The sequence below is a fragment of the Tumidithrix helvetica PCC 7403 genome, from assembly GCF_965232925.1.
In the GTDB taxonomy this organism is placed as follows: domain Bacteria; phylum Cyanobacteriota; class Cyanobacteriia; order Pseudanabaenales; family Pseudanabaenaceae; genus Tumidithrix; species Tumidithrix helvetica.
Genome location: NZ_CBDDRA010000001.1, coordinates 359,286 through 416,956, shown reverse-complemented (window position 1 = coordinate 416,956; position 57,671 = coordinate 359,286). Strand labels below are relative to the sequence as shown.

The window sequence follows — 57,671 nt, the reverse complement described above, 5'->3', positions numbered from 1 at the left end:
GTCCCACAATCAAAACCTTCACAATTTTTTTGCCCGACTTACCTAGCCGATAGGCTTGATACCACTTGCGGATTTGTTCTGCTGCCGCCAAAGTGCCAGATACAATTCCCACAATCGCAGCGATCGTGGCAAGTACCCCTTCACGCTTAATTTCTTCATCCACCGTAAACGAACCTTCAATGCCCTCGATCGCTAACAGTTCCTCTGTTGCCTCTATTGCAGCATCTCCTTCGATCGCAAACTTAATTTCTGCCATGATTTTACGAACCAATTTCTAATATGAATAATCAAAATTGTAGATGATTCATCGTAACTCTGGGAATTTCTGGGCTAGGGCGGCGATCGCGGGACAGACCGATACCTTGTCCGTGCGACTATCCAAATTATTCCAATTAAAAGGAGCATTGCGCGAGGCAGAAAGCCAGAGCAGGCGCTTGGCGCGGGTCATCCCTACATAGAGCAAACGGAACTCCTCAGCTTGCTTGAGCGTATTGCATTGATTCCAAGCCGCGATCGGATCGGGAACGGAATCTTCGTGTAAAATCGAACGAATTTGCGCTCGGGCGACTTCAGGCAAGGTGTAGTCTCCTAAAAACCTCACGCCATCGGGCATAAATGGACTGCCGGGACAAATGCGATCGCTGAGAAATGGCATAAATACCACATCCCAATCTAATCCCTTTGCCTTGTGCAGGCTAATCACCGTCAGTTGTCCAAGCTTGACATAGCGGTCTTCTAGATTCTCTTCTTCAACGGCTTCAAAGTTCTCTGACAGAACAATATCTTGGAGTGACTCGATTACCGTTGCCATATTGTAATTGCCTGAGAGTTCTTGACTGAGGCGATCGCCCAGCTTATCTGCGGTTGCCAATTCTCCCTGCTCGTAGTCGAGCGTCATCGCGATAAAAGCAATCAAATTATATAAAGGAAGTTCGATCTTCGCTCTCAGCAATCCCGTGCATTTCGCCTGAGCTTCCCTAGCAATTCTTGATAACTCAGGATCGAGAACTGTGGGATAGAGAAACTGTTCGGGCGTACTCGCAAGGGCATTTAAATCCTGCTGCGTATTAATAAGCTGTCGTTCCGCCATCACCGTCAGTGCCGCTTTTAGATTATCCGTGGAATGCGGACGTTCCATGAACTGTAAAATCGTCAGCATATCCGCAGGAACGCGAGAACGACGATTGCTCTGCTCTACATCATAGATTGGAATTTCATGTTCTTTCGCAAAAGCCTGAAGCCTTTCGCAAATAAACTTGCCTTGGTTATGCTGCCTGACCAGAATGGCAATACTGAGATTGCGATCGCCTTCTAAAAGCTGTCTGACTCTCTCTCCAATGCGATCGGCTTCCTGCTCGATATCATCTAGAACTTCAGGTAAATAGATTTCCACACCTCTACCTAAGGGGTCGGGGTTCGCATTGGCTTGCGGATCGTTGACATCGACTGCCCGAATCCGTTGCTGACGGAATGGAGCCTCCTGTTTGGCATATTGCGATTGATTTACCCAATCTAAGACGAAATTGGCGGCTGTCATAATTCTCGCCGTACTGCGTCCTGCTTGGTCGAGCGTCACCAATCTTTGTTGCCGATCGCAGCGATCGCAAAATCGATTAAAGAAGCTCGGATCGGCGGTTGTGAAGGTGGAATTAATCGCCTGATTGGGATCGCCCACCCGAATTAAATTGCTGACTTCCAACGCGATCGGTTCCATGACCGCAAGCTGACTTCCAACTGCCACAGACTGACCCGCCAGAATTTCTAAGAGCTTTGTCTGCAAAGGCGAAGAATCCTGCGCTTCATCTTCAAATACGGCAAAAATCCGATCCTGCCAATATTGCCGCACAGATTCATTCTCTAAAACCCTGAGTGCACCTAAGATCATGTCATCGTAGTCCAGCATTCCCTGCTGCTTGAGCAAGCGGTTATAGGTATCGAAAAGTCCTGCGGCAATTTCTAAGATCGTGCCCCCATCAGGTATGCCCCCAATGCGAACGACATTGCGTAAATCCTCTGGGGTTAACCCCGAGCTCTTGGCTGTAGCGATCGCTTCTCTCGCTAAACTCGGTAACACATCCGTTCGTAACACGGTTTGGCGGCGCAATCTCTCGGTGTCTTCGCCATCAAAACCCCTTCCTTCCAATAGGAGTCCGTATAGTTTGGGATAGTCTTTAATCCATTGAGCAGCCGTCAAGCGAATCAATCGCTGCTTTTGCGATTCCGAGACGATCTGGGTTTCGCCCATACTAAATCCTGAGATCTCGCGATGGGAACTGGCAATACTAAAGGCAAGCCCATGCAATGTATTTACCGTAAAAGCACTATGGGGCAAATGTAGCTGCTCTAAATGCTTCCGTACTTTTTTGCGAATGTTACTAGCAGCCGAACGGGTAAAGGTGACGATAACGAGCTGATTTTGGCGATGTAATCTGTACTTGGCGATCGCGATCGCGGCGGCTACCGCCATCCCTGTTGATTTACCTGCGCCCGGCACAGCAGAGACGGCTAACTCACCACCATTCCAGTCTGCCATCGCTCTCTGCCCTTGGCGCAGGGTTTGGCGTAATTGCTCCAAGGCAAAATCTAGTATGGTTTGAGGCGGAATATTTGGTGTACTGTGTTCAGCCATGTTCAGCACTAATTGGTAGTTAGAGGAAGTAGTAAGATTATCATTAATATTTAGGCATAGGTCTAGGAAAGTGACAAAGCCTGGCGAAGTACTTGTAGCAGTTATCCCAGAAGTCTCTGACATGAAAATTGTCCGCGAGCAATACTGGTATCGAATTCCTGTCGAGCAAGTGGAACGGCTCAAAGAACGAGATCGGTGGGATCCAAAATGGGTAGCTTTTTATCAGCCCATGGTTTTTCGTGATGAAGCATTTGCTGTCAATTACTATGCTCCCATAAAGTCAATTCGTCAGGTTTCCAGACAGGAACTTTTTCCTCATGAATCGCATAATCCCAAACCCATAAACGTTATTATAAAATAGACCTTTATTCTGTAGAAAAACTGTCGAAGCCAATTCATAGCCGTAGGCTCAGAAGCATATCTTTTATTCCCACAACTTGGGAAAAGCTAAAGAATGCAACTGAAATTAACGATCTATGGAGCGAGAGTCCATTAGAAGATAAACTTTGGATTGAACTGAAACGCCTTTTTATTGATGCAGAACGTCAAGAGAAGGTACAGGTCAAGGAAAATATCTATCGCCTTGATTTTGCGATTTATTGTAAAAAAGGGAAAATAGATGCAGAGACAGACGGTGATACTTGGCATGCAGACAAGGAGCGAATTCCTTTGGACAATCGGAGAAATAACGATCTTGCAACTGCTGGTTGGCGTACTCTCCGTTTCAACTCACAACAAGTTCAAGAAGAAATGACCCAATATTGTATTCCTACAATTCGAGAAAATATTGCAAATTTAGGTGGACTGAAGGGTGATAAAAAAGAATATCTCGCAAAGTTGCTTGAGAGGCTACGGAATAATTAACTCTATCTTAGGATCTTGGCTGCTATGTAGGAGTCATAAAATTAACGCTCCGTTTAAACTGACAGACTATAAAGTTGTATCTGTAATTCTCATATGAACGCCTTTAAATTGCTCCTGATCGGTATTTGTGGTTTGGTTGTGAGTTATCGCCAAGACTTTCAGCGTTGTACGATGCTGGCAATATTGGCTACAGTGATTTTGATCGCCATGAAACTCAAAAGTTACAGGAACTCGTAAATTATGGTACTTCAACTGATTAGACACAAATTTACAGTAGAGCAATATCACCAAATGAGAGCAATATCACCAAATGGCGGCAAATGGCATACTTGAAGCCAGCGATCGCCTAGAACTGATTCATGGAGAAATTATTGAAATGTCGCCGATAGGGGTTCGTCATGCCAGTTGTGTCAGAAGAGCGATCGACCTCTTGGCAAAAAAGCTCGGCGATCTAGCGATCGTTGACGCTCAAGATCCGATCTCGTTAAATGACTCTTCAGAGCCACAGCCAGATATTGCTGTTCTACTTCCTCGTGCTGACTTTAGCGAATCCCTCAATTTTTGCGAGAGCCCTGAGATTCTCAATACAGAAACCACCTGCTAAAAAAATGTGACGGAACCATCTGTATAGATGTACATACTGCTTCTGTGGCTGTCTGGATCGGTGGTGGGACTGAGCACCAAGTCAATACTTCCCGCAGTTTTGGTTTCTACAATTTTGGCGTCGATCAATCCCGTTTTGAGAACGTAGCTTCTTTTAACATCTTGGTAATAAAACGTTAGAGAAAGTGGAACCTTAAGATTTTGTAGCGTTACACTTGTGTTCCCCTTGAGAGAACGACGACTAGTATCCCCTAATGCCTGAAAGGTAATAGCATCCTTGGCTTTATTAATGATGCGAACGGTAACGCGATCGCCTTTGAGTGGGATTATCTGAGTTGGTGTGTCAGGAGGCAAAAGAGGCTGCGCTTGGCTCGATTCACTGGCAAGAAATGGAACGGTTGCCGTGGTCAGAAAGATTAAACTGGCTGTGAGGAATTTTTGCATGGGTATTGATTGGGCTACAAAGAATTATCTAGAAAAAGCGAGAGGGCTGAAGTTGAGCGATCAGATTTTGCCAGCGATCGCCGATCGTTGCCTTTGGGAATTGGGCTTGCGCTTGCCATTTATCGAGCAGGTAATGTCCCAAGGGTGTCAACCGAAAACTGTCTGTAATGCCCTGTCCATCGACCTCACGGCGCAGGACTCCCACTTGAATCAACCAAAGCAAAGAGTTTTCAGTACTAATTAAATTGGTGAGACGGGTTGCATATTGGTGTTTGATGCCCTCTGCTCCAGCGATCGCGCGCAGCATGATTCCCTGTTTTGCCATATCCGCCAGCAGCTTTAGCGTAAAAGGGGCACAGCGTAATGCGACCTCTGCCCGTCGAAGGCATTCAGGCGAGAAGGTCGCAGAGGTATCTTGAATTTGGTCTAATTGCTGCACTTTGTCCTATCCCTATTCTGCGATTCACTATATTTATCATAACGAATTGCTGAATGGACAATCCTCTATGGGGTTCCCCGATCGTTCAATATGGGTCTAGCCCCCCAGCCCCCAATTCTGGGGGAGTTAGGGGGCAAAGAATTAGCGAACAAACTGGGGCATAACTTCAGCAGCCGTGAATAAACCACAGATGCCACGTTGGCGGAATTGATGGGCGGCTTTGAGATAGCCAAATGCAGGGCCGCAGACATTTGCTGCCATGCTGGTTTCATCCCCAAGTGTGAAGGTGTGGGTAGAAATTTTGCCCTCAAACGTGCGTCCTGTCAGCTTCATATTCGTACTGAGCGGCTTTTGAGGATTGCGGGTATCGACCACGCCGCCTACCGTGACGCGATCGCGATCGCAAATTCCCAGACGCTCCAACAAAATATCGTCGGCATGTTCCATATTCGCTAGGGTAATCACGCCATTGGTTTTATCTAGCAAAGCCTCTACTTCTGCATCGGTCATGGCTTGGGCAATTTCGACACTGTAGCCAGGCATATGAGCGATATCTTCGCGAATCGTGGCACGGTAAGCCGACCAGTTGGCAATGCCGACCCCGAAAGTAATTTCGACTTTATGCACTTCGGCAAAACTCTGAGCTGCCACAGAAGCTGCCGCCGTCAATAGACCGGGAGTTGCGCCACAACCTGTCATATAGGTGATGCCCGTTGCTTCTAAGTCTGCGGATAGCCCGACGAGTTGCTCTACGGCACTGGTGCGTTTGATCGCATCCACCAACACGCCTCGCCAACCCGCTTGAATAAATTGCTTTGCCACGCTTGCCATAAAGGTATTGGGCAGGTTTGGCAAAGCTAAGAAATAACCATCCACATCCTTTGCCACAGCGATCGCTTCTGCAATGCTATCTTGGCTGAGTACGCCTGATGGCTCTAAGTAACCTACAGAGCCTTTTTGGTTGTAAGCGGCAATCGCTGCGTCAATGTCAAACCCATTGGGGGCATAGGCAAATCCCTGTTTATCGGATATTGCCACTAAAGTCATCTCTTGCTTACCCGCTAACACTTTAGCTGCCGCTTGTCCTAAGCCACCAAATCCTAAAATTCCAACTCGTATCGTCATGGTATCTGTGTTTATTGTCCTGTCAGATCATACTCCTGAGCCATCCCGCAACACGCAACCCCGAAAAATATCTATAAAATTCAGCAGTAAGCTTATGGAAATCCTTGGTCTATCTTGTCTATGTTGAGCCACCATCACACATCAATTCGGACTGCCGATATTTTTGCCGCGATCGCTTTTTACGAGCAACTAGGCTTTGAGGTGGAAACGCGCTTTACCGCAGGCATCACCCTTGCTTGTTGGATGGTGGGTGCGGGAACCCATTTAGAACTAATCCAAATTCCCGAACCCAAAGCCGCCCCCGACTGCTTTGGCGACGAGCATTACGTCGGCTACTATCACCTATCCTTTCATGTGGACAACCTAGAGGCGCTACTAGAACGCTTAGTATCCGCCTTAGGAAAACTGAAACTACTTTTACCCCCTAGAGAACAAGCGATCGGCGATCGCAGCTATAAAGTGGCTTTCATTGCCGACCCCGATGGTTTACCCATCGAGTTAATGGAATCTATTTAACGTGAATTCGGGTTAAGAACTTCGGAACAAAGCAGGCTAACCTGCTGGAACCAAAAGGCTCGATCCCCCTGCCCGATCGGGCATCCCCCTTACAAAAGGGGGACAAAATGGATTGCACTTAACTTTTGACCGCTTAACTTTTGGCTGTGGCTTTTTTGGTCGAGGTACGGGTGGTCTTGGCGGCGGCGGGTTTAGCAGCAGCTTTTTTTGTGGTCTTGGTAGCCGTAGTTTTTGTCGCAGTTTTAGCGGTAGTTTTGGTCGTTGTCGCTTTTTTCTTGGTGGTAGTTTTGGTTCCTTTCTTTGTCTCTAGCAAAGCGATCGCTTGTTCCAGGGTAATGTCGTCGGGAGACTGCTCTTTAGGTAGGGACACGTTTACTTTGCCATGCTTGACATAGGGACCATATTTGCCCTCGATCAGTTCGACAGGTTCGCCATCCTCAGTATGCTCGCCCAAGGCTCGTAACACTTTGGCACTTGCCCCTCGTACAGCCTTGGGTTGTGCCAAGAGTTCTAAGGCACGCTCAAAGGTAACCGTATAGGGGTTATCGTCTCCTTTGAGCGATCGGTAATCTTTGCCATCTTTGCCTTGATCGTGCACCACATAGGGACCAAATCGTCCTAGATTTGCCTGCACTTTTTTACCCGTGACTGGATGCAGCCCTAGGGTGCGAGGCATCTGCAACAGATCGATCGCCATTTGTAAGGTGGCTTGTTCGGGTTTCACGCCTTTGGGTAAGGAAGCGCGTTTGGGCTTGGGTTTCTCATCTGTAGCCTTACCCAACTGCACGTAGGGACCATATTGCCCCATCAGCACAAAGATGGGCTCCCCTGACTCTGGGTCTATGCCTAACTGATCGGGCCCTTCGAGTTTTTGCTTGAGTAAAACCTCAATTTTTTCAGGCAACAGATCGGCGGGGGTCAAGTCTTGCGGGATCGAAGCACTAATCGTGGTTTCGCCATCAACCTTTTGGATGTAAGGACCAAACTTACCGATTTTGATCTTGAAATCTTCCAAACCTTCAAGCACGACTGTGCGCGCTGTCTCACCATCGATCTGGCTATCGCGTTCTTTAACTTGGCTATTGAGACCTTGACTACCAGAGTAAAATTCACGCAAATAGGGCAACCATTCCACGCTACCGGTCGAGATATCGTCTAGGGTTTGCTCCATTTTGGAAGTAAAGCCGGGATCGACAAATTTGGGGAAGTGTTCTTCTAGTAAAGAAGTCACCGCAAAGGCGGTAAACGTGGGCACGAGGGCATTGTTAAGCACCTGTACGTAGCCGCGATCGCAAATCGTACCAATGATGCTGGCATAGGTACTGGGGCGACCGATCCCCTCACTTTCTAGCATCTTCACCAGTGTGGCTTCGGAATAACGGGCAGGCGGTTGGGTTTCGTGACCGATAGGGGCGATTTGTTGGCAATTCGGATGGTCGCCTACAGCCATTCTGGGCAGCACCACCTCTTGTCCTTCTAGGGCAGCATCGGGATCGTCGGAGCCTTCGACATAGGCGCGAAAGAACCCAGCAAAGTCAATGCGCTTACCTGAAGCACGGAATAAAGCATCCTCAACCTGCACCTGTACGCTGATTAAGGTCTGTTGTGCATCTGCCATCTGAGATGCTACGGTACGCTTCCAAATCAGGTCATAGAGGGCAGCTTCGCGTCCAGTGAGGCCAGTTTGCTTGGGCGTACGGAAGGTTTCACCCGCAGGACGAATGGCTTCGTGGGCTTCCTGCGCTCCTTTCGATTTGGTGGAATATTGGCGGGGTTTAGGGCTGAGGTAGTTTGCCCCATACATTTGCTCTACACACTGACGAGCAGCAGAAATCGCCTGTTGCGAAAGGTTGACCGAGTCCGTACGCATGTAGGTGATATAGCCTTGCTCGTACAGTGCCTGTGCCACGCGCATCGTGTCTCGCGCCGACAAACGCAATTTTCGGTTTGCCTCCTGCTGCAAAGTGGAGGTGGTAAATGGGGGGGAAGGCTTACGGGTGTTGGGTCTTTCTTCTTGGTTGGTGACTGTCCAAACCTTGCCTGTCAATCGATTTTGCAAAGCGATCGCAGCGGCTTCATCCAGCAAAAGCACATTGCGCCCAGTAGCGATCCTGCCTGTGGATTCATCGAAGTCTTTACCTGATGCTACCTGTCTGCCACCCACGGAAACCAACTGGGCAGGAAACTCATGCTCTGGGGCATAGAGATTGGCTTTGAGATCCCAAAAGCTACCCGATTTAAAGGCGCGGCGTTCGCGCTCTCGGTTGACGATCAAGCGCACCGCCACGGACTGCACCCGTCCCGCCGAGAGTCCCCAGGAAATCTTTTTCCACAGCAAGGGGGAGAGGGTGTAACCCACCAAGCGATCGAGAATTCTTCGGGTTTCTTGGGCGTGGACTAATTTTTCATCGATGGTGCGGCAGTTTTGCAAAGCATCGCGAATTGCCTCTGCTGTAATTTCATGAAACACCATGCGCTTGGTGGGCACTTTTGGTTGCAGGAGTTGCAACAAATGCCAAGAAATACTTTCGCCTTCACGGTCTTCGTCAGTTGCCAGAATTAGCTCGGTGGCATCTTTGAGGGCGGCTTTTAAGTCCCGCACGATCTTCTTTTTGTCGTCGGGAATAATATAGAGGGGCTCAAAATCTGCATCCACATTCACCCCCAGTTTTGCCCATTCTTCGGACTTGACGCTCGCTGGTATGTCACTTGCCGACTGAGGCAAATCCCGCACATGCCCCATCGAAGCTTCGACTTGGAAACTTTTGGGCAAAAAATTGCGAATGGTGCGGGCTTTTGTAGGTGACTCGACAATGACAAGGGTTGACATGGTTAGCCTATGACATCCATAAGAACTGTGAAAAAACTTAGGTAGTTTAAACTCCTTCTTAACCTATATACAATGTTTAGTCAAAATTTTGCTAGGTTTAGAGGGGCGGCAATCGCATCTTTAGGCTACGGAGAACCGTCTTCGATCTAGGAATTTATTCCTTTAGATAGACTTTAAATTGACTTTGTTAATTGTTGTAAATATAACAATTCGCGATGCACAGGCAATAGGTCATCGATCGCGAGAATTTCTGAATAACCGATCCCTAATATATAGAGTTATGTCCTCAGAGGCATCTTTCGATCCAGCCCCTTTAAAACATCGATCAGAGGAATTCTCAGAAGAATTTCCAGAGGGATCTTCGGAAGCGTTACAGCGGGGATCGCATACAGAACTCACCGAACAGCAGCAAAAAATTCGCCAAAAAATTTGTCAGGGGCACGCACAAAATCGAGTTCAGGCATTACCACCTCCTGGGAACGCCCCCTTTGGCTATAAACGGGGCAAAGATAGGTATGCGATCGATCGCGCCAATGCACCCATTGTCAAAGAATTTTTCGATCATTTTTTACTGTATGGTTCTCTGCGAGGGGCTGTGAGGTATATTGCCCAGAAATTTAATAAAGCGATCGCAGTTTCTACGGGAAAACACTGGCTGACCAACCCCACCTATCGCGGCGATTTAGCCTATCAAGCCGTCGATCCACCCCAAATTATCCGAGATACCCACAAAGCGATTATCTCGCGGGACGAAGCTGCCCAGGTCGATCGCCTGCTCCGTCGCAATCGATCGTTACCTCCTCGTTCGGCTAGTGCGGAGCGATCGCTGGCAGGGCTCGTATATTGTGCGACTTGTCAGAGCAAAATGACCGTGGCTTCGGTGGGCGATCGCGGCAAAAAACAAAAGCTCAAGAATCCCAAACAAAAGGATCGGGTAAAGTCCTATCTATATTTACGCTGTCAAACCTGTCCGCAACCGCAAAAATGCCGAGGGCTTAACTACGATCGAGTCCTCAAGCAAGTCATCGATAAAATTTGCAACGAACTACCTAAAGCGGTGAGCAGTCAGGGTGTATCGCAATTGGGAAATATCAAATCGCAAATTGAGTCCGTCATTCTTGCCAAGCAAGCCATGATGGAGAAGATTCCACCATTGGTGACCTCAGGAATTTTAGATACAGAAACCGCAGATTTGCGCCTTTATAAAATTCGCACGGAAATCGCCGATCTCGAAACCAAACTGTCACAGCTACCCCCGATCAATTTAGTGGCGATCGCGCAGACCATCTCTATCCCTCAGTTTTGGCTAGACCTTTCCGAATCAGAGCGACGTTTCTATTTTCGCGAGTTTATTCGCGCGATCGGCGTTGATGCTTCCCAAAAGAGAGAAGAGGATTGGAACCTCCAACTTATTTTTGTGTTTTAAGAAGTTCCCAATTCCGATTCCCATACAAAGTTATAGCAGTAGCCAAGTCCAATAGGACGAATTAGGCTTTAGCTCCGCTCAGCTAACAAGGAGAATTTTGTCTTAACCTCTCTGGCGATTGCTATACAGCTGTTTTCGAGCCAATTCACCACAAAGCTGAGTCGCAGGGTTAGGGACTGCATTAGATTTTTTAGATTTCTGTCCGTGGTGCTTTTGCAGCTAATTTAATATGAGACTTGTCTAGGCTCTTTTAGCAAAATGTATAGCTCTATTTTGGAGCGATTTTCTTTGCCAATCCATATCAATTCGAGCTTTGGTTTTGCAGTCATTCAAAATAGCTCTAGAGTATTAAAACGAATTGAGGGAAATAGCTGAGAATAAAACCTAGGCAACCGCAAATCCCGTAAGTGGACGAATTGATGGCTCATGGAATCCTAGCACAATGTCTTCTTTAGGAACACCAGACTGGAGAAGTTCTTGAGCGATACCATATTCTGTGCCATCAACCTGAATCCAAACCTTCCCATCAACAATTTCAACATGGAGCAAGACCCCATGAAGATGCTGAAGCTTATCCCATCCTTCTGAAAGAATAATATACTGATCTGTTTCAGTATCAAAAGCAGAACGGTTTTTGACATTCACATTCGCGTAGCGGATATCCGCATAGGGTTTAAGTACGGTGCGGATAATTTGACGGTATCTATCTAGTCGATCCATTTTGCGATTACCTCAGTTTCTGGGTTGAACGTTAAAAGTTTAAGAACTTTGTTTTCTAAAAGAATTTGCCCAATCTCTTGCTCAAATAATTTATAGAAAACCGCCTCTCGAATTGCTAGATATAGAACCCGATCGGGCTCTATTCTACTTAGAACATTGTGACAAAGAATGTATTGACCTAATGCATTTTCTAGATCCTGAATTTCTGAAGGACTGACAAAGCTTTTAATTTCAACCGCGATCTTTTGAGAACCTTTCTCTGCACTAATTAATTTTTCGGCTCCGAGGTCGATAAACAGATCTTTTCTACCAACCTTTAAACTATAGGGATCGTGGCTAATCGACCACCCGTCTTTAACAAGGGCTATTTTCACGCAGTCATGAAAAATATCTTTGGCGGGCATAGGGTAAATCTATATCGTCTATTCCACTGTAACACTTTTTGCTAGGTTCCTTGGCTGGTCTACATCTAAGCCCTTATGAGCCGCAATGTGATAGGCGAGGAGTTGCAAGGGAATTACCGTGAGAATGGGCGAGAGGATTTCATCCACAACGGGAATGGGAAGGAGATGATCGAAGGTATCAACTGCAACAGGATCGTCAATCGGAGCTACACCAATCAATTGGGCTTCTCTAGCTCTCGCTTCTTGAGCGTTAGAGAGAACTTTTTCATAGACAGTTCCAGGTGTGGCGATCGCCACCACAGGCATATCTTGATCGAGCAAGGCGATCGGGCCGTGTTTCATCTCACCCGCAGGATAGCCCTCGGCATGGATGTAGCTAATCTCCTTGAGTTTGAGCGAACCTTCTAGAGCGATCGGGAAGTTGATGCCGCGACCGAGATAGATAAAGTCTTTAGTATGGGCGAAGGTGTGGGCTAGTTGCTCGATATAGCGTTCTTGACTTTCGAGAATGCGTTCGATTTGGGCAGGTAATTGGCGTAGACCTTCAATTAAGCTTTGTGCCTTGGCTTCGCTAATCGTTTGTTGATTGATTCCTAGCTCTAGGGTGAGCAGATAGAAGATCAGGAGCTGGGCAACAAAGGTTTTGGTGGCTGCTACCCCAATTTCAATCCCTGCTTGGGTATCGAGGATCTGGTTGGCAATGCGGCTAATGGAGCTTTCAGTGCGATTGGTAATTCCCAAACAGCGATCGCCGCGCGATTTTGCCAGTTCTAAAGCTGCGAGGGTATCGGCAGTTTCCCCCGATTGGGTAACGCCAATGACGAGGGTATTGGGAATTACGGGAGGTGGCGCATAGCGGTATTCCGAGGCATATTGAACGCTGGTGGGAATATTGGCAACCTGTTCCAATAAATATTTGCCGACCAATCCCGCATGCCAACTCGTACCACAGGCAAGAATCTGCACGCGATCGATTCCTTTAAGGAAATCTGGAGACAAGCCTAGATTTACCACGCCAGCATCAGAAACATAGCTAGCCAATCCCGCTCTAATTACACCCGGCTGTTCGTAAATCTCTTTGAGCATATAGTGGCGGAAGCCTTGTTTCTCCACCATCACAGGATTCCAGTTGAGGGTTTGGGGGCTGCGACGTTGGCGATCGCCTGCAAAGTTAAAAATCTCGACGCGATCGCGGGTTAAACGGGCAATTTCGCCATTATCAAGCGCTAGAACCGTGCGTGTATATGCCACCAAGGCAGGGGTATCGGAAGCGCAGAAGTTCTCTCCTTTGCCTAGTCCAATCACTAGGGGCGCTTGTTGGCGGACGGCGATAATTTGATCGGGATAGTCGGCATGAACGACTGCGATCGCAAAAGCCCCTTCGAGTCGGCTGACCGCTAGGCGTACAGCTTCCATTAACTCTGGGCTAGATGGGGCTGCGGGTGCATGTTCGGTTCTGATTTTGCCTAAATATTCCGCAATCAGATGGGGAATGACTTCCGTATCGGTCTCTGTGACGAATTCATGTCCGCGTTCCTTTAATTCTTGGCGCAGAGCATGATAGTTCTCAATAATGCCGTTTTGCACGACCGCCAACTGATCCGACATATCGGTGTGGGGGTGGGCGTTATGTTCTTCGGGTTTACCGTGGGTTGCCCAGCGTGTATGTCCGATGCCAATTTGAGAAGCGTAGCTGATATCCTCGATCGCTAATTTTTCTTCTAGGTTGATCAGTTTGCCTTTGGCGCGGGTGCGATGCAACTCTGACAGCCCCTTAGGAATTGTGGCAACTCCTGCCGAGTCGTAGCCCCGATATTCAAGTTTGCGCAAGCCCGAGATCAATACTTCATTGGCAGAGCGATCGCCGATATAACCAACAATTCCACACATAAGCTGGGTGATTTTTTAGGGTTTGATGATTTAGAAGACTAGTATTATAGCTTTTACTTCTGAAGTTAGCCTACAAGATGCTAGCTAACACAATGACCTTATAGAAGTGAACCCATTCGAGATCTATTGCTTTAATTATGATTCCCAACAATTGTCTAGACTTCATTTGATTAAAATAGTGCTACGAGGATATGGTTCATAGATCCTCTTTCTATCTCTAAAACATGTATTCACCTTATCTTGCCAGTTAGAGAACAATGCACCAAAAGCTCCTTCCTTGATTGGGTCTTCTTGATAGTGATTGGAAGCCTTATCACTGCCATAAAATAGCTTATACCCTAAAGGCAAATTCTTCCAGTATGAGACTTCCCACGGTTGTAGGTAGATAATATTAATGGAATCGCAACTTATCGTTTTAAACGGGTGTGCAAATTGAAATGTAATAAATTCAGCAAGTATATCAAGACTACCAGATTCAATCTCGGATTCTGATTCTATACATAAGTAGAAATGCCAATTTGGTTGAAGTAGTGTCTCCCACATATTCCCTCCTTGATTTGTTAGTTCATACCACAGTAGTATTTCACCTGTAAGTGCCATCTCTATTTCTTGACGATTTGGAATAAATAGGGTTGTTTTTTCAATAACACTGTCATTCTCAACCCGTTTAGCAAGTAAATCTCCTCTCTGGAAAAAAACATCTAATTTATTAAGAAGTACTGAAATCTCATATTGAGGCAGAACCTGCGGCAATATACCTATCTGATCTCTGTTAAAAGCAACTAAATCGAGGATTTGAAGGTCTAGCTCATTGTTACGCATAAAAAATCATTAAGTGAAGTGCATGGGGATTTTGATTGGTTATCGTAGAAATCTATTGCAATGTCTAGGTTTAGATGAAATTGATTACCAGCTTATGGAGCATTACAACACAGCCATTATAGTTTATGGTATCTCTAAGCAAGAAGCATCCAAGTGCAGATAGGAGAAACGCAGATGACTGCCTACATGTTGGAACAACAGCTCAAGCAACAGTTCAAGCACAAATTCACAGTGCATCAGTATCATCAAATTGCCGAAACTGGTATTTTTTCGTCAAGCGATCGCGTGGAATTAATCGATGGAGAAATCATCAAAATGTCACCTGTGGGTAGAAAACATGCTGCTTGTGTGGCAAGGCTAAATGCTCTATTTCAGGGAAAATTTATCGGGCAAGCACTGGTTTGGGTGCAAAACCCCATTCGCTTGAATGATGACTCAGAGCCACAACCCGATCTTGCGCTACTTTTGCCCCGTCAGGACTTTTACGAATCAGATTTACCTACAGCCAAAGATATCTTGCTCGTTGTGGAGGTGTCGGATTCGACGATTGCTTACGATCGCACGGTAAAAAGCTCGATCTATGCTGAAGCAGGGATCTCCGAAATGTGGTTATTGGACTTAAACGAACAAGCGATCGAAGCCTATTCGCAACCCTCAACGCGTAGTTACAAGCGAATGCAGAGATACGAACAGAATGATACATTCTCAATATTGGCATTCCCAGATTTGAATTTTGTCTGGACGGATATGTTCGCAAATTCTTTCGATCGTCCCAACGTTTAAACCTAATGTCTAAATCGAGAAATCCATGACAGCAATCACTTGGCTAGATCGAGTCGGTAACTGGAATCCACAACTATTACGAGAGTTTAGGGGCAGACTGAAGCCGCGTACTCTAGCCGTAGCAATCGGTGCATCAATACTCGTGCAGTTCTTGCTAGTCCTATTTTTTAGCCAACAACAACCTAATGACATCTGTACCGCCTCTAGGTATTGCTGGATTCGCGACTGGCAAACATGGTGGTTATATCAGTTTCGGTTTATTACTTGGGGCATTCCCTATGTGCTATTTCTATCGGGCGTATATAGCCTGATTGCCGATCTCAGCCAAGAGGAGCGTAAGGGAACGCTCAATTTTATTCGACTCAGCCCGCGATCGAGTATGAGTATCCTAATTGGTAAGGTATTAGGCGTACCCATCTTGCCCTACATCAGTATTTTGCTGATCGTACCTCTGCATTTGATTACGGCTGCAGGGGGAGGAGTCTCATGGGACTTTATGCTGAGTTACTACCTCATTCTTATTGCTACGGGGGCATGTTTGTTTAGTGGGGCAATTCTTGTCGCTTTTTTAAGTAACTCCCGCTTAAATATTGGGGAGCAATCGATCAATGCGATTCTCTATGCTTTTTTGACTTTCACTGTGGTCACACCCATATTTTTCTTGTGGAATGTAAATACGATATGGAGTTCGTTTGGTTTTATTTTGGTGGGAAGTAAAATCACAGCCCAAGATTTACCATGGTTTTATTTACCGATCGCCCGCAATTCTGTAATGGGTCATACTTTTGTCTTACTCAACTTATTTTTCGTTACCCTAGGCCTCTGGCAGCTGCTAGAACGGCGGTTTCATAACCCTAATGCTACGGTTTTGAGTAAGAAACAAAGCTACGTGCTTTCGGCATATGTGGAATTATTTGTGGTGGGCTTTTTTGTCCGTCCCCCCATCGATCGCTTTTATCAAGAAAACTACGATCTCGAATTAATTTTTCTATATGTTTTTCATCTAGTTTTCTTTTTTGGAATCATTTCTACCCTGTCGCCCAATCGGCAGTCCTTACTCGATTGGGTACGTTATAGCGCTTTAACAAAAATGGCATCCAGAAACGATGCAGATCCTGCGATGAATCCCCCCTCGCAACAAGGCAACTCATGGGGCTATGTATTGCGCGATTTGGTTTGGGCAGAAAAAAGTCCCGCGCCTGTAGCGATCGCCATCAACATCCTGATTACCCATGCGATCGTCCTGATTTGGATATTTACCACTTGGACAGCAGCAATATCACCAGATTACAACCGAGCGATCTTCATTTTGGCGTCGCAAATTTGCATCATTCTGATCTATGCCCTGCTAATCCAGCTTATTTTACTGAGCAAAACGCGCCGACCTGAGATCTGGGCAGCAGGAACATCGATCGCTTTATTCTCTCTACCCCCCATCATTCTCTCAATTTTAAGGATTACCCCTGTAAACGCCCCAGCCCTATGGCAGTTTTTGGGGTTCCCCTGGGCAGTAATTCCCTTTGCGTCGCTACTAGATAAAACGCTAGGATTTTTAGGACAAATCTTTGTGATTAGCTTTTTAAGCTGGCAACTGAGTAGCAAGCTACAGAGAGCAGCAAAGATTGATGGTTAATTGGTACTTGGTTATCGGTAAAAGGTTATTGGTTATCGATATTTTAGGGATTGCCACTGAAACCGACAGGTGATAACTGACAACTATCAACTGTCAACTGATAACTGTCAACTGAAGTTTAATGTTATATTTCGGCTGTTGACTTCCATTCAATCCCATCAGGAAGAGGAACATACATGGTATCTGCTTTACCGAGAACAATTTATCCTGCTGGGGCATATACCCTTTATGGTTTGGTGTGGCAGGTTGAAGCCCCAGATGGCAAACCCTATGCGATCGCCCTCGATTCCTATCAGGGACATTTGCTCAAAATCGATCCCTATACAGAAAGTGCTACCGTTTTAAATGCTTACACAGCTCTGGACTTTCGGGATGCCACAGGCTTTGCGATCAATGCAGGGATTCTCTGGGTAGTGCGGGGCAACACAATTTACTACTGCAACATGGTCGATTTCGACCTTCAACCCTTTATGGAACTGCCCCAGCCCATCGAAGGAATCGCAGTATCCGAAGGAGGCGTTTACATCAGTTCGCGCTCTGCCGAAAAGATTTTTGTTGTAGGACGTACGACCCGAAGCTTGCTGCGAACCATTCCCACTCCTGGGAGTGGGGTAGAGTCGCTCACCCTGCGCAATGATGAATTGTGGGTCAGCGATCGCAATGAAGAAACCGTTTACTGTCTAGATGCCAAAACAGGTGAGATTAAGTTCCGCGCCCTCACACCCTTTGCCAACCCATCTGGTATCGGCTTTTGTGGGAACGATCTCTATGTTGTCTACACCAATGATGAGTTTTACATTCGCGATAATCCCAACGATCCAGATCCTTTGTCGGTACAAGTACGCGATCGCACGTTTATTCACCAACTACAAATTACTCAAGTAGCCAGTAAGGCTCACCACACGCTTTCTAATGGCTATTTGGTCGAGATGGTCTACCTTGAGGAAGCTTCGGCGGATGAGCCTCAGGATGTCTTCGATCTGACTTGGCGCATCGCTTTACCCGATGATACCGATCGTCAAAAGTTGCTCTCTGTCGTGCCCATGGGAATGCCCTTTGAAGAAGAAGTTAAAGATGGGCAACGCATCGCTGTCTTTAAAATTGGCGATCTCAAAGCCGAAGAAGCGAAATTATTTGGTTGGAAAGCTACCCTAGAGTTACACGGGATTAAATACGAACTCAAACCAGAGGAAGTAGAAAGCCTGCCACCACTATCTTCAGAAATGCAGAGCCTTTATCTGATCGATGATGATGGGTTAGGAATGGATATCCCTGCGATTAAAGTTGCAGCTAGAGAAGCCGTGGCTGGAGAGACAAATATCATTCGGCAAATGCTCAAGATTCGAGAATATGTCTATGACAAGCTCTCCTATCGCATGCAACCCTATATTGACAGCCCTGATGTGGTTTTAGAGCGCGGTACGGGTTCTTGTGGGGAGTATGTGGGATTGCTCTTGGCACTGGCAAGATTGAATGGCATTGCCTGTCGTACTGTGGGTCGATATAAATGCCCTCCCTACGCCGATCAGCAAAATGTCATCCACCACCAGTACTACAATCACGTCTGGATTGAGTTTTATATTCCTGGCTTTGGTTGGTTCCCAATGGAATCCAATCCCGATGATACAGGCGAACGTCCCTATCCTACCCGCTGGTTTATGGGCTTACCTTGGTATCACGTCGAAATCGGCAAGGGTATTACCTTTGAAACCATTCGTCCGCAGCCCTTCTCCATCGGAGAACTCGCGCTCAATCACGTGCGATTCAAAATCCTACGAGAACTGTAATGCGTTTTGTTCATGTCAAGATTAGTCTGAGGCACAGCAGAAGTAGATGAACTACCCCGCACTGCGTACCTTGTACGGGGTTTCTAAAAACCCTATACAACAATCCACCAGTGCGTGCTTTGAACGCTTCGTCTATCCAGCTTGCTTACTCAATACCTTGCGGTTTTTGCAAGTAATTATTTCAAATGACGTCAGTGCATCTTGTGCAGATTTCCAAGGTACAACCGCATCGGGGGCAATATGGTATTTCCCCCGATGCTTGTGCTTGGCTCATCCTGTAATCACCATCAGGCAACATAAAGCCATCAACGGTTAACGCGCCGATCTAGACTGTGGTGCGGGTGGCTTTGAGTCTTTTTCATTCATAGAGAATTAGGAATCCATACTGGAACCTTTTGCATGACCGCTTGAAATAACATACTATGCTCGTGCCCGCGCAGCCATTGCTGCAAATGATTATAGGATGTCGATTGAAACCATTCCAGATCGACTTGGGCAAACTGTCTGATAAATGGAAAGATCGCAATATCGACAAGGGAAATGCGATCGCCGAGCAAAAAGGTATGCTGCCGCAGTAAATTCTCTAAGGTCGGTAGATAGGTTTCTACTTGGTTTCTATAGGTTTCCTGCGTTGCTTCGGGGAAACGGTTGGCATATTTGTAGCGATCCAGTGCCTGTTTGAATTCCAGATCGTTGATCGCAATCAGCTTTTTGCCGAGCAACCGCGATATTTCCAATAGGTGATTCCAGCGATCGGGATCGTTTTGTTCCACTGCCCATTCCATAATATCGAGGCTCTCTTCTAAAACACGACCATCGGTTAGTTGTAGGACTGGGGTTGTGCCTTTTGGGGAAATCGTCAGCATTTCTGCGGGCTTATTTTTTAGGGAAACTTCCCGCAACTCGTACTCGATCGCTGCATATCGCAATGCCATTCGTGCCCGTATGGCATAGGGACAACGTCGAAAAGAATAAAGGATGGGGAGACTCATAATAGGTTAGCGATCGCACCCTACCCAGCCTCCCCTTGTACAGCATCCCCTTGTCAAGAGAATGTGACGAAAGCAGAGGGGGGATTCACGATTCGCGTTTTTTTGGATTAGCATAGATGTAGAAAATCATACAAGAGGTGCAATATGGCTTTAGAACTAACATCGGAAAATATTGAAAATGTTTTAGACGAGTTACGCCCTTACCTATTGGCTGACGGTGGTAATGTCGAGCTGGTTGAGGTAGAAGGGCCAGTGGTGAGATTAAGACTACAAGGTGCTTGTGGCACTTGCCCTAGTTCTGCCATGACCCTCAGAATGGGGATCGAACGCAAACTCAGAGAGTCGATCCCCGACATTGGTGAAGTCGAGCAGGTTTATTAAGGCTAGTTTTTCCTAAAAATTTTGCCACCAGTTTTTGCTAAAATTTGGGGCGCACTCAATGCGCCCTTTTTTGCGTTCGTAGTATTTTTTATTTCAGGAAATAATCTTGGTCTCTCTAGAACAGGTTCAACAGATTTATCGCCAACCGCTGGTCTCGCTGGTGTTTGATGCCCAAACGATTCACAGACAGCACCACCAAACCGATGCCGTACAGCTATGTACGCTCTCGAATATCAAATCTGGTCGCTGCCCCGAGGATTGTAAATATTGTCCGCAGAGTGCGCGATACGACACCGAGATCGAGAATTACCCCCTGCTACCCCTCGAAACCGTGATCGAGCAGGCAAAAACGGCAAAAGAAAATGGCTCGACGCGATTTTGTATGGGGGCGGCATGGCGACAAGTCCCAGATGGGCAAGAGTTCGATCGCGTCTTAGAAATGGTGAGCGCCGTCGCCGACCTAGGCATGGAGGCTTGCGTCACCTTGGGGATGTTGCGCCCAGATCAAGCCAAGCGTTTGGCTGAAGCGGGGTTGACTGCCTATAACCACAATCTCGACACCTCGGCAAATTTTTATCCTGAGATTATTACGACCCGTACCTATAGCGATCGCTTAAAGACGATCGAAGCAGTTGCTGCCGAGGGCATTCAAGTCTGTTGCGGTGGCATTGTTGGCTTGGGCGAAAGCGAACAAGATCGGATCGAACTGCTACATACCTTGGCAAACCTCAACCCCCAACCCGAATCTGTGCCGATCAATGCCCTTTCTCCCGTGGAGGGCACACCTTTGAGTGATGCTGCGATCGTCGAGCCGATCGTACTCGTGCGCACGATCGCCACTGCTCGGATTCTCATGCCTAAAGCGATCGTGCGTCTATCCGCAGGTCGGCATCGCCTCAGCGTAACCGATCAAGCGCTCTGTTTTATGGCAGGGGCAAATTCTATTTTTAGCAGTGAAAAATTGCTGACGACGGTAAATCCCAGTATTGATGATGATGCCTCCATGTTTGCCCAATTAGGGATCGCAGCATGGGAAACAGTCCCACAGCGTTAAATTTCAAGCTACCCAAAATGATTTGGACTCACTTCTCTCAAGAGTTAGTGGGTGACTTCATGCTGCAAAGAAACAAAAAACTATGACAGAATAAGGCTAACGTAAAAATGCCAAAGCCATGTTTACTGTATCTTCAGAATACCGCCATTTACCAACTGCTGAGGAATTGCCTGACTCTGACGAAACCCCTGTGGATAACGAACTCCAAAACGATATTCCAAATCTCTTGCTGAACTTATTGAGAGAAATTTGGGCAGAGCGCTCTGATTGGTTTTGGGGTGTAGATATGTGCGTTTATTACGAACCCAATTTTGACAAATCAGAGGAGTCTAAAGCAGTTGTTCCCGATGGTTTTTTAGCATTAGGGGTTCCTAGATATAGTGGCGAGGGTGGTCGCTTGAGCTACGTGGTTTGGGAGGAAAAAGTTCTCCCAGTTCTCGTGCTTGAGGTGATCTCTAAGCAATATAACGGTGAGTACGATCGCAAGTTAGAAGAGTATCAAAATCTAGGAATTCTCTATTACGTTATCTACAATCCACTCAGTGGAAGACGAGGGCTTTATAAAAACCACCAGTCTTTGGAAGTATATAAGTTGGTTGATGGAAAGTACGAACTGATGCCATCAATCTCGCTTTTACCTGAAGGGGGAGAAATGGTATGGTTGCCAGAAATGGAACTTGGTATTGGTTGCGCTCTTGGCGATATCGATGGTTGGGAACGTGAGTGGCTCTATTGGTACGATCGCCAAGGAAATAGATATCCCACTGCGCGAGAACGTGCGGCAATGGCTGAAGCCTTGCTAAAAAAATATCGCGATCGCTTCGGCGATCTTTCTGAATAAATACTCAAGCGATCGTGCGGCGATCGGCAGGTTGGCATCGACTCAGCATCAGCGATCGGGCACTTTGCTTTTTAGGCAAATTCTATCTTTTAGTAGTGGAAAATTGCTGACAACAGTAAATCCCAGTATCGATATTGGGATTTACTATCATTTCCATAGCAACTGTTATAAACCACGATCAATCAAACCGAATCGCCCCAGAAGCACCAGCAGCCAAAGAATCGCAATTCCTATAGAAATTATTCGTGGTGGCCACACTCCGCCGAAGCGTGTCCATGATAACCCACCACTCCGTTCATAGCCAATGTCTGGCATGTCTGAATGATCGAACAGAAATTTTAAGATTTTGTGGTAAATACTGCGTTCTTTTTCAAGAACATCTATGACCGACTGAGCAGCAAAGATCCCAATGATTGCAGTGACCGCAATCACAAGTGCAAAGCCAGGTATCAGATTTAGAAGCATAGCTGCTGTTCTCTGCTCTTTTGGGCTGTTAATAAGGATAATGCAAAAAGTACTGAAGAGAAAGGCTTGAGTGCTCATCATCCAAGCCATGCGATGGTTAGTGAGGTTGTGTTCCTTATCAAGCAAATTCTCGTTCAACGTAGCTAGGAAAACCCAGTCACCCACTGTTGGCGGTTGGGTAGGTTCTTGAAGCCAATTGAACGGTTTAGGTTTACTCATGCATTTTCCAGCCCTTAACACCACACTGAATTAGCTTTTAGTGAAACTTTTTTGGTAAACTTCCCAATAATGAAATCATACTGAAACTTTATGAATAAAACAAGCATGTGAGGGCAATACCCAGATAACGATTTGTTAAATGTTTTGCCTCTTACTTGAATGGAATATACTCGATTGCATTTACCCACTCGGCAGGTTCAGAAGCCTTGGCAATCAATTCTAAGTCTTTCACAAATTCACCAATCGTGCCTCCAAGTTGATGCCCAAAGATCAATCCTGAAAACTGTTTCCCTTCTATCTGCCATGTCTCGGCTAAAACTCTAAAGCGAATATCTTGGGTAAAGAGGACGCGTTGAAGCTCAGTCACTCGTACTAAAAGGCGATCGTCAGGAAGTTCTTGAGTTCCGTCCTCAAATGCCGTCAATACATCGATGCCTCGGCGCCGCAACTGCTCGGTAATTGCTTGGGGAACATGAACATCCATGTATAAAGCAATAGCCATTTACAGAATTCCTTTAGCTCTCATGCGAATGTAGAAAGGTGACTTGGCTGCTTGAGTCATAGTTTCTTGTGCTTGCTGCCATTCCAGCTTGATTTCTTGGTCAATTTCTTCTTGATGGTCAAAATAGTAGCCCATTGCAGCATGAGCTTCGGCTGGTGTTAAGTAAAGGTGCTGACGACACATCTCCTCAACCGACCAACCATAGGTAAGATAGTCCATTACAATCTGAGCAATTCTAATGCGCGGCAGGCGTTGCAATCGTGCAGGCTGATAACCATCTTTTTCAATGTGTGGATAACTCAGGGCTAACATACTGTTCTATTTTCACTTAGCTAAGTTGCCATGTCTTTACAGTATAGTCTTTATTAGTAAGGCTATGTAGGCTTAAACGCCGAACTGAAACCGAGTTCAATACTTACGGCTTTCTCAATTTCTGCCCAATAAATATCTTCTAAAACACCCTGTTTATTCTTGATTCTTTTGGCATCAACAGCTCTAATTTGACTTAAATTGATGTGGCGATCGCCATTCAGTCCATTTTGCGAGGTCGGGGTAATATTAACAACAAACGGATAGGTCTTCATTCCTGGCAATAAAGGAGCAACTATTGTCGTCGCTCCATTTTGATTACCGATGTCATTTTGCAAAATCAAACAAGGACGCTCTTTATCCACCTCATTACCAACAACGGGTTTCAGATCGACCCACCAGATCTCGCCTCGTTTATAGGTTAACGTTCCGTTAGGCATTTAAACCATCTTCCACAGTAACATCCCAAACAGAAATTTCTTCTTGAAACGCGGCATCATTTGCCTGCTCTTTGTATGCATCTTCTAGTTCCTTCAAGAAAATCCTCTCCTTCTCTTGCAAGAGAATATCATTAATAAAACTGCTACGATTGCTCGCTAGCCGATCTACAAAATCTAAAACTTCGTCGTCCAAAGTAATGCTGACTTTCTTACTCATGCTCTAAGCTGCCTGCGACAGTCGAGTAGGATTATATTGTCATACTAGTTAATCTTACTTTACTTGTCAATATTTACTTGTCAATAAGATATTGGAGATTGGCTAACGATTTTTCTGCCCGTTGTATTTGCTGTGCTTGACCTGTAACATGCTTACTGGTACGCTCACAAGCTTATGAGCTAGCTGTTTGTCCAAATTCGTAAATGTATGTCTCATCGGACGCTAACAACCATCATTGCAGCCAGTGTTTGTTCAATTTGCTTGATTGCAGATGCTGCCCCCAGCTTGGCATTACCAGAGCAGGGAAATGTCGTACAACTCAACGGTCAGCCTTGGACTGGACGTTGGATCAGACGGGTAGAAAGTGATGGTCAGCAAAGTTTATACCTGCAAGAGGAGTGGGTTGGCAGTGCCTTGGGTGTAGAACTGATGGACTCCGATCGCGTCGGACAGCAGCGCATTCGATGGTTCTCTAGTCCTTTTTATAGTCGAGTCACGTTCGATCGCCCCGTTCAGCATCGGTTTTTAGACATCAAAGCGATCGCGCCGCAGTGGCGTACAGAAATTTCTGGGAATACTCTACAAATCTTCACACCTGACGTGGCAGTACAGGCGATTCGACGCAGCAAACCAGAGGGAGGCGATCGCATTGTGATTGACCTGAGCAACCGTACCCCTTGGCAAATTCAACAACAGGGTAATGTCACGAGTCTGATTTTGGCTGCGGAACTAGCACCAAGCATTAAACCCGGTGTGAATGCCGAAAAAGGAAATCTGATTAGCGCTGTGGATGTTCAAAGTCAGAGCAAGCAAACCATCCTCCGCATTCAAACCACAGAGACACTTCAGCCTCATATCGAAACCCTAGCAGATCCTCCTCGAATCCTTGTAGATTTCAAACGAGGCTATGTTCCCACTGGGAGCAATATTCTCTGGGCTGAGGGACTGCGTCGCATTGAGCGCATCGTGGCACTGCCAAATCCCAATGCTAAGACAGAGAAAGACCCCAAAACCCTGCGCTTTTCAGTGGTATACCTCCTCGTCGATCTAAAGCATCGTGGGGTGGGAATGCGTCCGATCTGGAGCAATCCCAATGGCATGTTGGGCACTAGTTCCTTACGAACGATCGCCGATCAATGGCAGGCAACCGCAGCGATTAATGGTGGCTTTTTTAACCGCGATCGCCGTCTTCCCGTCGGTCTAATTCGCGAGGGAAATCGCTGGGTGGCAGGGGCAGTACTGACGAGGGGCGCGATCGCATGGAATGACAAGGGCGAAGTATTTATGGATCGCTTGTCGTTCGTAGAGGAAATCACAACTTCCAACGATCGAAAAATTACGCTCACCAATCTCAATAGTGGCTATGTGCAGCGCGGTGTGGCTCGATATACATCCCCTTGGGGAGCAGCCTATACGCCGCTCACCGAGAATGAGGTTTTGGTAACGGTTCAGGGCGATCGCGTAGTTTCTCAATATCAAGGTGGTGCGGTAGGTCAGGGACAGGTTCCCATTCCCACCAATGGCTATGTACTTGTGGTGAGACAATCCCCAGAGTTGGTGTCGCAGTTGTTACCCGGAGTCCAGATTAAAGGGCGATCGGTAACGAAACCCTCGACATTTAATACATTCGCGAATATCGTCGGTGCGGGGCCCTTGTTACTAAAAAATGGAAAGGTGGTCTTAGATGCAATGCTAGAGCAGTTCCGTCCTCCCTTTGATACGCAAGGCGCGACCAGAAGTGCGATCGCCACAACCAAAGAAGATGGAAAATTGATTTTGGCAACGATTCATGCCACCCCCGAAGGGATTCTGCCTAGTCTGCTACAAACGGCTGACATCTTAAAGAAACTCGGAGCAGTTGATGCGCTCAATCTCGATGGCGGAAGTTCCTCTTCTCTCTTTTTGGGTGGCAGCATTATCGATCGCGATATTAATGCAGTTGCTCCCATTCACAATGCGATCGGTATTTTCCTCACGCCCGATTCTAAGTCCGATCAGTTCTAGCGCTAACTGAAATCTATAGTCCTCTCTCAATTGAGCCTAGGACAAACGGATGACGTCAGTCTTGCGGTCGGACAATGCTGCTCTAAGCAGGGTTGGTTAAATGCAGGGTCTACTTCGGGATCGGGGGATTTTTGTCCGAAAATCATTTTGCAACTCAGATCCTCAAAATTGGGTGTCATGGTGACAGGAATACCAAACTGTTCGGTAAAAAATGTTTGGGTAGGTACTTTACACATATTCACACACATCCCAACACAGCCACTGTCTGCGAGGTAGCGGCATTTTTTAATATAAACTGCCGAGGGCTGCGATCGCACTGTCCCATCCGCCAAACTTACCTCAGCTTCAGTGACCTCACAAGGCCCCACTAACCACTCAAACAATTTTGAGGCAAACCACGCATTGAGAACGCATACGAGTCGCGTGGGAGAAACAAACGTGCGAATCGCCCAAAGCGCTGGGGCTGGCACTAAAGATTGCAGTACTTTCGCCACAATGATTTGCTGCTCTTGGGCATTGCGTCCCTGCATAATTTGTTTTGACAGATCGACAAAGCCACCGTAGCCACTGATTTTGGTTCCCGAACCTAGTGCCTGAGACATCTTGCGAGAAAACAGCCAGATAAATAGGCGATCGATCGAGTTGTCGTTGTATTCATCTTTGACAACAGTTTGTACGGCTTTAGGCTGCATAGCTTTCCTCAAATTCAGACTACCAAGATTCACGCCATAACGATCTTAACCGAATTTCTAGATCTAAAATTCTGGATTAAAGTAGGGAGTATACGCAAACGAGCATGGACGATCGCCATATTCTCTGGTTGCCAAGGCGATCGCTACAGTCAGCACTCCTTTCTAGATAAGTTTGAAGTTGCTTTCTCAAAATGGACCCAGAGTGGTCTCAATGTCACTCTAATAGTAAGTTCTCAAGATGCCTAGCGCTAGTCTTCCTCCGTGCGGCAGTTTTGATTGTCGATCCGATCTCGTGGCCTTGCAACAAGATATTCTAGGATACTAGAAGTTTATCTAGGGTCAGACTTGAACTTACCACTGTTTCGGCCTGCGATCGCCTTGATGAATCGCCTGAAATATCCGCAGAAATTTGCGCTGATCAGCCTCGTGTTTGCGATGCCGCTGACCTTGGCGATGTATCTTTTGCTCTCAGAAATTAACAGTCGGATCGATTTTGCCCAAAAGGAACTCTATGGCAGTCAATATCTCCGCCCTCTTAACAAACTGTGGCAGTACGCACTCTCTAATCAGCCCGTCAGTCAGATTCGCAGCTCTGACCCGATAGACGATCGCTTGCTTCAAGACTTGGCGAATCGCGATCGCAACCTAGACGAAAAATTGCGATCCACCGAAAAATTCAAGCTCCTCGAGCAATCATGGCAAAATCTGCATCGCCAAGATAACCCAAAAGATCGGGAAGTATATCGCCAACTCAGCGATCGTATCGACAAATTAAGGGCTCATGTGGGTGACACATCCAATTTGATCCTCGATCCCGATCTAGATACCTACTACCTCATGGATAGCAGTTTGCTCAAACTTCCAGCCATGCAGAGAGCTTTAGCAGAAGTTAAACTGATGAGTCTAAAAATTGGCGATCGCAGGCAAATCACGTCAGAGGAAAGAGGGCGACTGATCGAATTGTCTGGACTGTTGAAAGAACAAGCCAGCGACCTATCCAGAAATCTCAATACCGCCTTTACGAATAATCCTGCCAGTAATCTTCGTGCTAAATTATCGAGACCTCTAAAACTTTTCCTTGACAACTCGCAACAGCTTTCAGATGTATTAGATGAATTAACCGAGCCCAATACCCAGCTATTTGCTTCCACATCTGTTTTAGTAAAGACAAACTTCGACCAAAGCTTTGCGCTCTGGGATCAAATCGTTGATGAATTAGATTTTCTCTTGCAACGACGGATCGATGGATTTCGACAAAGGCAGCTATTCGGCTCCATTTTTGTGCTCATTACCCTATTGATAGTTGTCTATCTGTTTATCGCGTTTTATCTGGCTGTCATGAAGACCGTACAAGATCTTGATGTTGTCGCCAAACGCATGACCAGTGGCGCTGCTGATGAAGAAATCCAAAATATTACGCTAGATACTCAAGATGAATTAGGACAGGTGGTTGAATCTTTTAATCGAATTGCCACAGCTCTGGTATCTGCCAGTCTAGAAATCAATCTCCTCAACGAAAGGCTCAGGGTTGACAACCTTCGCATGAGTTCGGAGTTGGGAATTAGCCATGAATTGCAACAGATGCTCTTGCCTAGAGAAGAGGAACTTAAAAAAATCAAAAATTTAGATATTGCTGGATTTATGGAACCAGCCACTGAAGTCGGTGGAGACTACTACGATGTTTTGATGGTTGGCGATCGCGTCAAAATTGGAATTGGGGATGTCACGGGGCATGGGCTAGAAAGCAGTGCGATCATGATTATGGTGCAAACAGCAGTACGAACGCTATTGATTCACAATGAAACCGATCCTGTAAAATTTCTCAATACGCTCAATCGCACGATCTACGACAACGTTCAACGCATGAATTCTGACAAAAACCTATCTCTGGCGCTGCTGGACTATCATGATGGCAAACTCACTCTGAGCGGACAACATGAAGAAATGATTGTTGTGCGTGCCAATGGAACTGTGGAAAGATTGGACACGATCGATTTAGGCTTTCCCATTGGACTTGAGGCAGATATCACAGATTTTATCGATCGCGCTCACGTACAACTCAACTTAGGGGATGTAGTCGTACTCTACACGGATGGTATTACGGAAGCCGATAACATCAGGCAAGAGCAGTATGGGCTAGATCGATTGTGTGAAGTCATCAGCCAAAATATTGAGAAGACATCCGCTGAAATTCGTCAGGCAGTGATTAAAGACGTGCGATCGCATATTGGCGAACAAAGAGTTTATGACGATATTACACTCGTCGTTATGAAGCAGAAATAGTAGAAATAACTGTCACGATCGGTACCTCAAAATGTCTGCTAATATCCCTGCGTGCGGCAGTTTTGATTGTTAATCGAATTATCTGGCATGATCGTGCGGCAGAGTTTGGCATTGCGGAGATTAGTCCCCTTGGTTACGGCATCTGTCAATCTAGCATTGGTCAAATCTGCCTTGGTCAGATCGACATCACTCAAATCTGCGTTGGTGAAGTTAGCGCCTCTAAGATTAGCGTTGTACAAGTTTGCTTGAAACAGATTTGCGCCTGTTAGGTTTCCTCCGATCAAGTTGGCATTACTGAAGTTAGCGCTTCTGAGATTGGCTTGGCTGAGGTTGGCACCGTTAAGTGCGGCACTGTCAAAGTTGGCGTTACTGAGATTGCACTCAGGGCAAGATCGGGTTGACAGGAGCCGATCGACTTGATCGGCAAACACTGGGGCAGCGATCGCCGTCTGCATGCCTAACACAATCGCTGCCACCCACCAAAATTTTGCTTCGATCATAGATTTCGTCCAGAAATTCACAAATAAATAGTTGCTTGTGGCGATCGCGCCCGACTTAAACATCATAATTTGAAAGAATTAATAGGTTATTAATTAAGTTGCTAAAAATTAGGCAATTTAATTCATTAAGATTAGAGATCGCTGATTTATTTTTACTAATTTATTCGATCGCGCCATGAAACATACGCTCTCAGTTGTCGTTGAGGATGAGGCAGGAGTTCTTACCCGTATTGCCAGTTTATTTGCCCGTCGTGGTTTTAATATCGAAAGCCTTGCTGTGGGTAGTGCCGAACAAAATGGTTGCTCTCGCATCACGATGGTAGTACCTGGGGACGATCGCGTGATCGAGCAACTGACCAAACAGCTAAATAAACTGATCAACGTGATCACCGTAAGAGATCTGACCGAAATTCCCTGCGTAGAACGCGAACTGATGCTGATTAAAGTCAATGCTAACCCAGGCAATCGCTCTGAGGTGATTGAAATCGCTCAAATTTTCCGCGCGCGCGTGGTGGATGTTTCTGATGATTCTCTGACAATTGAGGTGGTAGGCGATCCAGGCAAGATGGTGGCGATCGTCAAAATGCTGCAAAAGTTTGGTATCAGGGAAATTGCCCGCACGGGTAAAATATCTCTGACCAGAGAATCTGGTGTGAATACGGAGTATCTCAAGGCTTCGTAAAGGAAAGGGTTATCAATCGATGATTAATAATGTTCTTCGCAGTTACGTAAAGCATCAACAAAAAACATCCAATTAACTGTAGATACGGATAACGGATAACTAATGACAATCGATAAGCTGTTTGACTTGAGCAATCTCTTTGTATTGCCTTTCTGGTTTTTGATGATTTTCTTGCCAAAATGGAAAGTAACCCAGCAAATCGCTGCTTCCTTTTTGCCTTTTGTTGCCCTAGTGGGGTTATACATTTATTTTCTGGTTGGGGCAATTACGCTAGATAGCGCTCAAGCCTTAGCAAACCCAAATCTCGCCCAGATTGCTGGCTTTTTTGCCGATCCTCGGGCTGCGGCTACAGGTTGGACGCACTTTTTAGTCATGGACTTGTTTGTCGGTCGCTGGGTCTATCTAGAAGGACAACGTACAGGGGTTTGGACAGCCCATTCGATTTTATTTTGTTTGTTTGCAGGCCCCATTGGTTTGCTCTCTCACATCCTTACGGATGCCATCAGTCAAAAATTCTTTAAAAAAGCAGATCCTGTTGTCAGCGAATCGTAAATGGGAATCGCATGTCTTTACTACCTAAGCTTCAAAAATACATTCGCAGTACAAATGCACCGAGGCAATTGGTGCGATCGCCTGGGTATGACGAACAGTTGGGCTTTGGTGATAAAGAGCCGCGTCTATCTTCAGCAAAGCTGCTAGAAACTCCGATGCGGGCGATGATCGTGGGCGAATGTACGATTCCTGAGAATCAATTTGCCTACTTTCTCGATGGCATTCAACGCAGTTGGTTGTTGTATTACCAAGACTATGTGCCTGTTTACTATGGCTATACAGCCGCAGTGATTCGCCAGCGTCATGAAGCGTTGCTCGCAAAATGGGAACACCATACCTATGAATCTCTGTATGTGCCATTTTGCTATTTCGATTCTGCGGAATTAACGCAGTTGCGATCGCAAGAGTTACCTGTTACGGACACTAAGCCCAAGGAGGTAAATTCCTCAGCTAAGGATGAAGCCTCAGAAGAAGACGAAGATATGCAACCGATGGCATTGCGTGAGGCAGCGAGAAACACGATCTCCGACATGCGCGAAAAAAATGAGACCGATCTGGCTGAAGCTTGGATTCAAGCCGATCTGCCTGGTTGGTTGGTGATGGATGGCTCAATTTCTATATCTAGGCTTGCCTCCGAACATCCCCGTGTTGTGGGTTTGATCAAGAGTCACAACACGCAATATTTCAGATTTCCCGATCAAGAAGTGATTCTCAATCTTAAGTTTGGCGAACGCAGTTCTGTCTTTAAGCCTCCCAGTAGAAACCCAGTTTGCAGTTGGTATTTGCGGCTTAGAGAGGGTACGAATGAAGATATGCACTTTGGCTTGATTCGTGTAGAAGCGGCACTATCGGCGATCGCCGAGGTAGACGAAATTAGCCGCTGGATTTTGACAGAACGCCGTCCTTTATCGCTACCTGATTCGCGTTGGGATAAGATGATCTACCCAATTCGCGACTGTGAAATGTTTCTGCGCAGTCACGAACCCTCACGCGCAACTTTTGGATGGTTGAATTAGGCTTGCTATATCGCTTATTCAAATTTCGGAGATATTCTGTAGTCTTAATTCGACAGTTTGGAAACCTATTCCGAGAGCATAGTTGAGACACAGATATATCAGTTTGGAGCGATTCAATGCTCTTGAATATTGCTCGCAAATTTATGTAACCGTCCTAGGGGGTACAAAGTTAGTGGTTAAATGACCTAAAATCCAGAAGCCCCAGTGTTAAACACCTTAGGAAATCGCTGAAATGACCATTACTCCATTGGACACTGCCTAGTCCAGAACTTTGACAAAGCTCTGGCTCATGCTGAAGCGCTTGGCGGCAGCTTGACTAAAATGTTAAATGGGTTCTTTACAGATTAACCAGCGATCGCAATATCCCAACGATGAAATGTCCTAATTGCGCGGCTACAGAGATTATTAAAAATGGGTGGTATCGCGATCGACAGCGCTATCGCTGTAAAACTTGCGGCTATCGTTTTATCAAATCCCCCCTAAAGAAATCCCAGAAAAATTCTAAACCCGCCCCAAAAGCAGTTCCCAAAGAAACAGCAGATCCAGATCAGATCGCAGCACTTACCCAAGAGTGTCTTAGACTTAGGCAAGAATTAGAAGCGCAAAGCGATCGCCTCCAACGCGACCATCAGCAAAATACTTTTCGGCTGTTGCAGTCTTTGTTAACGCAATATCGCAGCGTGCAGCAAATGATTCGCAGCAACCCCAACCTACCCGCCCAAAATCTCGTCGCCTTGTTTACTCCTCTCGATAATCTCATGCAAAACTGGGGATATATTCCGATTGGCGAACCTTGGCAACAGGTTCCTTTTAATCCCCAATACCATCAGGGCGATCGCCCCGATCTGACCCCTGGAGAACCCGTGTATATTCGATTTGTTGGCTATCAAGTTCCAGATGTGAGTGGTGATGTGGTCGAACAGATTCTAGTTCCCGCCAAAGTCAGCCGTACCTTACCTGCGATCGCGACAGGTGCATCGTCATGACCGTTGTTGCCATTGATTTTGGAACGAGTAATACGGCAATCGCCACCTTCGATCCCGTCACGAATACCCCCAGAACCGTGCGGTTTCCCCAGATATCGCGCTGCTTTGAGTCGCCCCAAGGACAGGTGTATGTCGTGCCGAGTCTCGTATTTGTGCAAAGTCCAGATTCCTATGTTTTTGGCGAACAGGTGCGATCGCAACGGTTAGGATTTGCCCAACCCCACAGATTTTTTCAAGCCTTTAAACGGGATATGGCAGCGGACTTCCGCCCACCTTCGCGTTTAATTGACGGTGTGCCCTACGATGCCGAAGCGATCGCCGATATCTTTATCACCTCTCTTTGGCAACAGCTAGCGCTGCAAAGAATTCAGCCGACACAACTGATTTTCACAGTGCCAGTGGGTGCGTTTGAGTCCTATGTCGATTGGTTTCGGGACTTGGCAAAGCGGCTTATCCTTCCGCCCATAAAAATTGTCGATGAGTCTACGGCGGCGGCATTGGGTTATGCCGTGCAGAAAATAGGGGCAGTCGTCTTGGTGATTGATTTTGGCGGCGGCACGCTCGATATCAGCCTAGTTCGCACGGTCGCTCCGAATTCCTTAAAGCCCACGATCAAGGCTGAGGTGCTGGCGAAGTCCGATGCCTTCATTGGTGGTATTGATGTGGATACTTGGATTGCTGAATATTGGTTGCGATCGCGTGGAGAATCCCGAAACACGATTGGCGAAATCGGCTGGCTCAATCTATTGGAACTTGCCGAACGGATTAAGGTTCAGCTTTCCCAAGTGGATGAAGCGAAGGAGAGTTGGTTTGATGATGAAAACTTTATTTCCTACGAACTCAGCCTCCATCGAGACCAGCTAACGGAAATTTTAGAATCGCATCAGCTTCTCGAACAACTGCGACAGGCGATCGATGAGGTTTTGGCGATCGCTCTAAATAAAGGGCTAAACAAGGCAGCGATCGAACAGGTGCTTTTGGTGGGCGGAAGTTGTCTGTTACCTGCGGTACAACAGTTGGTAGTTTCTTATTTTGGGCGAACCAAGGTCAAGTTAGACAAAACCTTTGAGGCAGTAGCGCATGGAGCTTTGCTGCTGGGGCAAGTGGTCACCGTGGATGACTATCTGCGGCATGGCTACGCCATTCGGCTGTGGGAACCCTATATGCGGCAATATTCGTTTTTTACTTTGTTCGAGAAAGGGACAAAATATCCCTGTCAACGACTGGAACCCTTAACCCTACAGGTAGCAACCGAGGGGCAACGGGAGATTCGCCTCGATATTGGGGAGGTTGCCGACACGACCCAAGCTGAAGTTACCTATGATGCCAAGGGTAGGATGACGAGTAGCCTGATTCACAAACAATCAGATTTCCGATCGCTTGCCGATCTAGCAAAATCAAAGGGGCAAGCCCAAACAGACATCTGCGTCGCTCACCTCGATCCGCCAGGACAAACGGGTATGGATAGAATCAGCGTAGTATTTGAGGTAAACGAACAGCGAGTTTTGCTGGCGACGGTCAAAGATCTATTGACGGAAAAAGTACTGGTCGATCGCGTGGCGATCGCAAAGCTCGAATAAACAGAAGATAATCAAATCCTAAACAATACTAAACACTAGCGATTTTTCTTCGATAAGTTTTGTAGAATTTAAAGAGACTAGTTTCGTAACTCCTAGTTTCTTACTAAAAGTCAAAATTAGGCATTCCCTGTGACCTCAACTCGCGCCAGAAATTCTCGGTTAATGATTGTTGTTCTACCCAATGAAACAGCAGCATTTGAGGCTTATCGTTTTTTACAAAGTCATGGAATCTCGCCCGAAAATCTCGCCCTTGTCGGCAAAGGCTATAGTAGCCCCGACAGCGTTGGCTTGATCGAACCTAAACGTATGGCTTGGCGATATGCCAAATTTGGCATGATTATCCTAGCGGCTGCAACCGCTTTTATTGGCATTGGCATTCAACTGGCGATCAATATCCATATCCCCGAACTCAATTGGTTTCAGTCTTTGGTAGCGGTGGCGATCGCATCAGGGATCGTCGGTGGTTTACTCGGAATTCTTGTAGGCAGTATTTACGGACTCTTTTTTAAGAGCAGTACTTCGATCGCCTGTCGCAATTGCTTGCGTCAAGGTCAATACCTACTCATGCTCGAAGGTTCTGAAACCTTAACCCGAAGAGGCAGAGAAATTCTCAATAGTTACTCTGCCAATCCTCGGTAATTCATCAAAGATTCATCAAGAATTGATTAAGGCTGAGAATAGGCTAGTAGTGTGCCGTCTTGCCCCAAGATAAACCCGCGATCGCGTCCAAAGAAGTAAATGCGATAAAAGTTAGCACCAATGTTTTTGGTAGATTCATCTCTCTGCCATGTCTTTCCTTGGTCTTGGCTGTGCAGCAATCTGGAACTACCACCAGTTACCCAAATATTTTCCTCATCTTGGTAGACCAAATCGAGTAACCCTAGACCATTTGCGGCTTTAGGTGCTAATGCCTTTTGCCACTTTTCTAGCGTACCAACCTCGCTAAACTGCATCACCCCTCCCCGATTTAGCATCCATGTGCGTCCGTCGGGGGCATAGCCCATATTTTGAACTCGTCGAGAGCTATTACGGTTATGCTGCGTCCAAGCCTGTTCGCCAGGCGACCAAGTCGAGTAAAAGTTGCCTTTGGCAGAAACTGCAATATATCTACCGTCATCATTGCGATAGAGGTTCCGCACTGCCCCCACTGCCTGAGTTACCAGAGCTTTCCAGTTTTGTCCGCTATCCTCAGTGCGATAGATTGCACCGATGTCTGTAGCCATTTCTGCTGATTGAGGTGCTAGGGCTTTTACCAAGGTGGGCTCACCGGGTAGCTTGGAACTCAACCCAATGCGCGACCACGACTGACCGCCATCTTCTGTATGCAAGAGCAATGCTGGTTTTCCCGCAATCCAACCTTCATTCCCTGTAAAGCTAACCGACACAAATCGAAAGGCATTGTCACCTAAATCTAATTTTTGGGGCTGCCATGTTTTTCCTGCATCGTGCGTCTCTAGCAAGGTGGCATCTGTACCAACGAGCCAACCATGGTTGGGATCGGTATTGCTAAAGGTCATATCGAGCAGGGTTGATTTAGTGGGCAGTTCTACTTGCTGCCATGTACCTAACTCAGATGCGGCTACTGCCTCTACGCCTGTACTTACAGTTGCAGTTACACTCACGCAAAACAGTACTACGCACGCAAGTAGGAATGCAAATACGCGCTTTATCTTTTTGTTCACCAAGAAATTCCTAAAAATAACTAAAAAACAGACCTTTACTAAGCTATCAAAAGCGATCGACAAGCTATGAAAATTTTTGAATTGGGCTTTTAATGGAAATGATTAATCCAGTGCATACAAACTCATAAAGAAAATGAAAGCTAAGGCTAAAGCGCCAAAAATCAACAAATTCTTTTGCCCTGGTGTCATCACGTTAACCCCAAACCCATAGCCAAGGTTTTCGCTAAACCCTGATGGCTTATTGGGTAAGCCAATATCGGAAAATTTGTTTTTGCGCGCCGTACAGACAGGGCATCGCCAGTCATCAGGTAACTGCTCAAAGGGAGTACCCCCAGAAATCCCACGTTTTTGATCGCCTGATGCAGGTTCGTAAACATAGCCACAAGAACTACACTCATAAAGGTGAGAGGGCTCGATCGCTGGGGGTGTAACAGGTGCTGTAGTTTCTGTGTTAGCAGCGCGATCTGCTAGATTTAGCTCTGAGTCTGCCTCTGAACTGGTTATTTGAGAATCCATAACTTTGTCAACATTCGTTTTCGATCGGCTATTCTGTTAAAAATTATTACACTTTTTCGCGATCTTTTGTCGATTGGGTGTGTCAAGTGGACTTAGAATAATTCTGCTGTGACTACTTCGCTGATTCCAATTTGTAGAACTAGTATGTCTTCATGGATAGGAACCATGAGTTCACTATAACTATATGGCTGTATAGTTCTCTTAGTCCGAAATCTCAATTGTTTCGTTTTTTTCGGTAATAAATTCGTTCTCAATTTTGAATATAAGCATCTACATTACCCGTGTTTCATAATCCAGCCGACTTTGAATTTGTGTCCGCCCTAGAAGCCAATTGGCAAACGATCAGACAAGAGCTAGAGCAGGTCAACCAGTGTGATTTTATCGAATGGCCTGAAAAACACCTTTATGGTAAAGGCTGGGACGTTTTCGGACTCTATGCGTTTGGCATGAAACTGGGCAAAAACTGCGCTTTATGCCCTGAGACAACCAAATTGGTTGAGGCGATTCCAGGCATGGTGACAGCGGGATTTTCTTCTTTAGTACCTGGTACGCATATTGCACCGCACACGGGCTATCCTGATGGCGTCTTGCGTTGCCATTTGGGGCTGATCGGCTGTGATGGATGTGCGTTGAGGGTTGGCGATCGGACCGAGCACTGGACAGAGGGCAAATGTTTGGTGTTTGACGACACCACCGAGCATGAAGCTTGGAATCGCGGCGATCGCACCCGAATTGTACTTTTGCTAGATTTTAAATATCCCTTGGTTGAGCAACAAAAGCCCCAGAATGATAAAAATGAGGCGCAAAGTGGTGGTTTTTGGCAAAATCTCAAACAAAAATTCTCTTTACGCTAGTTTTTGCGGATTTAGACGATAAAAGCTTTCTTATTCAAGTTAGAATCCTAGAGTATTGCAATCCCCAGTTTTTTCTCTGTAAAATCACAGAAAAATCACAGAAAGCTCAAGTACGGAATGAATGCCTCATTTGTAGCTTACGTCCCTGCGATCGCAGGGACATTCCTCGTCTCTAGTAGCCTATTCGCGATTTGGGCTGTTATTCTCCACCGACGCGTTCAAAACCGCATTCGCCAACTAAAAGAATCCAACTTAGAATCTCAACGCCTTGAGACTGAACTGCAATGGGCTAAAGATTGGCTATATAAAAATAGTCAGGCATTAAGTGCGTTAGTAGAAAATGCGCCAGATGTCATTGCTCGTTTCGATCTCCAGTTACGTCACATTTACATCAATGCGGCGATCGAGCTTGCCACGGGGCTGCCGCCTGAAAAGTTTATCGGGAAGCGCTATTCCGAACTGGAAATACCCCAGTACCTTTGTATCATTTTGGAAGGTGCGCTCCAGAAAGTATTTCAAACAGGAGAACAAGCAACCATTGCGTTTGATTTTCCCTCACCGCAGGGCATGCGATCTTATCAAGTACGGGTTGCACCAGAATTTGCCGAGAATGGTTCTGTGGAAATTGTCTTGGCGATCGCCCATGACATTACCGAACTCAAACAGGCCGAACGCACAGTGCGTCAACTCAATCGCGAACTAGAGCAGCGCGTGGCACTGCGTACAGCCGAACTAGAGGCGGTAAATCGAGAACTTGATGCTTTTTCCTATTCGGTTTCCCACGATCTAAGCGCTCCTTTACGACATATTCAAGGGTTTATTACAGCGCTCAGAAAAAAACTAGAAGACAGTGCGGCGATCGAAGAACCTAAAGTTGCGCATTACTTGGATGTCATTCAAAAAAGCAGCGAAAAAATGGGTGAGTTGATCGATAGCTTATTAATGCTATCCCAATGGAGCCGACATCCCATCCATTTCAGTACTGTAGATTTGCGGCAACTGGTCGATCGCGCGATCGCACTCCTAGAGATTCCGAATACTGAATCTTTGCAGAACGTTGAATTTACGATTGGCGATCTGCCAACGATTCAAGGCGATCGGGTTTTGTTGCAGCAAGTCTTTTGCAATCTGATCGATAATGCCGTGAAATTTAGTCGCGATCGCCTTCACGCAAAAATCGAGATTGGGATGCTGCCCGACGATACAGTTTTCATTCGTGACAATGGCGTAGGCTTTGAGATGCAATATGCAGATCGATTATTTGGCGCATTTCAACGGTTGCATTCCGAGCAAGTGTTTGAAGGAACTGGAATCGGATTGGCTTTAGTCCATCGCATTATCACCCGCCATCAAGGCAAGATATGGGCAGAGAGCGAACCCGATCGCGGTACTTGTTTTTACCTTCAGTTCAATTCGGAAAATTCTTTACTGAAATAAGTATCTTTAATTACACAGTGTTTGTACGGAACGATTGTAAATTGTCTAAGGGGCGAAAAAACAAGTTTAAAACTGTTTTTTACTAATTTTCTAGGTTAACAAGAGATTCCTACCGATAGTGCTATTTATTTTGAGGTAAGAGCATAGTTTCGCTCTCCCTGTTATTTCATCATGCCTACGTCCATTGCTTGTAGTTAGTTGAAGGCTTTATGTTACAGCAGCTTTTTGGGAAACCGTCAGCACTAAAGGTAGAGTCGCCTGAGACTTTGCATCTGTTAATTGTAGAGCATGTGTTAGAAGACCTAGAGTTGATGCTGCTTACCTTGGAATCAGCGGGTCTAAGCTTTACCTATGACAATGCCGATACCTTGGCTAAATGCCAACAACTGCTTCTGGCAAATTCCTATGACATGGTTTTGTCAGATTACCGATTACCGCAGTTTAATGCGATCGCTGTTTTGAACGTTCTCAAACAGTCAAAACAAGATATTCCCTTCATCTTAGTAACTGGAACTTTGGGCGAAGAGGCAGCCGTTGCCTCGATCAAAGCTGGGGTGACCGACTATGTGTTAAAAGATCGGCTGTTTCGTCTTCCCAGTGTTTTAGAGCGCGGGTTGCAAGAATTTGCCTTGCGTCGCCAGCAACAAGCAGCCACCCATAAAATTCAACAGCAAATCCTGCGAGAGGCTTTGCTAAGCCGCATTGTTCAAGCCATGCGGGGGACATTGATTTTAGATGAAATTTTACAAATTACAGTCGATCGATTGCATGCTGCTTTAAGTGTCGATCGCAGCTTTATTTTTGTAGCCGATGCAAATCGGCGCACCCATGTGAGTTACCTGAGTCAGGCGACGGTCGATCGCCTGAGCTTGCTCAACTTAGAATGTCCGTTCTGCGCGCATTTTCAAGATCGGCTTGCTAACGGTGAAATCGTAGTCTTGGCAGAGATTTCAAGCGATCTGCCCCAAATCTTGCAACAAACGAGCGCACAGCTTTCTATTCGCTCTCTCTTGATCGTTCCTTTGCTGTATCAGCAAACTTATATTGGTGGGATCGCGCTACACCAAAGCGATCGCCCTCGGCAATGGACAGAGGATGAAATTTCGCTCGTCAAATCCGTTGCCGATCAATGCGCGATCGCCCTACATCAGTCAGAACTCTACAACAGTGCCCAAGCAGAATTGGCAGAACGGAAGCGAATCGAGCATGAACTGCGCCAAAGTGAAGAACGTTTCCGTAGTGCGATCGAGCATATGCCTGTGATGATGTCAGCATTAGATCGCGCAGGCAATATAAGCACTTGGAATCAAGAGTGCGAAAGAGTAACGGGCTTTAGCGCTGCTGAGATTGTCGATAACCCTGAAGCCTTTGCTCTGCTTTATCCCGATCCGATCTATCGCCAACAGATGCTTGCAGCATGGGCGGAACGTGGTAATAACTACCGCGATTGGGAATGGGAAACGACTTGCAAAGATGGCACGGTAAAAACCCTGTCATGGTCAAATATTTCTGAGAAATTCCCCATTCCCCATTGGATGTCTTGGGGCGTTGCCGTCGATGTCAGCCCGCGCATCCAAGCTGAAAAACAACTGCGCGTCAATGCCTTTTACGATCGCTTAACGGGGCTGCCCAATCGCGCTTTATTTTTAGATCGCTTAGAACATGCTCTAGGGCGATCGCAAAGGCAAGAACTCTTTCCTCTAGCGGTTTTATGTTTGGATATCGATCGATTTAAAATCGTCAATGACAGTTTGGGGCATTTGGCAGGCGACCAGCTTTTATGTAAAATCGCCCGTCGCTTAGAAAATTGCATCCGTATCGGCGATACGATTGCCCGTCTGAGCGGTGATGAGTTTGGCATTCTTTTAGAAGACGTTACAGGCATTGATACGGCGATTCAAATTTCAGATCGCATCCACCAAGAACTAACCATGCCCATGCTTTTGGACGGGCATGAAGTATTTGTTTCCGTCAGTATTGGGATTGCCATGACCGCAAAAGATACGATTAAACCCGAACATCTGCTGCGTAATGCCGATACAGCGATGTATAAAGCCAAAGAGCATGGCAGAGCGCGATACGAAATCTTTGCGACTTCGATGTACACCCACGCCCTCGATCGGCTCAAGGTAGAAAACGAACTGCGGCGCGCGATCGAACGTCAAGAACTTGTGGTTTACTATCAACCAATCGTGTCATTGGCTTCAGGAGCCTTACAGGGATTTGAAGCTTTAGTGCGGTGGCAACACCCAGTTCGCGGCTTGCTTTCTCCATCAGAATTTATTCCGATCGCCGAAGAATCAGGCTTAATTACAAGCATCGATCGTTGGGTACTCTTGCAAGCTTGCCAACAGCTAAAGCGTTGGCAACAGAACTTCCCAAGCCTACCGCCCTTGGTCATGAGTGTAAATTTGTCAGCGCGTCAGTTTTCTCAGCCGACTTTAATCGAGCAAATCGATCAAATTTTGCGAATCACCTTGGTTCGGGGTAGTTCTCTAAAAATTGAAGTCACTGAAACCGCGATTATCAAAAAGCCAGAACTAGCCAAAATTGTCCTCCAACAGCTACGCGATCGCCAGATCTGTGTTTGTCTGGATGATTTTGGTACGGGGTATTCATCCCTGAGCTATTTGCATCAATTTCCCGTCGATACGCTCAAGATCGATCGCTCCTTTATCAGCAGCATGGATCGAGAAAGCGGCAACCATGAAATTGTTAAGGCTATTATCAATCTTGGCTTAAATCTAGCGATCGACGTGATTGCTGAGGGCATAGAAACTTCCGCCCAAAAGCTTTTACTGACAGAATTAGGATGTCAATCTGGACAAGGATATTTATTCTCTCGACCGATGGAGCCCACAGTTGCTGCCAACCTGATTGCAGATCGACAATATTGGGTAGCTTAGCGCGGTTCTTGCTGGAATTTGTATAGCCCGTTATAGATCGGTAAGTAATTTTACTTATATACTATATGCGGCAAATATTTTTTGCCCAAATTCTATCTGTGGACTCAATCCCCAAAACATGAATTTAGGGCGATAAAAACAGGAGTAATTCATGGATTACCCTGTTCGTTTGTTGCTCTAAAGGCAAAAAATCCGAAACTCAATGTAACTTTTTCTTATGGTTCCTTTAAACTTTTCCTAACAATTGCTTGGTAGTTTTGTAACACAAACTCTAAATTACTAAATTTGTCTTCAAAAAGATTTATGTGTAAATCTTACGTTTGACAAGACTTGTGAAAAGTTTATCTCAACCTAGTCATCTTAATATTTTCTTAAGTAAGGGTTAAAAGCTAGATGTTAGTAGGAACAGCATGGATAATTTCTAATTGAAATTAACATGGGGATCGCTTTTGTGGCAATGATCCCCATGTTTTTCGGCTATAGTATAATTCATATACTAAAGTCATCTAACTGTTAATTCGACAAGAGGATAAACGACAAGTCTAGAAATTGTTTTGTAGGATACGTTGACCTCTAGATTCGAGCAAAAACAAAAAACCTTTAACTTACACGATCTTTTATTAACTTTGGTTGAGGGTTTTAGAAATGGGTTGTCTTGGTCGATGTTTTTTGCAATGTACTCGGGGATCGATTTTCATCACTTGATTGGATGATTTCAAATTTTAATAAACGCTTTTAATTAATTATTTTTTAGGTTTAGACGCTATGGCTATGATTCAAACGGTGCGATGCCCCAACTGCGGTTCCTTGGCTGAAAGGCATCATCATGCCTTATTGGCCCAAGTAAGAACAGAATGTGATGCCTGTGACTACTTAATGGTGATGTGTACGCGCAGTAGTCGCGTCATCGAAGCCTATGCCCCCGGACTACCTTCTGATTATGCCTGCAATAAAAAGACCGTGGCGATCGCTTTTCATCGCATTACCGAGATTTGTCAAGAAAAGGTAATGAGTGGTAGCGAAACAGTTAAAATGGAAGCGTTAAAAATGGTTTAAGAATTCACTATACAGTTATCTATGAGCGAACTGAAACGGTTGGGGCATGTAGCAATCTGCGTCCAAAATATATCCATAGATAACAATAGGTTTGAGTTTCTTCACGAGCCAATTCATAAGGGTAAAGAGTGATGGGCATTCGCACCAATTCTTTATTCACCGTTTATCTGTAGATGCTGAAATGGCTCCAATTTCCAAATTATTAATTGCTAATCGCGGCGAGATCGCCCTTCGGATTTTAAGGACATGTGAGGAGTTAGGGATTGCTACGGTTGCAGTTTATTCAACTGTCGATCGCCACTCTCTGCCGGTTCAGCTTGCCCATGAGGCGGTTTGTATTGGGGATGCCCCCAGTAACAAAAGCTATCTCAATATCCCCAATATTATTGCGGCAGCATTAACTCACAATGCCACTGCCATTCATCCAGGCTATGGTTTTCTATCGGAAAATGCCCGATTTGCGGAAATCTGTGCCGATCACAATTTAATCTTTGTTGGTCCCAGTCCTGCGGCAATTCAGGCGATGGGAGATAAATCCACTGCCAAAAAGACGATGCAAAAGGCAGGTGTGCCGACTATTCCTGGCAGTGAGGGACTGATTGAGTCTGAGGATCAAGCGATTAAGATCGCCAGTAAGATTGGCTACCCCGTCATGATCAAAGCCACAGCAGGGGGCGGCGGTCGAGGGATGCGTTTTGTCGGTCAACCTGAGGACTTGATTCGCCTATTAAAAGCAGCCCAAGGCGAGGCAGAGGCAGCCTTTGGTAATGCTGGAGTCTATATTGAAAAAGTGATCGAAGAACCCCGTCACATTGAAATTCAGATTTTGGCAGACAACTATGGCAATGTGATTCACTTGGGCGAGCGCGACTGTTCGATTCAACGACGACACCAAAAACTCCTAGAAGAAGCCCCCAGTGCGGCTGTCAACCCCAAGTTGCGATCGCAGATGGGTGCTGCTGCCGTGAACGCTGCCAAAGCGATTAATTATGTTGGTGTTGGTACGGTGGAGTTTTTGCTCGACAAATACGGCAAATTTTACTTCATGGAAATGAATACTCGCATTCAGGTCGAACATCCTGTTACCGAGATGATTACGGGCATCGATCTGATTGCCGAGCAACTGCGCGTTGCCATGGGCGAACGACTGCGGTTGACCCAAAAAGACGTGATTTTGACCGGACATGCAATCGAATGCCGCATTAATGCCGAAGATCCCAAACACAATTTCCGTCCTCACCCTGGCAAAATCAGCGGCTATTTGCCCCCCGGCGGTCCCGGTGTGCGCATGGACTCCCATGTCTATACCGATTATGAAATTCCGCCCTACTATGACTCGCTGATCGGTAAGCTGATTGTCTGGGCAGGCGATCGCCCCTCCGCAATTTTACGCATGAAGCGGGCTCTGTATGAATGTGCGATTACAGGCGTACCGACCACGATTGAATTTCATCAAAAAATTCTGGAAGATGAAGCCTTTAGAACGGGAAAAGTCTTTACAAACTACGTTCAACTCTTGATGGAAAGGTTAGAACAGCAGAGTAAGTTAAACAAATAACAAACTGCGATGGCAGATGTACTGGTAATTGGCGGTGGTGTCATTGGGTTGGCAACCGCCCTAGAGTTGAGACAGCGAGGCGCAACGGTAACTGTTCTAGAGCGCGATGTTTGCGGTCAGGCGGCAACTTGGGCTGCAGGGGGGATGTTAGCCCCAGAAGCAGAGCGGCTGGAAGGTGACCTGCGCGAGCTAGGGATTCGCAGCCGATCGCTCTATGCCGAGTGGATTCGTAAGATCGTGCACCTAACAGGGCAGTCTTGCGGCTATTGGTGCTGCGGCATTTTAGCGCCGATTTCCTGCTCAGATGCTGATGCTGAGACTGTTAAGGAGCATCCCAAATACATCGATCGCCTACAGCTAGACAAACGCCAATCAGGTCTGGGTGACAGCGTCTCAGGGGCTCTGTGGCTTTCTGAAGACGGGCAGGTCGATAATCGCTTGCTGGCTAGAGCCTTAATCTTGGCATTGCGATCGCTGGACGTAGAAATTCTAGAAGGCACCTCGGTCGATCGCATCGTCACCCAAGGCGACCGAGTTTTGCACCTAGAGACTAGTCGGGGCAAACTCCAAGCCGAGCATTACTTGCTGGCAACGGGAGCTTGGACAAGATCGTTACTGCCCTTACCCATCTCACCCCGCAAGGGGCAAATGTTGTCGGTATTTGACCCAAATCGCAGCCTGCAAACCGTAATCTTTGGCAAGAATACCTATCTCATTCCCCGTCAAGATGGCACGCTTGTGATTGGCGCAACCGTGGAAGATGTGGAATTTGCCCCCGGCAACACAGGGGCGGGTATGCATCGCCTGCTCAGCCAAGCGATCGCCCTTTACCCCGCGATCGCCGACATGACGATTCAAGAAACCTGGTGGGGGTTTCGCCCCCATGCCCCCAATGAGATCCCTATTTTGGGCGCGAGCCATTATGAAAATTTATCGCTGGCGACAGGTCATTATCGCAATGGCATTCTGTTTGCCCCGATTACGGCGCAGTTTTTAACAGACTGGATTTGCGATCGCAAAGTCGATCCATTGCTAAAAGCTTTAAGTGATTTTCGTTAGGTGATTTTGTAGGATAGTCTTGATTGTAAGTAATTGACGGAGTTAGAAGAAAATTTCATGGAAATGGAAGGTATATTACCGATCGCCTATTTGGCTACCCTGGTTGCATTATTGGGGGTACTGGCTTGGCTAATTGCGCGTCAGATCGTCAAAGGCCGCCAATTGGAATCTGTAATTTCTGACTTGCAGCCCAAGTTAGAAAAAGAGAAAGGCGAAGCTCAGGACTATTACGAATTAGCCAGTGTCTACCTCAAGAAAAAGCTCTATGCCAAATCGATTAGCGAGTTGCAAAAAGCGATCAAAGCGGGTGGCGAAAATATGCCCGAAATCTATAACGCGCTTGGTTATGCATACTTTGCTCAACAGCAGTTCGATCTGTCGATCAAAAATTATAAAGAGGCGATCGAGCGTCAGCCCGATTACGTGATTGCGTTAAATAATTTGGGTCATGCCTACGAAAAGAAAAAGCTACTGCCCCAAGCGATCGAGGTCTATGACAAAGCCCTGTCTTTAAATCCTAAGAATGACATTGCCAAACGTCGTCTAGATTCCCTACGCAAACGCGTTACAACCACACCAAGCAAGTAAGGACGTTTTCAAAAAAACTGCGATGCAGTTTTTTTGAAAACCTGCGCCTGCGCGTAAATTAAAATCAGAAACTTAAATCCAGATTTGTTGTAAACCATTGAAATTGGGATAGGAAAATCAGATCTAGCCCTTCCTTTTTTGAACGACAACCAGCGCACCAAACATCGTGCCAATCAGCAAAACTAAAGCTCCCCAATGTTTGGTGACATTGACGTGAAACATAAATCCAAAGTCTTTGTGAAACCTAGCGATCGCAGCCTCAGCCCCACCAATCGCCCCTTCCCGCTTTTCTTTCCACTTGCTAAAGTCCTTTTGCCAAGTCTCAATATCTTTTTCCCACACTTTCATGTCTGCATTAAATTGACTGACTCGCTCTTGATACTCAGCCAGTTCCGCAGGGCTTGTGGGCGGATCGCCAGGGGATTTAGGGCGATCGGGTTTGATCGGTTCGGTTGCTTCGACGGATGCTTTTGATTCGGCATCAAATTTTGATTTCAATCCTGGGAACTGACAATGGCTAAAGAGGTTCGTACCAAGGCATTGACAGTTTTTATTTTTCTCATCCTCTGTAAGTTTTTTGCGCGTATCTTCGTCTTTGTTCCAACAGGGATCCTTTGCCACATCGCTGCCGAACCCTGTAAGGGTTACGAGCGCTTCAAACGACCATTTGGTTAAACTAACTTGATTGATGATTTGCCCTGGAGTCCCAAGATTATGAACGGGTAAGACACCACCACCAAAAATAATCTGAGGTACTAAAAAAATAATGGTCAACAGTGGGGCAATATTTTGGTTGGGTGAAGCCGCAGAAACCAAAAGTCCCATCACCATTCCCGCTAGGGTGGTCAGAAATATGGTGATATAGATGCCAATCAGATCGCCTGGAAGATTAATTGCAAGGTATTTAAAGAGCAGGAAAATCGCGGACTGATAGATTGCCAATAAAACACAAAACCAAATCTTAGAGAGAATGTAGGGAATGCTCATCAAGCCAATCATGCGTTCGCGTTGGTAAATATCCACCTCTTTGACGATTTCACGCATGGTTGCCAAGCTACCGACCATCACCGCAATTAGGCTGGTATTAAACAGCATGGTCGCGACTTGCCCAGGATCGCCATGGGTCGTATCAAAAATATCGCGTTTCCAAGTCACAAAATCGAGCAGTCCTAAAATCGGCGCGATCGCCAACATTAAAATCAAACTGGCTCTATCTCTTAAAAGGATTGCAATATTGCGCTGAGATAGGATCAGAAATTGTTGCCAAGCCGAAATAGACTTTACCTTGCTGGTAGGAGCCTGTTGCTTGAAACCTGTATGTTTCAGATCGGGAGAGATATTTAAATGTGCTTGGCGATCGCAAACGTACTGCTGATATTGAGGCGATTGCTTGTAAAGGTCTTCCCACATTTGCGGGGATAACTCTCGCTCCACTTTAGGATAGATTTCATTAAATTTTGATACTTTAAAGTGAGCTAACGCTTGATCGGGAGGACCAAAATATGCCACCCTGCCGCCCGCTGCCAAAAACACCACTAGATCGCAGAGCATCACATTTTCCGTGGCATGGGTAATCAATAAAATCGTGCGACCTTGATCGGCAAGTTTTCGCAACAGGCGCATGATATCGGCTTCGGTACCGGGATCTAATCCTGAAGTTGCCTCATCCAAAAAGAATAAACTCGGTTTGGTCAGAAGTTCGACGCCCATCGATACGCGCTTTAACTGTCCCCCACTGAGATCCTCGATCGCGACATCCTGTCTATGGGCTAGACCTAAGTCCTCAAGCACCTCCTGAATGCGTTGGTAGCGTTCCGATGGCGTAATGTCAACGGACATGCGCAATTGTGCGGCAAAATCTAGAGCTTGAAAGACAGTCAATTTGCTATGCACGATATCTTTTTGCGGTACATAGCCCAATTCCATGCGATAGGCATTAAAGTTCCTGTAGAGATCGTTTCGATTCACAAAAACGATGCCACTGCTGGCAGGACGAAACCCATTCAAAGCATTGAGTAGCGTAGATTTTCCTCCGCCACTGACCCCAGCGATCGCCACAAATTCTTTCGGTAGAATGGAAAGAGAAACATCGTTGAGAATGGCGATCCCCTTTCCCACAATTTTAGTCAGTCGAAAGGCATCAAGGCGAAGATTTCCCGCTTCATCTTGGCGTGTCAGGGTCTCATCCATGTTTAGGATAAAGCAACAGGAACCAATCCGAATCACATCTCCCACTTTGAGGACTTGCGCCTTCTCAATTCTTTTGCCATTGACGAAAGTGCCGTTGGTGGAATTGAGGTCGGTAAGGACTGGGGAGCCTTGTTTATACTCGATCAGAGCATGGATGCGAGAAACGGAAGGATGATCGATCGCGGCGTTATTTGTGCTATCTCGCCCTAGACTAAATTGCTTGTAATCTCTGAGGCTAAGTGCTTTGACAGGTTCCCTTGCTGGTTTCGATCTCAGATCCCAGTAGGTCAAAGACACATTGATATCTATATAGAGCATGTCACCTGTTTTTAGAACCTTGCGATCGACGCGTTTGCCCTCACAGAGCAATCCATTCGTACTCTTGAGATCGATGATTTCATAAGCATTCTCTAGTTTATTGAGCTGAGCATGTTTTGAGGAAACAACTGGCACATCGATCGCAATGTCGCAACTAGGATTGCGACCAATCAGAACCCGATCTTGCTCGAGGGGAAAGTTTTTTGTCCAAGTTGGGGTAACCACCTGAAGAACGGGTAAAAAAGATGCCTCTTCAGGAATCGCTGTATCCGAGATCTGATGAAATTCAAATAATGCTGGTTCTCTGGAGGGTAAAGAGGGTTGCGTTTGTAGATGGCTCGAAAGATCGCGTTCTCCGATGTAAAATCTTAAATCGAAAGAACCGATCTGAATTAAACTTCCATTCTCTAAGGATTTAGGTACTCTTGGCTGCAACTCCGAACCACTTACTCTCGTTCCGCCTGCACTCCCAAGATCGACGATCGCATAGCCAAGCAAGTCCTGAATAATCCGAACGTGGTGTCTAGATACATCGGGTAGGTCTAGACATAGGGTATTATCCGTAGCGCGACCAATGCTAACAACTTCCTCCAAAATCAAAAACTCTTGCTTGGAACCATTGATGTAATTGATTTCTAGTCTTGCAGGAGTTAAAGCCATATTTATAAAATATTGGTTTGGTAAGCAATACAGACAAGGTTTCTAAGGCAACAACAAATCAGGTGTTTTTGCAACCGACTAAAAGATAAGCAAATGATGGTTCTGAGTGCGACATAAGTTCTAACTTATCAAAGATAATCAAAAAATTTGTATACTTAGCCGATCGCGCATCAATGTCATGCTATTTTCATGTATGTTATGTATTTACGTTAAGGGTTCATGAATGTTTTCTGCATAAAAAATCTCTTATTCTCAACCTAAAACGATTGCAACGATATACTAAGATTCAAGCTTGGTAATTTTCCTAGCAGCTCTCCTGCCCGTCAAAAGCTATTATTTAGGATCTGTTCCATGAACTCCTCTTCTCAATCTGATGCTTGGATTGGACAATTTGTCGGCGATCGCCAACGCTATCGCATTGACAAAAATCTTGGTGGTGGCGGCATGGGAGATGTTTATTTGGCAATGGATACCTTGCTAGGAAAGCAAGTAGCGCTCAAACTGTTAAAAGGCAGTTTAGTGAATGCTGAGGGGTTTTTTAAACGATTTGAGCGAGAAGTCGCTGTATGTGCGGCACTCAAAAGCGATCACATTGTAGGGATTACAGATTATGGGCTTGTAAGTGGCGGCTATCCTTTTTATGTGATGGAGTATCTGCAAGGACAAACCCTCAGACAGAAATTAGATCGAGACAAACAACTCTCTCCTAAGCAGACTGTAAATATCATTAGTCAGGTATGCAGAGGATTAAAAGTAGCCCATGACGGGGTTACGCTCTGGAAGAATAATGCCAGCGAATCAGAAACGATCAAGGTTGTCCATCGCGATTTAAAGCCAGATAATATTTTTTTAGTGCCTTCCTCCCTAGGCGAGTTAGCGAAAATTATTGACTTTGGTGTGGTCAAACTCTGTACAGAGTCGCAAAACGATGAGTCGATTCTGACCGTGCAGAAATCCATTATTGGTACGCTGCGCTATGCTGCTCCCGAACAGTTAGAAGGTTTGTCAACTGTAGATAGTCGTGCAGACATCTACAGTTTGGGCGTAATTCTTTACGAAATGCTTACGGGTGTCGATCCTTTTGGTTTCCTGTCACCATCGCGCAGAGGGGCAACCAGTGCGTCTTGGATTGTGGCACATACAACCAAACCACCCAACCCTTTTCAGGGATTAGTCGGCTGCGAGCATATTCCACCTGCCCTCGAAGCAGTCGTAATGAAGTGTTTGCAAAAGTTACCTGCCGATCGCTTTGATTCAGTGGACAAGCTAGAGCAGGCTTTAAAGGCTGCGATTCATCTCGTGGGCGCAGATGACACGATCGCGATTGGCTCTTTACAAACAGAGGGAGACATTTACGACAGTGCAACGATTACCTCAATTCCTAGAAAGCCCGCAACGCTTGCGACTTTTGTAGATACTCCAACAAATCAACAACTTACCAATTCTGAAGCCCCTACCTTGGTTAAGTCTTCTACGACTCCAGAGCTAGAGCCTACCCTGGTGAATGCAGAAGTTCGCCCAGAAGTTAATACAGGTTCGTGGCATCAAACCGATCGCGAAACTGCGGTCACCCCCAAGCCTAAGCATAGATTACCCCTCATTTTGACTGGAGTCCTCATGGTGATTGTGGCGGCGATCGCGGGGAGCGTTTACTTCTATTCCCAAAACAAAGAGCGGGAAATTTTAGATACCGTCAAAAGCCTGCAATCTCAAAAGAAGTATCTAAAATGCATCATCGAAACCCAAAAAGTCGAGCAGAATGCCAAGATTTATGTTGACGTGCAAGAGGTCTTACATCAGTGCCGTCTAGGTCACGCTAAGTTTTTAGCAACAGAAAACAAATTGATTGAAGCCTTTGCTTTTCTGGAATCCATTCCCGCAAGTAGTTCTATTTTCCCAGAAGCGCAAAAACTCCTAGGGCAATGGTCAGAGAAAACGATCGCCTCAGCAACGGAGAAATATCAAGCGGGCAATCCTAAAGAAGCGATCGCTCAGGTACAGGCGATTCCCCCCAACAGCCCCACCTATGTAAAATCTCAAGCAACGATTAAGCAATGGCAAAGTGACTGGCAACTCGCAGAGAAGCAATTTAATGCAGCTCAGACTGCCCTCAAAAATAACAGTCCCCAAGAAGCGATCGATGCTGCCAATAAAATACCCAAGATTGCTTTTTGGCAAAGTAAGGTCAAACCTATTGTCGAGAGTGCGCGATCGCAGATGGGAACACCCACCAATACTTCGCCGAAGACTCCTGGCAACACGCAGGGATCGACAACTGTAGAACCAGTAACACCACCCACCGAGTCAGTGACGCCACCCACCGAACCAGTCACTCCGCCTACCGAGCCGATCGTGCCACCATCCGCACCGGGATGGGAAGATCAAGGTGGCGGTAAAAAAGATACGAGTATATAGAGACCAATTTGACGAATCCAAGCAATTCAATCACCAATACAAACACGATTTCAAACATCTCTGTGTCACAGTCTAATGGAATGATTTTTTAAGGGTGTTGCTGATTCAATGTAAGAATCGATCGCTGCAACTCTCGAAGGTTCCTGCAGAATTTTGCAAAATCATATTGTCATTCAGCAATTCCGTTAAATGTAGCCGAGGAATAAATCTTCACAACTAGATTTCATTCCCTCAACCAATAGTTCAACTTCAATTTTTGAGCGCTTCTGCCGTTGCAGGTGCAATTGCGATCGAAAAAGACAGTGAAGTGCTTACTAGTAAAGCATCTCAGGATAATCCTCGACATACTTCATTCAATCAGTTCGCTACATTCTATCCCTTGTGGTGAAGCCTGCTTTTATCGATCTAATGGCACATTAACTTGAGAAAACCCTTAATGGAAAGAAACCGCATGTCAACAGCAGGAATTACTATCTTATCCGTTGGTTTTGCTATCTGGGCATTCCCAGTTAGTGCCTCAGCAGCCTCACTATCATTCGATCGCGTTATCGTTTTTGGCGATAGTCTTTCTGATAGTGGTAATGTTGCAATTGTCACAGCACCGACTTTTCAGCAAGTTCCTTTCGGTGGTTTGGTTCCAACGTTTGCTTATGAAAATGGTCGGTTTACCAATGGAGCGACGTGGGTCGAAGATCTGGCAGGTAGCTTTGGCTTGAGTGCCCTTCCTTCCCTTAGTGGTGGTACAAATTTTGCCTTTGGAGGGGCGAAGACGGAACCTGTAAGGATAGTTCCATCAAATCCTCCTAGTTTACTGCGCCAGTTCGAAGCTTTTCAGTTGAAAACGGGGAGAATCGCCCCCTCGAATGCTCTCTATGTGATTTGGGGCGGGGCGAACAATCTATTTGATGCGGCAGTCGCAAAGCAAGCAGGAGAAGATAAAGTTTCTGATTTGATAATTTCTAAAGCAGTCAGCGACATTACTACCATTGTTAGGAGATTAACGGCTGAAGGGGCGATCGATATTGTCGTCCCCAATATGGTGAATTTAGGACTGATTCCCCTATCGACTAGGGGAACACTAGGGCTGGCAGCGGCTTCAATGGATGTTTCGTTAAAGTTTAATGCCAAGCTCAGGAGCGCGTTAAGTGGATTTCGCAGTAATCCCAACCTAAATCTCATAGAAGTTGATGCATTTGGCTTTTTGCAGTCTATCGTTGCCTCACCTAGCAGCTTCGGGCTGAAGAATATTCAAGATCCTTGTGTGGATTTGACCGGCGTCTGTTCTAATCCAAATGAATACTTGTTCTACGATGGCATCCATCCCACTGCTACTTTCCATATGCAGTTTGCTAAGTTTGTCAGGGGACAAATCACTGGCATTCCCGATCGGGCACAAATTACCAGTGATTCAGTCTCTTTTGTACATGCAAACAATTCCACTCCAATTCCTGACCCTTCTAAATTACCAGGAGTAATTGCGTCTGGATTGTTATTGGGTGGAAGTATTTTTCTAAGACATAAATCGAATAAGAATAATAAGCCAGCACTGACATCTAAAAGTCCAAAACACGAACAGCAGAGCATTTTGCGCTGAAGTGTCACTTCTTAATGTGTTGCAATTGCTGGGAAAACTCGCCGCGATCGCGATTGGTTGTTAGATGTGAGAAAAGCGATCGCACGGTTCTTTAATTCTTCTGTGAGAAGGATAGATACTACCAGCGCAAGAGGTTGAATTGTTCCATATCAACCGTGTCGCGGCTGCGATAGATCGACAGCACGATCGCTAGACCCACAGCAGCTTCGGCAGCGGCGACTGTAATTACAAACACAGCAAACACCTGACCGCGAATGTTGGCAGAGTCAAGGAAGTTTGAGAAGGCTAGTAGATTGATGTTTACGGCATTTAGCATCAGTTCGATAGACATCAACACGCGCACCGCATTGCGGCTAGTAATTAGCCCATAGATGCCAATACAAAATAAGGCGGCGGCTACAATCAAAAACGGTTCTAAAGACATGGTTATTCGTTGTCGGTTATCAGTTATTAGTTATTACTTCAAGAGCTAAAAGCCATTGGCTTTTAGCTCTCAGCTTTTAGGCTATTTGTCAGAACTAGAAGCAGCCAGTTGTTCCTTAGGTCTTTCTAGCAATTCTAAAGAATCATCGGTGATGGATTCGCCCGATGTAATTGGATCGGGAACCAGTTCGCGACGGGCAAGCACGATCGCACCAATCAGGGCAACGAGCAAGAGCACCGAAGCCAACTCAAAGGGTAAAAGATAATCGCTAAAGAAATGTTGAGCCAAAAGCACAATCGTAGAAGGAAGTGCGGCAATCTCTGCGGTAACTGCCCAGTTGGTTGAAGTTACAGTTACAGTCAGTAATGCAAATAAAGCCAAACAGACTACGGCGGTAATCGCACTGCGCAAAAAGCCCAGTTTAACTTCGGCATAGTCCTGCTTTTTGTTAACCAGCATGATCGCAAACAAAATCAAGACGTTGACCGCACCGACATAGATCAGCACTTGGGCTGCCGCGACAAAATCAGCATTCAGCAGAATATAGAGACCTGCAACGCTAATGAAACATCCACCCAGTAAAAAGGCGGCATAAACAATATTGGGTAACAGTACAACGCCCACTGCGGATGCTGTCAGCATTGCCGATAGCACGACGAGAGAGACTGTTTGTACACCTTCAGCAAGATTCATAAAACTTCTCCTCTCTATTTACTCAGACGGAATGGACTCTTCATCCAGAATTTCTTCGGGGCGCTTACCAGCTCTACGGGCAGTATGAGGGACTTCATGTCCTTCCATTACGCCTTTAGGTAAGTAAGCCAATTCTCGGATCGGTGTCACCATAGGATCTTCAGTAACTTTTGTCGGCATTCTGCCTAGGGCAACACTGTCAAAGTTAAGTTCGTGGCGATCGTAGGTGGCGAGGTCATATTCCTCTGTCATAGAGAGGGCATTGGTGGGGCAATATTCCACGCAATTTCCGCAAAAAATACAAACCCCAAAGTCGATACTGTAGCTCTTTAGCTCTTTCTTTTTCATCGCTGTGTTGAACTCCCAGTCAACCACAGGTAGGTTGATCGGGCAAACCCGCACGCAGACTTCACAGGAAATACATTTGTCAAACTCAAAGTGAATGCGTCCGCGAAAACGCTCGGCTGGGATCAGCTTTTCGTAGGGATACTGTACGGTGATGGGTCGGCGGCGCATATGATCGAAGGTGACAGACATGCCTTGACCGATATACTTGGCTGACTGGACGACTTCCTTAGCGTAATCGCCCACTTGATTGAGGAACTTCAGCATAGTGATTTATTTAGGTTTGACTTTAGGTTCTAATCGGTTAGAAATCTACAAGTAAAAAGGGAGTCCATCTCATCTTGTTGTGATGGATTGAGCGATTAACCACCAAAAGCAGCAGGTAAAGCCAGTTTGAGTGCGGCGGTTAGCAAAAGGTTGACCAAACCGACGGGGAGTAAAAATTTCCAGCCGAGATCGAGGAGTTGGTCAATCCGCACGCGTGGAACTGTCCAACGCAATAGAATCGCAAAGAAGACAAAGAAGTATGTCTTAATCAGCGTAACTGATATGCCTAAGGTGGCTGTGATTATCTGCCACCAAGCTGTATCTTTGCTAATGCCGAGAAACTCTCCCACCTTATCAATGGGGAAGGGCAATTCCCAGCCACCAAAGTATAAAACCGTGACCAGTAGTCCTGCCAGTAAGAGGTTGGCATAGGAACCACCATAGAACAGGGCAAATCGCATACCTGTATATTCGGTTTGATAGCCTGCGACGAGTTCTTCTTCGGCTTCAGGTAAGTCAAAGGGAAGGCGTTCGCATTCTGCCAAGGCAGCAATCATAAAAATCACAAAGCCGATCGGTTGCCGCCAGATATTCCAAGTGACAATGCCGTAATCCGCTTGCTGGTTGACAATGTCAATGGTGCTGAGTCCATTAGACATCATGGCAACGGCAAGTGCTGCCAATGCTAGCGGAATTTCGTAACTAATTGACTGGGCGGCAGCGCGTAAGCCTCCCAAGAGCGAGTATTTATTATTGGAAGAGTAGCCCGCCATCAGCAATCCGATCGGTGCAAGGCTAGAAATCGCAATAATAAAGAAGATTCCCGTTGCGAGGTTTGAGATCAGAATGTTTTGTCCGAAAGGCACAACCAAGAAACAAAGGAAGATCGAGATAAACACGATCGCTGGACCTAAGGTAAACAAAATCGGGTCGGCCTTGGCAGGTCGAGTCCCTTGCTTGATCACCAGTTTTGCCACGTCAGCGATCGGAATCAGGATGCCAAAAGGCCCTGCAAATTCCGGCCCAATTCTCTGTTGTGCGGCGGCTGAGATTTTCCGTTCTAACCAGGTGCAGACCAATGCCCCAACGGTTACGCCTAACACCATGACAATCATTGGTATTGGCATCCAAACTGCTTTAGCCACCCCTGGAGTCAAACCCAGACCAACTAAAACATCCACAAAAGATTGCTGTAGGTCAATTCCCGTACTCACTAGCGATCTACCTCACCCATAATGATATCGACACTGCCCAAAATTGCCATAATGTCCGCAATTTTCATTCCTCTAACCAACTGAGGCAAAATTTGCAAGTTGATAAATCCTGGTGGACGAATTTTCCAGCGCCAAGGAAATACACTATCTTCCCCAATTACATAAACGCCCAGCTCACCCTTGGGAGCCTCTACCCGCACGTAATGTTCGGCGGCAGGAAGCTTAAACGTAGGCGAAGGCTTTTTACTGATGAACTGATAGTCCATAGAGTTCCATTCACTCTTAGGCCCAGCCAGTACCCTTTGGGCTTCTAGATTTTCATAGGAGCCACCTGGGATCTGTTTGAGGCACTGTAAGACCATCTTGGCGGATTCTCGCATTTCGCGCACGCGCACATAGTAGCGGGCAAGGCAGTCACCGCCTGTATCCCACTGCACTTCCCAATCTAGCTCGTGGTAAAGCTCGTAGCGATCGATCTTGCGCAGATCCCAGTTTACGCCTGAGCCACGCAGCATTGGACCTGAGAGCCCCCAGTTGATCGCTTCATCGCGACCAATGGTGCCTAGCCCTTCTACCCTGCGGCGAAAAATCGGGTTGTTGGTAATTAGTTTTTCGTATTCGTCGATTTTTGGCACGAGGTACTTGCAGAAGTCTTCGCATTTTTCTGCCCAGCCATAGGGGAGGTCAGCGGCAACACCGCCAACGCGGAAATAATTGTGCATCATCCGCATTCCTGTCGCTGCCTCGAACAGGTCGTAAATCATCTCCCGTTCGCGAAACACGTAAAAGAAGGGGGTTTGAGCGCCAATGTCTGCCACAAAGGTACCCAGCCAGAGCAAGTGAGACGCAATCCGACTCAACTCCAGCATGATCATGCGGATGTAACTAGCCCGTCTCGGTACGGGGACGTTGGCAAGTTGTTCGGGGGCATTAACCGTAATCGCCTCCGTAAACATGGTGGCGAGATAGTCCCACCGCGTTACATAGGGTAAATATTGAATTATTGTGCGATTTTCGGCAATTTTTTCCATTGACCGATGCAGATAGCCCAAAACGGGTTCGCAATCGACCACATTTTCACCGTCTAGCGTCACGATCAGCCTTAATACACCGTGCATGGATGGGTGATGAGGCCCCATATTGATTACCATGCGTTCGGCTTTTGTTTCGATCATCACCATGATTTGCGATCGCCTCTTAACTCTTGCCTAAAGTTACCTAACACTGCTGTTATATAAAGATGTTTTCTAAAGCTAATGCCTTAC

Annotated in this window: 55 protein-coding genes (1 of these 55 only partly in view); 28 read left to right on the top strand and 27 right to left on the bottom strand. The window is 46.2% G+C overall.

All coding sequences use genetic code 11. The features are described from left to right. Positions 1 to 256, bottom strand: the 5' portion of a protein-coding gene (locus tag ACP2WE_RS01755; protein ID WP_425213874.1) for a hypothetical protein. The gene continues 68 nt to the left of window position 1, outside the view; 256 of the gene's 324 nt are visible here — the first part of the coding sequence; the start codon lies at positions 254 to 256; its stop codon lies beyond the left edge, outside the window. 48 nt (positions 257 to 304) lie between these two features. Next, a complete protein-coding gene (locus ACP2WE_RS01750) occupies positions 305 to 2,629 on the bottom strand; it encodes an ATP-dependent helicase (protein WP_425213873.1) in 2,325 nt (774 codons plus the stop codon). A 70-nt stretch (positions 2,630 to 2,699) separates the two neighbouring features. On the opposite strand from ACP2WE_RS01750, the gene ACP2WE_RS01745 reads away from it, so the two are divergent. Further along, entirely contained in the window at positions 2,700 to 2,990 is a 291-nt protein-coding gene (locus ACP2WE_RS01745; protein WP_425213872.1) for a DUF8743 domain-containing protein, read from the top strand. Continuing rightward, positions 2,987 to 3,493, top strand: a complete 507-nt coding sequence (locus ACP2WE_RS01740) for an endonuclease domain-containing protein (RefSeq protein WP_425213895.1) — start codon at positions 2,987 to 2,989, stop codon at positions 3,491 to 3,493. Before ACP2WE_RS01745 ends, ACP2WE_RS01740 begins: the two co-directional genes overlap by 4 nt. A 66-nt stretch (positions 3,494 to 3,559) precedes the next feature. Here the strand turns inward: ACP2WE_RS01740 and ACP2WE_RS01735 are convergent, their stop codons facing one another. Continuing rightward, on the bottom strand, positions 3,560 to 3,757 hold the full coding sequence (locus tag ACP2WE_RS01735) for a hypothetical protein (protein ID WP_425213871.1): 198 nt from the start codon (positions 3,755 to 3,757) through the stop codon (positions 3,560 to 3,562). Positions 3,758 to 3,803: 46 nt separating this feature from the next. On the opposite strand from ACP2WE_RS01735, the gene ACP2WE_RS01730 reads away from it, so the two are divergent. Continuing rightward, positions 3,804 to 4,097, top strand: a complete 294-nt coding sequence (locus ACP2WE_RS01730; protein WP_425213870.1) for a Uma2 family endonuclease — start codon at positions 3,804 to 3,806, stop codon at positions 4,095 to 4,097. On the opposite strand, the gene ACP2WE_RS01725 is transcribed toward ACP2WE_RS01730, so the two are convergent. The 3 genes from ACP2WE_RS01725 to bioU form a co-directional block, all read right to left on the bottom strand. After that, entirely contained in the window at positions 4,094 to 4,540 is a 447-nt protein-coding gene (locus tag ACP2WE_RS01725; protein WP_425213869.1) for a hypothetical protein, read from the bottom strand. The two genes, ACP2WE_RS01730 and ACP2WE_RS01725, sit on opposite strands and share 4 nt — an antisense overlap. A 28-nt stretch (positions 4,541 to 4,568) precedes the next feature. Further along, the gene (locus ACP2WE_RS01720; protein ID WP_425213868.1) at positions 4,569 to 4,979 is read right to left on the bottom strand and encodes an Npun_F0494 family protein; all 411 of its coding nucleotides are present in this window, start codon (positions 4,977 to 4,979) and stop codon (positions 4,569 to 4,571) included. Between the two features lie 141 nt (positions 4,980 to 5,120). Beyond that, entirely contained in the window at positions 5,121 to 6,104 is a 984-nt protein-coding gene (bioU, locus tag ACP2WE_RS01715; RefSeq protein ID WP_425213867.1) for a (S)-8-amino-7-oxononanoate synthase BioU, read from the bottom strand. A gap of 120 nt (positions 6,105 to 6,224) precedes the next feature. Here bioU and ACP2WE_RS01710 point away from each other — a divergent pair, with 120 nt between their 5' ends. Then, positions 6,225 to 6,620: a VOC family protein gene (locus ACP2WE_RS01710; RefSeq protein WP_425213866.1), complete on the top strand. Its 396-nt coding sequence runs from the start codon at positions 6,225 to 6,227 to the stop codon at positions 6,618 to 6,620. A gap of 133 nt (positions 6,621 to 6,753) precedes the next feature. Here ACP2WE_RS01710 and topA read toward each other — a convergent pair whose 3' ends face one another. Beyond that, entirely contained in the window at positions 6,754 to 9,450 is a 2,697-nt protein-coding gene (topA, locus tag ACP2WE_RS01705; RefSeq protein ID WP_425213865.1) for a type I DNA topoisomerase, read from the bottom strand. 280 nt (positions 9,451 to 9,730) lie between these two features. On the opposite strand from topA, the gene ACP2WE_RS01700 reads away from it, so the two are divergent. After that, a complete protein-coding gene (locus ACP2WE_RS01700) occupies positions 9,731 to 10,876 on the top strand; it encodes a recombinase family protein (protein ID WP_425213864.1) in 1,146 nt (381 codons plus the stop codon). A 384-nt stretch (positions 10,877 to 11,260) separates the two neighbouring features. Here the strand turns inward: ACP2WE_RS01700 and ACP2WE_RS01695 are convergent, their stop codons facing one another. The 4 genes from ACP2WE_RS01695 to ACP2WE_RS01680 form a co-directional block, all read right to left on the bottom strand. Further along, positions 11,261 to 11,596, bottom strand: coding sequence for a XisI protein (locus tag ACP2WE_RS01695; protein WP_425213863.1), 336 nt, complete (start codon positions 11,594 to 11,596; stop codon positions 11,261 to 11,263). Beyond that, positions 11,584 to 12,000, bottom strand: coding sequence for a XisH family protein (locus ACP2WE_RS01690; protein ID WP_425213862.1), 417 nt, complete (start codon positions 11,998 to 12,000; stop codon positions 11,584 to 11,586). Before ACP2WE_RS01690 ends, ACP2WE_RS01695 begins: the two co-directional genes overlap by 13 nt. 18 nt (positions 12,001 to 12,018) lie before the next feature. Next, positions 12,019 to 13,890, bottom strand: coding sequence for a glutamine--fructose-6-phosphate transaminase (isomerizing) (glmS, locus tag ACP2WE_RS01685; RefSeq protein ID WP_425213861.1), 1,872 nt, complete (start codon positions 13,888 to 13,890; stop codon positions 12,019 to 12,021). Positions 13,891 to 14,052: 162 nt separating this feature from the next. After that, on the bottom strand, positions 14,053 to 14,712 hold the full coding sequence (locus tag ACP2WE_RS01680; RefSeq protein ID WP_425213860.1) for a hypothetical protein: 660 nt from the start codon (positions 14,710 to 14,712) through the stop codon (positions 14,053 to 14,055). A gap of 174 nt (positions 14,713 to 14,886) precedes the next feature. Between ACP2WE_RS01680 and ACP2WE_RS01675 the strand changes: the two genes are divergently transcribed. From ACP2WE_RS01675 to ACP2WE_RS01665, 3 genes are all read left to right on the top strand, one after another. Continuing rightward, positions 14,887 to 15,495, top strand: coding sequence for a Uma2 family endonuclease (locus ACP2WE_RS01675; protein WP_425213859.1), 609 nt, complete (start codon positions 14,887 to 14,889; stop codon positions 15,493 to 15,495). Between the two features lie 25 nt (positions 15,496 to 15,520). Further along, positions 15,521 to 17,128, top strand: a complete 1,608-nt coding sequence (locus ACP2WE_RS01670; RefSeq protein WP_425213858.1) for a hypothetical protein — start codon at positions 15,521 to 15,523, stop codon at positions 17,126 to 17,128. 176 nt (positions 17,129 to 17,304) lie between these two features. Then, positions 17,305 to 18,915 (top strand): transglutaminase domain-containing protein, encoded by a 1,611-nt coding sequence (locus tag ACP2WE_RS01665; RefSeq protein ID WP_425213857.1) that lies wholly within the window; start codon positions 17,305 to 17,307, stop codon positions 18,913 to 18,915. Positions 18,916 to 19,277: 362 nt separating this feature from the next. Here the strand turns inward: ACP2WE_RS01665 and ACP2WE_RS01660 are convergent, their stop codons facing one another. Further along, a complete protein-coding gene (locus ACP2WE_RS01660) occupies positions 19,278 to 19,907 on the bottom strand; it encodes a glutathione S-transferase (RefSeq protein WP_425213856.1) in 630 nt (209 codons plus the stop codon). A 144-nt stretch (positions 19,908 to 20,051) separates the two neighbouring features. On the opposite strand from ACP2WE_RS01660, the gene ACP2WE_RS01655 reads away from it, so the two are divergent. From ACP2WE_RS01655 to ACP2WE_RS01645, 3 genes are all read left to right on the top strand, one after another. After that, positions 20,052 to 20,288 (top strand): NifU family protein, encoded by a 237-nt coding sequence (locus ACP2WE_RS01655; RefSeq protein ID WP_330483059.1) that lies wholly within the window; start codon positions 20,052 to 20,054, stop codon positions 20,286 to 20,288. Between the two features lie 106 nt (positions 20,289 to 20,394). Continuing rightward, positions 20,395 to 21,342: a biotin synthase BioB gene (gene bioB / locus ACP2WE_RS01650; RefSeq protein WP_330483058.1), complete on the top strand. Its 948-nt coding sequence runs from the start codon at positions 20,395 to 20,397 to the stop codon at positions 21,340 to 21,342. A gap of 118 nt (positions 21,343 to 21,460) precedes the next feature. Further along, positions 21,461 to 22,183 (top strand): Uma2 family endonuclease, encoded by a 723-nt coding sequence (locus ACP2WE_RS01645; protein WP_425213855.1) that lies wholly within the window; start codon positions 21,461 to 21,463, stop codon positions 22,181 to 22,183. Between the two features lie 165 nt (positions 22,184 to 22,348). On the opposite strand, the gene ACP2WE_RS01640 is transcribed toward ACP2WE_RS01645, so the two are convergent. The 5 genes from ACP2WE_RS01640 to mazE form a co-directional block, all read right to left on the bottom strand. After that, a complete protein-coding gene (locus ACP2WE_RS01640; RefSeq protein WP_425213854.1) occupies positions 22,349 to 22,867 on the bottom strand; it encodes a hypothetical protein in 519 nt (172 codons plus the stop codon). A gap of 151 nt (positions 22,868 to 23,018) precedes the next feature. After that, positions 23,019 to 23,369 carry a DUF5615 family PIN-like protein gene (locus ACP2WE_RS01635; RefSeq protein ID WP_425213853.1) on the bottom strand — a complete coding sequence of 117 codons (351 nt, stop codon included), beginning with the start codon at positions 23,367 to 23,369 and terminating at the stop codon, positions 23,019 to 23,021. After that, positions 23,370 to 23,681, bottom strand: a complete 312-nt coding sequence (locus ACP2WE_RS01630; protein WP_425213852.1) for a DUF433 domain-containing protein — start codon at positions 23,679 to 23,681, stop codon at positions 23,370 to 23,372. A gap of 62 nt (positions 23,682 to 23,743) precedes the next feature. Continuing rightward, the gene (locus ACP2WE_RS01625) at positions 23,744 to 24,118 is read right to left on the bottom strand and encodes a type II toxin-antitoxin system PemK/MazF family toxin (RefSeq protein ID WP_425213851.1); all 375 of its coding nucleotides are present in this window, start codon (positions 24,116 to 24,118) and stop codon (positions 23,744 to 23,746) included. Beyond that, a complete protein-coding gene (gene mazE, locus ACP2WE_RS01620; protein ID WP_425213850.1) occupies positions 24,111 to 24,335 on the bottom strand; it encodes a type II toxin-antitoxin system MazE family antitoxin in 225 nt (74 codons plus the stop codon). The genes ACP2WE_RS01625 and mazE overlap by 8 nt, the downstream gene beginning before the upstream one ends. Before the next feature lie 207 nt (positions 24,336 to 24,542). Between mazE and ACP2WE_RS01615 the strand changes: the two genes are divergently transcribed. Then, on the top strand, positions 24,543 to 26,339 hold the full coding sequence (locus ACP2WE_RS01615; RefSeq protein WP_425213849.1) for a phosphodiester glycosidase family protein: 1,797 nt from the start codon (positions 24,543 to 24,545) through the stop codon (positions 26,337 to 26,339). 26 nt (positions 26,340 to 26,365) lie between these two features. Here ACP2WE_RS01615 and ACP2WE_RS01610 read toward each other — a convergent pair whose 3' ends face one another. Further along, on the bottom strand, positions 26,366 to 27,031 hold the full coding sequence (locus tag ACP2WE_RS01610; RefSeq protein WP_425213848.1) for a DUF4033 domain-containing protein: 666 nt from the start codon (positions 27,029 to 27,031) through the stop codon (positions 26,366 to 26,368). A 381-nt stretch (positions 27,032 to 27,412) separates the two neighbouring features. Between ACP2WE_RS01610 and ACP2WE_RS01605 the strand changes: the two genes are divergently transcribed. Beyond that, positions 27,413 to 29,314: a PP2C family protein-serine/threonine phosphatase gene (locus ACP2WE_RS01605; RefSeq protein WP_425213894.1), complete on the top strand. Its 1,902-nt coding sequence runs from the start codon at positions 27,413 to 27,415 to the stop codon at positions 29,312 to 29,314. A 38-nt stretch (positions 29,315 to 29,352) separates the two neighbouring features. On the opposite strand, the gene ACP2WE_RS01600 is transcribed toward ACP2WE_RS01605, so the two are convergent. Next, the gene (locus ACP2WE_RS01600) at positions 29,353 to 29,880 is read right to left on the bottom strand and encodes a pentapeptide repeat-containing protein (protein WP_425213847.1); all 528 of its coding nucleotides are present in this window, start codon (positions 29,878 to 29,880) and stop codon (positions 29,353 to 29,355) included. 109 nt (positions 29,881 to 29,989) lie between these two features. Between ACP2WE_RS01600 and ilvN the strand changes: the two genes are divergently transcribed. The 6 genes from ilvN to ACP2WE_RS01570 all read left to right on the top strand — a co-directional run bounded on the left by ilvN (position 29,990) and on the right by ACP2WE_RS01570 (position 35,269). Further along, complete coding sequence (gene ilvN / locus ACP2WE_RS01595; RefSeq protein WP_425213846.1) at positions 29,990 to 30,496, top strand: acetolactate synthase small subunit; 507 nt, start codon at positions 29,990 to 29,992, stop codon at positions 30,494 to 30,496. Between the two features lie 102 nt (positions 30,497 to 30,598). Then, positions 30,599 to 31,048, top strand: a complete 450-nt coding sequence (locus ACP2WE_RS01590) for an ABA4-like family protein (RefSeq protein WP_425213845.1) — start codon at positions 30,599 to 30,601, stop codon at positions 31,046 to 31,048. An 11-nt stretch (positions 31,049 to 31,059) separates the two neighbouring features. Beyond that, positions 31,060 to 32,064, top strand: a complete 1,005-nt coding sequence (locus ACP2WE_RS01585; protein WP_425213844.1) for a hypothetical protein — start codon at positions 31,060 to 31,062, stop codon at positions 32,062 to 32,064. 371 nt (positions 32,065 to 32,435) lie between these two features. Beyond that, positions 32,436 to 33,050, top strand: a complete 615-nt coding sequence (locus ACP2WE_RS01580; protein WP_425213843.1) for an IS1/IS1595 family N-terminal zinc-binding domain-containing protein — start codon at positions 32,436 to 32,438, stop codon at positions 33,048 to 33,050. Continuing rightward, on the top strand, positions 33,047 to 34,630 hold the full coding sequence (locus ACP2WE_RS01575) for an Hsp70 family protein (RefSeq protein ID WP_425213842.1): 1,584 nt from the start codon (positions 33,047 to 33,049) through the stop codon (positions 34,628 to 34,630). Before ACP2WE_RS01580 ends, ACP2WE_RS01575 begins: the two co-directional genes overlap by 4 nt. Positions 34,631 to 34,759: 129 nt before the next feature. Further along, positions 34,760 to 35,269, top strand: a complete 510-nt coding sequence (locus tag ACP2WE_RS01570) for a hypothetical protein (RefSeq protein ID WP_425213841.1) — start codon at positions 34,760 to 34,762, stop codon at positions 35,267 to 35,269. 26 nt (positions 35,270 to 35,295) lie between these two features. On the opposite strand, the gene ACP2WE_RS01565 is transcribed toward ACP2WE_RS01570, so the two are convergent. Together ACP2WE_RS01565 and ACP2WE_RS01560 are read right to left on the bottom strand one after the other, a co-directional pair. Further along, entirely contained in the window at positions 35,296 to 36,312 is a 1,017-nt protein-coding gene (locus tag ACP2WE_RS01565) for a photosynthesis system II assembly factor Ycf48 (protein WP_425213840.1), read from the bottom strand. Between the two features lie 102 nt (positions 36,313 to 36,414). Then, a complete protein-coding gene (locus ACP2WE_RS01560) occupies positions 36,415 to 36,828 on the bottom strand; it encodes a rubredoxin (RefSeq protein ID WP_425213839.1) in 414 nt (137 codons plus the stop codon). Between the two features lie 281 nt (positions 36,829 to 37,109). Here ACP2WE_RS01560 and ACP2WE_RS01555 point away from each other — a divergent pair, with 281 nt between their 5' ends. The 7 genes from ACP2WE_RS01555 to ACP2WE_RS01525 all read left to right on the top strand — a co-directional run bounded on the left by ACP2WE_RS01555 (position 37,110) and on the right by ACP2WE_RS01525 (position 46,286). Next, positions 37,110 to 37,682 (top strand): aspartyl/asparaginyl beta-hydroxylase domain-containing protein, encoded by a 573-nt coding sequence (locus ACP2WE_RS01555; protein ID WP_425213838.1) that lies wholly within the window; start codon positions 37,110 to 37,112, stop codon positions 37,680 to 37,682. A gap of 117 nt (positions 37,683 to 37,799) precedes the next feature. Beyond that, a complete protein-coding gene (locus ACP2WE_RS01550) occupies positions 37,800 to 39,119 on the top strand; it encodes a sensor histidine kinase (protein WP_425213837.1) in 1,320 nt (439 codons plus the stop codon). Positions 39,120 to 39,328: 209 nt separating this feature from the next. Further along, a complete protein-coding gene (locus ACP2WE_RS01545; protein WP_425213836.1) occupies positions 39,329 to 42,025 on the top strand; it encodes a putative bifunctional diguanylate cyclase/phosphodiesterase in 2,697 nt (898 codons plus the stop codon). A gap of 765 nt (positions 42,026 to 42,790) precedes the next feature. Continuing rightward, positions 42,791 to 43,081, top strand: a complete 291-nt coding sequence (locus tag ACP2WE_RS01540) for a hypothetical protein (RefSeq protein WP_425213835.1) — start codon at positions 42,791 to 42,793, stop codon at positions 43,079 to 43,081. Positions 43,082 to 43,262: 181 nt separating this feature from the next. Beyond that, positions 43,263 to 44,639: an acetyl-CoA carboxylase biotin carboxylase subunit gene (gene accC, locus ACP2WE_RS01535; protein ID WP_330484439.1), complete on the top strand. Its 1,377-nt coding sequence runs from the start codon at positions 43,263 to 43,265 to the stop codon at positions 44,637 to 44,639. Between the two features lie 9 nt (positions 44,640 to 44,648). Then, positions 44,649 to 45,698, top strand: coding sequence for a glycine oxidase ThiO (gene thiO, locus ACP2WE_RS01530; RefSeq protein ID WP_425213834.1), 1,050 nt, complete (start codon positions 44,649 to 44,651; stop codon positions 45,696 to 45,698). Between the two features lie 63 nt (positions 45,699 to 45,761). Then, on the top strand, positions 45,762 to 46,286 hold the full coding sequence (locus ACP2WE_RS01525; RefSeq protein WP_425213893.1) for a tetratricopeptide repeat protein: 525 nt from the start codon (positions 45,762 to 45,764) through the stop codon (positions 46,284 to 46,286). A gap of 123 nt (positions 46,287 to 46,409) precedes the next feature. Here ACP2WE_RS01525 and ACP2WE_RS01520 read toward each other — a convergent pair whose 3' ends face one another. Further along, the gene (locus tag ACP2WE_RS01520; RefSeq protein WP_425213833.1) at positions 46,410 to 49,454 is read right to left on the bottom strand and encodes an FHA domain-containing protein; all 3,045 of its coding nucleotides are present in this window, start codon (positions 49,452 to 49,454) and stop codon (positions 46,410 to 46,412) included. 351 nt (positions 49,455 to 49,805) lie between these two features. Here ACP2WE_RS01520 and ACP2WE_RS01515 point away from each other — a divergent pair, with 351 nt between their 5' ends. Together ACP2WE_RS01515 and ACP2WE_RS01510 are read left to right on the top strand one after the other, a co-directional pair. Next, on the top strand, positions 49,806 to 51,869 hold the full coding sequence (locus ACP2WE_RS01515; RefSeq protein ID WP_425213832.1) for a serine/threonine protein kinase: 2,064 nt from the start codon (positions 49,806 to 49,808) through the stop codon (positions 51,867 to 51,869). A gap of 451 nt (positions 51,870 to 52,320) precedes the next feature. Beyond that, on the top strand, positions 52,321 to 53,463 hold the full coding sequence (locus ACP2WE_RS01510; RefSeq protein WP_425213831.1) for an SGNH/GDSL hydrolase family protein: 1,143 nt from the start codon (positions 52,321 to 52,323) through the stop codon (positions 53,461 to 53,463). Positions 53,464 to 53,581: 118 nt separating this feature from the next. Here ACP2WE_RS01510 and nuoK read toward each other — a convergent pair whose 3' ends face one another. The 5 genes from nuoK to ACP2WE_RS01485 all read right to left on the bottom strand — a co-directional run bounded on the left by nuoK (position 53,582) and on the right by ACP2WE_RS01485 (position 57,587). Beyond that, positions 53,582 to 53,887 (bottom strand): NADH-quinone oxidoreductase subunit NuoK, encoded by a 306-nt coding sequence (nuoK, locus tag ACP2WE_RS01505; RefSeq protein WP_330481663.1) that lies wholly within the window; start codon positions 53,885 to 53,887, stop codon positions 53,582 to 53,584. A gap of 81 nt (positions 53,888 to 53,968) precedes the next feature. Beyond that, positions 53,969 to 54,580, bottom strand: coding sequence for an NADH-quinone oxidoreductase subunit J (locus tag ACP2WE_RS01500; protein ID WP_330481664.1), 612 nt, complete (start codon positions 54,578 to 54,580; stop codon positions 53,969 to 53,971). 18 nt (positions 54,581 to 54,598) lie between these two features. Further along, complete coding sequence (gene ndhI, locus ACP2WE_RS01495; protein ID WP_330481782.1) at positions 54,599 to 55,189, bottom strand: NAD(P)H-quinone oxidoreductase subunit I; 591 nt, start codon at positions 55,187 to 55,189, stop codon at positions 54,599 to 54,601. 98 nt (positions 55,190 to 55,287) lie between these two features. Continuing rightward, positions 55,288 to 56,406: an NADH-quinone oxidoreductase subunit NuoH gene (gene nuoH, locus ACP2WE_RS01490; RefSeq protein ID WP_425213830.1), complete on the bottom strand. Its 1,119-nt coding sequence runs from the start codon at positions 56,404 to 56,406 to the stop codon at positions 55,288 to 55,290. After that, on the bottom strand, positions 56,406 to 57,587 hold the full coding sequence (locus ACP2WE_RS01485; RefSeq protein WP_425213829.1) for an NAD(P)H-quinone oxidoreductase subunit H: 1,182 nt from the start codon (positions 57,585 to 57,587) through the stop codon (positions 56,406 to 56,408). The genes nuoH and ACP2WE_RS01485 overlap by 1 nt, the downstream gene beginning before the upstream one ends. Positions 57,588 to 57,671 lie beyond the last annotated feature (84 nt).

Coding starts and splice junctions, on each gene's coding strand:
- ACP2WE_RS01750 (WP_425213873.1), bottom strand. CDS start 2,629: ATGGCTGAACACAGTACACCAAATATTCCGCCTCAAACCATACTAGAT.
- ACP2WE_RS01730 (WP_425213870.1), top strand. CDS start 3,804: ATGGCGGCAAATGGCATACTTGAAGCCAGCGATCGCCTAGAACTGATT.
- ACP2WE_RS01725 (WP_425213869.1), bottom strand. CDS start 4,540: ATGCAAAAATTCCTCACAGCCAGTTTAATCTTTCTGACCACGGCAACC.
- bioU (WP_425213867.1), bottom strand. CDS start 6,104: ATGACGATACGAGTTGGAATTTTAGGATTTGGTGGCTTAGGACAAGCG.
- ACP2WE_RS01710 (WP_425213866.1), top strand. CDS start 6,225: ATGTTGAGCCACCATCACACATCAATTCGGACTGCCGATATTTTTGCC.
- topA (WP_425213865.1), bottom strand. CDS start 9,450: ATGTCAACCCTTGTCATTGTCGAGTCACCTACAAAAGCCCGCACCATT.
- ACP2WE_RS01700 (WP_425213864.1), top strand. CDS start 9,731: ATGTCCTCAGAGGCATCTTTCGATCCAGCCCCTTTAAAACATCGATCA.
- ACP2WE_RS01695 (WP_425213863.1), bottom strand. CDS start 11,596: ATGGATCGACTAGATAGATACCGTCAAATTATCCGCACCGTACTTAAA.
- ACP2WE_RS01690 (WP_425213862.1), bottom strand. CDS start 12,000: ATGCCCGCCAAAGATATTTTTCATGACTGCGTGAAAATAGCCCTTGTT.
- glmS (WP_425213861.1), bottom strand. CDS start 13,890: ATGTGTGGAATTGTTGGTTATATCGGCGATCGCTCTGCCAATGAAGTA.
- ACP2WE_RS01680 (WP_425213860.1), bottom strand. CDS start 14,712: ATGCGTAACAATGAGCTAGACCTTCAAATCCTCGATTTAGTTGCTTTT.
- ACP2WE_RS01675 (WP_425213859.1), top strand. CDS start 14,887: ATGACTGCCTACATGTTGGAACAACAGCTCAAGCAACAGTTCAAGCAC.
- ACP2WE_RS01670 (WP_425213858.1), top strand. CDS start 15,521: ATGACAGCAATCACTTGGCTAGATCGAGTCGGTAACTGGAATCCACAA.
- ACP2WE_RS01665 (WP_425213857.1), top strand. CDS start 17,305: ATGGTATCTGCTTTACCGAGAACAATTTATCCTGCTGGGGCATATACC.
- ACP2WE_RS01660 (WP_425213856.1), bottom strand. CDS start 19,907: ATGAGTCTCCCCATCCTTTATTCTTTTCGACGTTGTCCCTATGCCATA.
- ACP2WE_RS01655 (WP_330483059.1), top strand. CDS start 20,052: ATGGCTTTAGAACTAACATCGGAAAATATTGAAAATGTTTTAGACGAG.
- ACP2WE_RS01645 (WP_425213855.1), top strand. CDS start 21,461: ATGTTTACTGTATCTTCAGAATACCGCCATTTACCAACTGCTGAGGAA.
- ACP2WE_RS01640 (WP_425213854.1), bottom strand. CDS start 22,867: ATGAGTAAACCTAAACCGTTCAATTGGCTTCAAGAACCTACCCAACCG.
- ACP2WE_RS01635 (WP_425213853.1), bottom strand. CDS start 23,369: ATGGCTATTGCTTTATACATGGATGTTCATGTTCCCCAAGCAATTACC.
- ACP2WE_RS01630 (WP_425213852.1), bottom strand. CDS start 23,681: ATGTTAGCCCTGAGTTATCCACACATTGAAAAAGATGGTTATCAGCCT.
- ACP2WE_RS01625 (WP_425213851.1), bottom strand. CDS start 24,118: ATGCCTAACGGAACGTTAACCTATAAACGAGGCGAGATCTGGTGGGTC.
- mazE (WP_425213850.1), bottom strand. CDS start 24,335: ATGAGTAAGAAAGTCAGCATTACTTTGGACGACGAAGTTTTAGATTTT.
- ACP2WE_RS01615 (WP_425213849.1), top strand. CDS start 24,543: ATGTCTCATCGGACGCTAACAACCATCATTGCAGCCAGTGTTTGTTCA.
- ACP2WE_RS01610 (WP_425213848.1), bottom strand. CDS start 27,031: ATGCAGCCTAAAGCCGTACAAACTGTTGTCAAAGATGAATACAACGAC.
- ACP2WE_RS01605 (WP_425213894.1), top strand. CDS start 27,413: ATGAATCGCCTGAAATATCCGCAGAAATTTGCGCTGATCAGCCTCGTG.
- ACP2WE_RS01600 (WP_425213847.1), bottom strand. CDS start 29,880: ATGATGTTTAAGTCGGGCGCGATCGCCACAAGCAACTATTTATTTGTG.
- ilvN (WP_425213846.1), top strand. CDS start 29,990: ATGAAACATACGCTCTCAGTTGTCGTTGAGGATGAGGCAGGAGTTCTT.
- ACP2WE_RS01590 (WP_425213845.1), top strand. CDS start 30,599: ATGACAATCGATAAGCTGTTTGACTTGAGCAATCTCTTTGTATTGCCT.
- ACP2WE_RS01585 (WP_425213844.1), top strand. CDS start 31,060: ATGTCTTTACTACCTAAGCTTCAAAAATACATTCGCAGTACAAATGCA.
- ACP2WE_RS01580 (WP_425213843.1), top strand. CDS start 32,436: ATGAAATGTCCTAATTGCGCGGCTACAGAGATTATTAAAAATGGGTGG.
- ACP2WE_RS01575 (WP_425213842.1), top strand. CDS start 33,047: ATGACCGTTGTTGCCATTGATTTTGGAACGAGTAATACGGCAATCGCC.
- ACP2WE_RS01560 (WP_425213839.1), bottom strand. CDS start 36,828: ATGGATTCTCAAATAACCAGTTCAGAGGCAGACTCAGAGCTAAATCTA.
- ACP2WE_RS01550 (WP_425213837.1), top strand. CDS start 37,800: ATGAATGCCTCATTTGTAGCTTACGTCCCTGCGATCGCAGGGACATTC.
- ACP2WE_RS01545 (WP_425213836.1), top strand. CDS start 39,329: ATGTTACAGCAGCTTTTTGGGAAACCGTCAGCACTAAAGGTAGAGTCG.
- ACP2WE_RS01540 (WP_425213835.1), top strand. CDS start 42,791: ATGGCTATGATTCAAACGGTGCGATGCCCCAACTGCGGTTCCTTGGCT.
- accC (WP_330484439.1), top strand. CDS start 43,263: ATGGCTCCAATTTCCAAATTATTAATTGCTAATCGCGGCGAGATCGCC.
- thiO (WP_425213834.1), top strand. CDS start 44,649: ATGGCAGATGTACTGGTAATTGGCGGTGGTGTCATTGGGTTGGCAACC.
- ACP2WE_RS01525 (WP_425213893.1), top strand. CDS start 45,762: ATGGAAGGTATATTACCGATCGCCTATTTGGCTACCCTGGTTGCATTA.
- ACP2WE_RS01520 (WP_425213833.1), bottom strand. CDS start 49,454: ATGGCTTTAACTCCTGCAAGACTAGAAATCAATTACATCAATGGTTCC.
- ACP2WE_RS01515 (WP_425213832.1), top strand. CDS start 49,806: ATGAACTCCTCTTCTCAATCTGATGCTTGGATTGGACAATTTGTCGGC.
- ACP2WE_RS01510 (WP_425213831.1), top strand. CDS start 52,321: ATGTCAACAGCAGGAATTACTATCTTATCCGTTGGTTTTGCTATCTGG.
- nuoK (WP_330481663.1), bottom strand. CDS start 53,887: ATGTCTTTAGAACCGTTTTTGATTGTAGCCGCCGCCTTATTTTGTATT.
- ACP2WE_RS01500 (WP_330481664.1), bottom strand. CDS start 54,580: ATGAATCTTGCTGAAGGTGTACAAACAGTCTCTCTCGTCGTGCTATCG.
- ACP2WE_RS01485 (WP_425213829.1), bottom strand. CDS start 57,587: ATGGTGATGATCGAAACAAAAGCCGAACGCATGGTAATCAATATGGGG.